This window comes from Porphyromonas sp. COT-052 OH4946 (genome assembly GCF_000765965.1).
In the GTDB taxonomy this organism is placed as follows: Bacteria; Bacteroidota; Bacteroidia; order Bacteroidales; family Porphyromonadaceae; genus Porphyromonas; species Porphyromonas gulae.
Map to the genome: position 1 here is coordinate 346,029 of NZ_JQZY01000009.1, position 57,671 is coordinate 403,699.

The following is a 57,671-nucleotide window of genomic DNA, read 5'->3' on the forward strand; positions in this document are numbered from 1 at the left end:
ACGGTGAGTTCGGGTGCCGATGTGCCGAAGGCCAGTACGGTAAGGCCGATGACCAAGTCCGAGAGCCGGAATCGCTTGGCAATGGAGGCTGCGCCATCGGTGAGGAAATTGGCTCCGCCAACGACTAAGAGCAATCCGAGGATTAGAAGCAGTATGTTCGGTATCATTGTCTTGTAATAGCTGTTTGTTCGTGGAATGGACTACAAAGATGCGTTTTTTTCATTATCGATTGTCCTCAATCCCGGCTGAGCAATGCGGAGTATGCTTCTTCATACCGGTCGTAAAACAGACGCCACTCTGCATGGGATGCCGTTTGCATGGCTGCCTGCCGGTAGACCGTTCGGTCGGCAGTTTCGGCCGGCCAACGACATAGCAGCTCGGCGATGGCTTGTACGGCTTCTGCATAATTGTCGTCGGTACGCTTGATGACGGCTACACCGGTGCTGAAGTCGTCCCGACTGCCCCGCTCCTGCATAGCCCAAAGTCCGAAGCCCGAAAGGTCGGTCGTCACTGTGGGGATACCGAAGGCGATGCTCTCCAGCGGCGTATATCCCCACGGTTCATAGTAGGAGGGAAAGACGGTCAGATCCATGCCGATGAGCAAATCGTAGTAGCTGAGACCGAAGATGCCGTCCTTCCGATTCAGGTAACAGGGGACGAAGATGAAGGAGGCCTCTCCGGCACTGCCGGCGGATTCGCCGAGTCGTTTCGAGATAGTCTGCTCCTGTGCGTCGTACAGCCAATGCGTCAGGAAAGGATAGGGAAGCGGTTTCTCCTTATACTCCGTCGGATTGGGATGATTTAGCAGATATTGCAGGTCGGCACGTGCTCCGGCTACCCATGCCGGCACGAGGATGAAAGCCAAAGCCGGGGTGCGAAGTTTGCCTGATCGTCCGGCATCGGAGACGGCATCAATGAAGAGGTCGATACCTTTGTTCCTGTACTCGTGGCGTCCGCTCGTTGCTACCAGCAAAGTGTCGGCAGGCAGTTGCTTGCCGGTCAGATGTTCTGCTACGTGGAGCAGTCGCTTTCGCGCTTCGGTGCGCCGCCTTTCGTATTCTTCTCCTTGCGGTACGAAGTTCGGTTCGAATCCATTGGGCAGTACCATCGGATTGCGCTCGAGCAGCTGTCGGCATTCTTTGGCCGTGAGTTCGCTTACCGTGGCAAAGGTATCCGATTGGTGAGCCGCCGCCTTTTCTATCCCGTGCTTGGCTTCCACACCGAGTTCGGCTGCCATTTGATCGCCGTTGTAGCCCGGCATGTATGTATACAGAGCTTTGTTGTTGCCGGCGATAGACCGCCCTGTGGTGGTGGCATGTGTGAGGAAAAGAGTTTTCAGACGAGGCGTTTTCCGCTTGCTGTAGAGGAGTCCCATGCCGAGCATCCATTCGTTGAATATGCCTATGACCGGTTGGTCTTCGGGGCAGAGGTATTCGCACAGACTGTGCATCGTTTGAGCTGCGGCAATGCCGAAGAGCGAGGCTTCGTCATAGTCGCCGTACCCCTTGTCGCTTTGGATGCCGAAGTGCTCCCACATCTCATAGTAGAGCTTTGCTTTCTGTGCATAGAGGGATTCGAAGTCCACCAGTACTACAGGGGGAGTACCGGGAGTTCGCCAGCTGCCGCACACATATCGCAAGTCCAGCGAAGGTGCTGCATCGCGATGCCAATCCTCCAAGATGGCAGGGACTGTATTCTCAAAATCGGCAGGTAATTCTTCCTGCTCCGTTAGCAGGGGGCCTATGAAAATGATACGTCCGTCGTGGCGTTTCATCATCTCGTGTGCCCTTGATGTAAGCACAGTGTATATACCACCCTGCTTATTGCAAACCTCCCAGCTCGTCTCCAACAAGAGGGAAGGGTTGGGGCGAAAATCATTCATTCGATCGCAATTCGTTTGGGAAAGTTTTTTCGGTCTTATCCTCCGACCAACCGCCATACAAAGGCCACGGCTACGGTGACAACGAAACCCGTGGCAAGCGGAATCAAGGCTGCCAGCAGTGTCCACTTCCGGCTCCCCGTCTCTTTATATATGTTGAACAGAGTGGTGCTGCAAGGATTGTGGAGCAGGCAGAAGAGCATGAGGTTGATACCCGTCAGCATAGTCCAACCGCCGGCTTCGAACAGTCGTGCCGTTTCGGCCGCACCATCGGCTTCGAACATGACGCCGGCACCGGCTCCTCCGTCTATTCCCGTAGTCAGGACGGTCAGCATCAGGATCGTGGGTATCACTATTTCATTAGCCGGAATAGCCAATACATAGGCCAGCAGAATGACACCGTTGAGTCCCATCAGCCACCCGGGGCCGTCCAGCAGGTCGATCAGATATTCGGCTATCCCGATTCCGCCGATTTGAATGTTGCAGGTGAGCCAGATAAGGGCACCGGCCGGCGCAGCAAAGACAACGGCACGCCACAAAACGACGAGCGTACGGTCTACTATGGACTTATAGATCGTCTGCCAAAACTGTGGCGGACGGTAGGGTGGAAGCTCCAGATTGAACGTGGATACTTGACCTCGCAGCAGCGTCCGGGAGAGTACCCAAGAGAAGAAAAACATGAAAGCGATACCCAGCAATGCGATGGCCACGACCGACCCGATGCCGATCACGCCACGCAGATAGGCCGGTACGGCAGGCGTGAGGAAGACCGTGGCAAGGAGTATCTGCGTAGGCCAACGGCCGTTGCACAGGGAGAAGTTGTTGGTCAGAATAGCTATCAGCCTCTCCCTTTGGCTGTCGATGATGCGCGTATTGATGACTGCCGCCGCATTGCAGCCGAAGCCCATCGTCATGGTCAGAGCCTGCTTGCCGTGCGCACCCGAACGACGAAAGAGTTCGTCCAGATTGAATGCCACTCGCGGAAGAAAACCGAAGTCTTCCAATAATGTAAAGAGAGGAAAGAAAATGGCCATCGGCGGCAACATGACACTTACGACCCAAGCCGTAGCCAAGTAGACACCATCGATGAGAAATCCGCTCAACCAATCCGGCAGGAGATCCATAGCTCGTGTCTTCAGCAAGCGATGGAGAATACCTACAAGGCTGTTGCTCAACCACTGGGACGGATAGTTGGAGCCTACAATGGTAATCCACAGTACGAAGGCCAACATGAGCAACATGATGGGAAAACCCCACTTCCGGCTCGTAACGATGCGATCTATCTTAATATCCAGAGGTGTTCTTCCGCGTTTGTTGGCCTGAGTGACCACTTCTTGGCATATTTTTCCGGCGTCGGAATAGAGTGCTTCCGAGAGCTGGTCATGCAGGTCTTCGCCGAAGTTGCGGCGAAATTCGTCCACCTCTCCTTTCAGCTTCTCCGCCAGAGCTTCGTTATCGGCATAGAGCATATTCTCCACCCGTCGGTCTCCCTCCGTAAGGCGAAGAGCTAACCATCTGCTATTGGGCGTATCGGGATGAAAGAGCCGGATGGATTCGGCCAAAGAATCGATCTTCGCATCTATTTCGGTACCGATGCTTATCAGCCGATGCGGAGTACAGCGATAAATCCCTTTGGCCACCTCGGACAGGGCCGACAGGAGATCGGATATGCCTTCGCCCGAACGTGCACTGGCTCCTACGACAGGGATACCCAGCCTGCGCGAGAGACCTCTCAGGTCGATCTGCACGCCGTTCCGTTCGGCTTCGTCCATCAGATTGGCACATAGGACGGCACGATCTGTTATTTCGAGGATTTGCAGGATCAGATTCATATTCCGCTCCAGTCGGGTAGCATCCGCCACGATGAGGGTAACATCGGGCTTGCCGAAGAGAATGAAGTCGCGAGCGATCTCCTCATCCTCGGAAGTAGAAAGGAGAGAATAGGTACCCGGAAGATCCACTATCTTGTATGAAGAGCCGGCATACGAGAATGCACCTTCGGCTTTCTCTACCGTTTTCCCGGGCCAGTTGCCGGTATGTTGTTTGAGTCCGGTCAGAGCATTGAATACCGTGCTCTTGCCCGTATTGGGGTTGCCGGCAAGGGCGATGGTAAAGTCGTATCGTTCCGCATCGGTGCCCAAGCGCCGTAGTTTATTTCCGCTGTGTGCGGGACAGCCGTTGCAGGCTGAAGAAGTGGCAGCACTCTTTTTCATCATTCGATTCGAAGTTGGTCTGAGCGTTTTGTTTTTTACCTGTATATAAGGATATAACGAGCTTGATCGTGTCGCAGGGCGATGGCTGTTCCTCTGACCACATAAGCCGTCGGATTGCCCAAGGGGCTGGTCAGATCTATGGCGATTCGGCTACCGCGTACGAATCCCAAGTCCAACAGCCGTCTGCGATTGGCTCCCCGACAGGCCTTACTGATGCCGGCTATTGTAGCTTCTTCACCCTGACGAAGCGTAGTGAGCTTGACGGTCTTCTGCGCCAAATCTATCATGCCTTCGTCCGTACAGGGCATTACGGTCAGATTATGTGCAGCCTCCCGTGGTAGCAAGAATTGCTCCCCCTCGAAAGAGAGGTGCACTCCATTTGTATCGGTACGCAGAAGGTGGAATACAGCACCCCGGAAGAGGCCGATGGTTTCTATCTGTCGGTACAGGTCGGTAGGCTCGTCTTCGATGTGGATCACTCTCACGTACGAATCGTCCGGCAGTTCGTCGGCATATACTCCTTCCACCGACTGCACTTCACCCTCTTCCGTCGGGATGGGATCGCCGTGTGGGTCAAAAAGCGGATTGCCGAGGCGGACTGCTATCCGCTTCTGCTCTTCATCGGACAGATAGTGCTCCTCCTTACAGGCTTGTGCATGCCATTCGCTGGGTTCGTAGCCGGAGTGTTCGGACAGGTATTTTTCCAAAAGCCTGTGGCGTCGAATCACCTTGAGCGCATATTTCCGTCCGCTTTCGGTCAGATGCGAGTCCGGAGGAAGACAATAGCCTTGTTTGTGCAGCAGATCGAGTATATACTGTTGGTTGCTTACCTTCAGTCCGGTCAGTCCGGCCAGTTGGTCTGCATTGACGGGCAGACCATCTTCTTCCAAAGAATAGATGGCTTTGAGCGTATCTTCGGACAGACGGCGTACATCGAAACGAAATGGAAGATTCGAGAATAAATTCATGCTTCTATAACTTCTATTATTACCGAAGTGTTCGGCCTGTTGGCCTGCGGCACAACGTTCTCAGTATGACAAAGATGCTTATTTTCATCGAAGAATTCGTCAAACCGCAGGCTCTCCCTCGCTCTTTTACCTGCATCGAGGTATCCGGATGCAAAGTTGTACCCACAAGAGCCGTTTCATTCTCTTTCCCTGGCCATTCTTTTCCCATTGTCTATCGAATCATGAGCGATTTCCTCTATTCAAATCCCATTCATTGACGGTTTTTGGGATTCTTGTGTGAAAGGCTTTAAATAGTTGGTATAAAGTGTTATATTTGAGGCAGTAAGATGGAGGACTGAACGGGGTTACTTTATGGTGTTTTTTAGTGCATGATTCCGCTGTTGAGGAGGATGATATGCAATCGGTTTATGGAATATAGATAAGAGCTATAGTTTGATAAAATCTGCGAATTACATATAAGAATCTTGCTCTATATATTTGTCAAATAAGTAATACGAATAAAAAGAAAAATGAAAGCAACTATACTATATCAGAGCAAGAAAGGCCGTACTGCCGGATGGGCAAGAGCTATGGCCATGTACTTGTGGAGTAGGGGGGTGAATGTGAGCTTCGGAGCACTTTCTGACTTTAAGGACGATCAGATCAAGGACTCGGATCTCCTTATGCTTGGTAGCTGGACTTCGGGGTGGTTCGTCGTCAATCAGCATCCCAGCCATCTTTGGGTAGAAGGCTCTCGCAAACTTCCGGCGACATTGCCTCCCAATCTTGTCCTTTTTGCTACTTATAAGGTGCGTACCGGTGCCATCTTCAACAAGATGAAGCGGCATCTCAATTTGTCGGGTGTCGCTTGCATCGATACGATGCGCTCTCGTACCGGTATCCTCTCAGAGGATGACAAACGGAGATTGGATCATTATATAGAGAAGATAAAGACACTTCACGAAAAAAGTAAATGACATCTTGTTTGGACATTTAATTACTTAACTTAAATAAGAGACAAAACAATGGAAAAGAACAAACTTACTACAGCTGCGGGTGCCCCCGTAGCAGACAATCAGAATGTGGCCACTGCAGGCAAGCGTGGTCCTATGCTTCTGCAGGATGTCTGGTTTTTGGAAAAGCTGGCTCACTTCGATCGTGAAGTGATCCCCGAACGTCGTATGCATGCCAAAGGTTCGGGAGCTTTCGGCACATTTACTGTCACTCATGACATCACCAAGTACACGAAGGCGGCTATTTTCTCCGAGATCGGCAAGCAGACCGAGCTGTTTGTACGCTTCTCGACTGTGGCTGGAGAGCGTGGTGCGGCTGATGCGGAGCGGGATATACGTGGCTTTGCTATCAAGTTTTATACTGAGGAAGGTAACTGGGACCTCGTTGGAAACAATACCCCCGTATTTTTCCTGAGAGATCCTCTCAAATTCCCCGACCTGAACCACGTAGTAAAGCGTGACCCACGCACCAATATGAGGAGTCCTCAAAACAACTGGGACTTTTGGACACTTCTGCCCGAAGCTCTCCATCAGGTGACTATCACAATGAGCGACCGAGGTATACCTGCCAGCTATCGTCACATGCACGGCTACGGAAGCCATGCATTCTCGTTTATCAACGCCGAAGGAGTAAGACATTGGGTGAAATTTCATCTCCACACTCAACAGGGTATAAAGAATCTGACAGATGCAGAGGCGGAAGCATTGATCGGGAAAGATCGTGAAAGTCATCAGAGAGACTTATTTGAAAGCATTGAGCGTGGCGACTATCCTCGTTGGACGCTCAAGGTGCAGATCATGACGGAGGAAGAAGCCAAAGCTTTGCCGTATAATCCTTTCGACTTGACAAAGGTGTGGTCGCAGAAAGATTTTCCCCTTATCGAAGTTGGCGTAATGGAGCTGAACCGCAATCCTGAAAACTACTTCGCCGATGTGGAGCAGTCGGCATTCAATCCTGCCAATGTGGTGCCCGGCATCAGTTTCTCACCTGACAGGATGTTGCAGGGGCGTCTGTTTTCCTATGGCGATACGCAGCGCTATCGGCTCGGCGTGAATCATCACCAAATACCTGTAAACAGGAGTCGTTGTCCTTTCCTGAATATGTATCACAGGGATGGAGCCATGAGGGTAGATGGCAACTTCGGTTCGCGTCTTGGCTATGAGCCTAACAGCTATGGGCACTGGCAAGATCAGAATGAGTACAAAGAGCCACCCCTCGAACTTGATGGTGCTGCCTATCAATGGGATTTCAGGGAAGATGACAGTGACTATTATTCTCAGCCTCGCAAGCTCTTCCATATCATGTCGCCGGATCAGCAGCAGGTACTATTCGACAATACGGCTCGTGCCATGGGTGATATCCCCAAAGAGATCAAGCTGCGCCATATAGCGAATTGCTACAAGGCTGATCCGGACTATGGCAAGGGAGTAGCAAAGGCTTTGGGGCTTGACGTAAACGAAGCACTGTAAGCGATACAGTCAGATCATAGAAAGTTGCTAAAGCGATAAATAGGCTAAGCATACCGACATAGATCGGTTCGTGCTTAGCCTTTTTTATTTCCTTTTTTGCCATTAACCGGCTTAAAAATACGCGCCAAAAAGGTTTTCAACAACGAAGATGAGTTTGGAATCATTCCAAATAAGCACCTGAAAGGAAGAAGATTTTGAAGCGAAAAAGGCAAGAAGAGGAAGTTTTTCAGGTAGAAACATGACTTTTGGAAGAGAAGATAACGATCTATATACAAATCATTTACGATAAATATATAGATCGTTTTCGATTTGTATATAAATCGTTTTCCATTTATATATAGATAGAAACTCATTTCTATATAAATCGCAGGCTGAAAAAGGCTTTTTCGAGAGGTGATAAAACAAAGGCAGCCACCGAGTTCCCCATAGAACTCGGTGGCTGCCTTAGATCTTTGAGGAGACTATGGAAGCGTTATGCCTCTTTATTCGTCATAGAGATATTCTTGCTTAGTCTGAATATTGTAGTGGCATGATAGGTCCGTAGGCCATAGAATCGGTCTGATGAGCCGGGGAATGTATGTATGAGGGCAGTGTGCATATTTGTTGTTATTTAGTCGTAAACGGTTTGTTAATATCGTTCTATATCAATTCGATAAACACTTCAAGTGAAGAACTTGATGCTTTTGGTGGGTGCTTTGTCGGCCCACAAATATAGGAAAAGTCTCTAATCGTCGGGAATAGAAAGTCGCATTGCAAATATTCTCCATTTCGGTCGGCTTGGGTCGTTTTTTTCCGAAAGAATTTTCACTGTGAGGAGGAAAAAATCCGATTATTTTCGATCCAATCATTTGGTCGTTATGGAATTATTACTACTTTTGCACCTGGGTAAGTCCTATACGGCATGCTCCCTTTGATTCCCCCAGGGCTTGATCGCAGCAAGGGTATTAGGTTGTAGCGGCGCGATATAGCCAGCTTACCCATCCGCCTCTTTAGCTCAGCTGGCCAGAGCACGTGATTTGTAATCTCGGGGTCGTTGGTTCGAATCCGACAAGAGGCTCGAAAAGAATTGCACCGATTTTCTCAGTATGGTATGAGAAGTCGGTGCATTCTTTTTTTGTGGCTGTCCTTTTTCTTTCGATGCCTCGGCCAAGCTTCCTCTAAAGGGCCGATAGTAAAAAAGGCAATTTTGGAGCCATCGTTTGTTGCGGATAATCCTTATTTTTGTACTCATTTAAGGGATAATAAAGTTCATGTCGAGGAAAAACCATACCCCCTATCTGTTGCTTTGGATTACGGCTCTTCTACTGATCGTTTGTTTGCCGTTGGAGAGCCAACGCAATCGTGCGTTTACGGTGGTTATCGATGCCGGACATGGAGGGCATGATTCGGGGGCAGTCGCTCATGGTTTTCGTGAGAAAGACATCAATCTGGCTGTGGCTTTGCGATTAGGACGACTGATCAAAAAAAGTCATCCCGATGTGAAAGTGCTTTATACTCGCGAGAAAGACTTCTTCGTTACCTTGATGGGGCGTGCCGAATTTGCCAACAAGAATCACGCCGATCTTTTTATCAGTATCCATGCCAATTCGCAAGAGCGAGGCCAAAGTGCTTATGGTACCGAGACCTATGTGATGGGGCATGAACGCAATAGTAAAAATATGGCGGTAGTTCAGCGTGAAAATGCCGTTATATTGATGGAGAAAGACTATAAGACCGTCTATAAGGGATTCGATCCTCGCTCCTCCGAGAGTTATATTATGTTCGAGCTGATGCAGAATACGTATCAGGATCAGAGTATCAGACTGGCTCAGCAGATCCAAAAGGGATTTGCTGCCAAAGGACGTTACGATAGGGGCGTGAAGCTTGGCAATCTGGCCGTACTTGTGTTTTCAGCTATGCCGAGTGTCCTGATCGAATTGGGCTTCGTGAGCAATCCTGCAGAGGCTCGCTATATGGGTTCGGAAGCCGGACAAAGTGAATTGGCATCGGCCATTGCTAAGGGCTTTACTCGCTACAAAGAGGATTACGACAGACGTTCGGGCAAGGTGCTTGCTCCTGCACCGCAAGCCGCCGAAGAGGATCATAAGGATGATATAGAAGCTGAAGAGAAGGACGATTTTTCCTCAAAAGAAGTGTCCGATGACGAAGACAGTATAGCTTCTGAAGAAGCTCCCAAGCGTCAGGCCGTAAAACCCGATGCAGCCATCCGATCCGCGAAGAAAACCTATAAAATACAGATCTTGTCCTCCAAAACGAAGCTGAAGAAAAACGACAAGCGGTTGAAAGGGTATAATGTGAGTATTGAACAACATGGCAGTCGATTCTATTATCTTACAGGAGCGGCTTCGACTGAGAGTGAGGCACGACGCCTTCGGAAAAAAGTTAGAAAGAATTTCCCTGATGCCTACATTGTGGTTTATGAGGGGAATAAGCGTGTGAAAGAAATATATTGATATCGACAGAGAAAGCAGTATTTAGAGGTAACAATACAAAGAAATGAGAATAAGTAAGTCTACAAAGATCGGAGCATTGACTCTCATTGCTCTTTTCCTTCTGTACTTCGGTCTGAACTACCTGAAAGGATTCAACGTTTTCAAGCGACAGAATGTGTATTACGCTTCTTTCCCTGAAGTGAAGAACGTCAACATTGCCAGTCCCGTACTCGTCAATGGTTATAAGGTGGGGGTGGTAAAGTCTCTTAGTTTCGACTATCAGAATGGTCGTTCTATCATTGTGGGTATCGATCTCGAGTCCGAATATCGTATGCCCAAGGGGAGCCATTTGGCTATCCACCAGACTGCTTTGAGCGGAGCTGAGCTTCGTATCATGCAAGGCGACCCTCGAGATGGATACTTGAATCCGGGGGATACCATTCGGTCTGAAACGCCGGACGATATTATGTCTATGACTTCGACTAAGATCGTTCCTTCTGTCGTGAACATGATGCCGAAGGTGGACTCTGTGATTGTAGGCCTGTCGAATATGGTCAATAACCCCAATTTGGCCGTAATGATGGAAAATATGGTGGCAACAGCTCAGCGACTGAACCGCTTGACTGCTTCTTTGGATAAGTCCATCGGGACACAACTGCCTGCCGTCATGGCCAATACACGTACCATCACGGATAATGTGGCAGAGCTTTCGGAAGAATTGAAACAGCTGAAACTGGAGGCTTTGATGGCCGAATTGCAGGCTACATCGGAGAATCTCAGAAGTTTTTCCGATCAAATTCGCAATTCTAACGGTTCGCTTGGGATGCTCTTGAACGACAAATCGCTCTATATGCGACTGGATAGTATGGCTTCGAGTGCGGATGCACTATTGCGCGACCTCAAGGCCAATCCCAAGCGTTATGTGCACTTCTCTGTATTTTGATCTTGCGTGAATGAGGACAGCATTTAGCAGATATTTGGATCTCGTGGGACGAGTTTCTTTCTCGTTCTTGCTTTTTATCCTCTCGTTGCAGTTTGTTGGCTGTAAGCAGGATACAAAATCGGGAGCGGGGCATTTGCTTGTATTGATGCGTGAAGCATACGAGCAGGCCGATTACTCCGGTGTTCGGATTTTGGCTGATAGCGTTCATCGTCATTACGCTACGGATACGGTTGCTCGCAAGGAGGCTTTGCACCTCAGTCGACAGGCTGAGTACAAAGAGTGTGAGCGCAATCGTGCCTTTGCCGATAGTGCCCTGCTTGTACTCTCAGGAAGGATCGACAGTGCCTCCCGCTCTTTCAAGACCTTGGCCATGGAAGACAGAGCACCGGAATTCTTTCTGCCCGGTTGGGGTGAAGCATCGGGGCAGGAACGTACACGTCTGCGTTGCAGCGCGGATACCCTTGGCCATCTCAATGTTTTGAGCGTATATGCCGGAGCCAAAGCTATCAACCATACTGCTATTCGGGTGAGGGATGTGCTGTCGAAGTCCATGCTACAGACTCAAGATATTCCCTACGATGGTGCGCTTAACTATCGTTTTGCCGATTTGGGGTTATACTATGAAATGGTGACCTATCCGTCAGAAGAGACGGCCAAACTCGGAGAGCTTTTTGTTCAGGCCGAGGCCGAAGGACATACCCTTCGGATAGATTTTATGGCCAAAGGAAAAGTAATGCATACATTCCAAATATCCGGAGCGGGTGTTAAAGCCTTGTCGGAGACTGCTCGTCTCGGACAAATGTACAGCACTCGTACTGCTCTGATCAGAGAGAGGGAAAAGGCTGAAAAGCGTATCCGCTATCTGAGCGACAAACTTGCTCCATCCTCCCGATAAAGGTCGCCTATTCTCTCGCATCAATCATTTACCAAACATTATCATGTCTGAAGCGTTTTCGGTTCGGTTCGTCCGCTTATTGCGGCAGAATATGAACGTTGTCTTTCTCATACTTGGTATTTTGCTCCTATCCTTACTATATCCATTGGTGAAGGATTGCCAGGTTTTTGATCCTAAGAAGGATACGCCACCTTTTTTCGTGTGGATTTTTGTTTCTGTTATGGGCGTTTTTACGCTTGCTACCGGTCTAAGAGCTATTTCCCGAATGGATGCTACTCTCTTTCGCAAGCTGTTGCTTGTTTCATTTGTAGCGGCAGCTGTAGGCCAATTTTTGGGGTTTGCCATCGGTGCCGTATGGCTCTTCTGTGGTCTTGCGTATATTTATGGGATTGTTCATAAGAAGTTCTATCTCCCGGCAGGTATCTTTATTCTGCTGGTGGCTTATTACCTGTTTCAGGCTACAGGGCTTATCGGATCTGCCGAGACTAAAGATGCTCTGCATACGCTCAAGCAGCGACTTCCCCTATTGGGTTTGCCATTAGCCTTGTGCTGCTGGCGTCCTACAAGAACTGAATGGGGCGTATTTCTTTCTTTTTCTTTCCGCCTTGTATTGGTATACTTATCATGCATCATTCTCGTCTCTTTGCTTCTGAATCAGTACTATGATCAATCCATTTTGTCACCGTTTTCTTTTGACAAATTCTATCTGAAGACTCATATCCCGACACTGGCAACGAGCTTCTGTATGCTCCACTGGACGCATTTCGCTCATCCCACTTATATCTTCTTGGGCATATTCGCTATTTTTATGGCAGTCGCCGTACGTCAGTATCTCTATCGGGAGCAAACGGTATCTACGGTGGAAATAATCTATGGCTTGGTCGCCTTGTCATGCTTTGCTTTTATTACCCAAAGCCGCTTGGCCATGCTCTTCATTCCCTTGTCGATCATGTTTTTTTTCTTGGTACGAGCCTTTTTCCTATCCCAGAAAAAGAAACTTTTATTCGCCTCTTTCGTGCTTATCATTGTAGGCGGTTTTATCTTCAACGGCCTCTTGTCCCATCGTTTTTTCGCTGATGGAGAACGCATGCAGATGCGCGATATAGCGATGGAAGCTATCGATCGGCATCCGTGGACAGGTATTCGATTAGGAACTATGGACAATATATTGCAGGCGCAAATCGATACGGATATTTTGTTGAAACATCCGCACAACCAGCTTTTGGCCGATGGCATGCAGCTTGGTATTCCCGGGATGGTTGTTTTGGTTGTATTCGTGGGCGGTTTGTTTTATTTTGCCTATCGCGATCGCCGGTATGATTTTCTGCTTTTCCTGCCTGCTATCCTCCTGACAATGGCAGTCGAATCCCCTCTTATCTTCGTTCGTGGAGCCTATCTGTTGGCATTTTGGTTCTCGGTATTTGCCGTTTCTCCGACTCGAAAGAGAGACTTTGCTTGAAAGAATTTTTTAAGTTTGTCCTGATCCTTAGAAGATCAGGGTCTGTTTTCCGTACGGCTTGAAAAATGAAAAAGCAAAAGCAAAAACAGGGAAAGCTATTTTATTCCATAAGCGAAGTGGCGCGGATGTTCGATCTGCCGGATTCCACTCTTCGTTTTTGGGAGAAGGAATTCCCTGCACTAAAGCCACATACTTCCAAAGGCGGCACTCGTCGCTATACAGCCAAAGACATCGAAATGGTGCGGCTCATTCACCACCTTACCAAGGAGAAAGGGCTTACACTTGCAGGTACGAAGCAAGCTCTCAAAAACGATTATGATGGTACTACGCGCAGGGAAGAAGTCATCAGCCGTTTGAAAGAAATCCGTCAGGAACTATGTGATATCCGTGATGCCATTGATCAATGGGAGCGGAAGAATATATACTAAGGGAAGAACTGCTGTGATGAATCCCGAATTTGATCTCCTTCTGAAAGCATGGAAAGGAAGTGGACTCGCTGCCGGTATGAAAGAGGATGAGGTCATAGCCCTGCTTGAGAGTTGTTCATATAGGACTGAACGGCTGAAAGCAGAAGAGCTATACGCTATCGGTGGAGATAAGCTGCAAGACCTTCGGATCGTGGGCGCAGGAGAGATTCGCGCTGAGATGGTGGGACCTTCCGGTAAGCAGATTCTGATAGATACACTAGCCACCGGTCGTATCTTGGCTCCGGCCCTTCTTTTTGCATCGGAGAATATTTTACCCGTTACCTTATTGGCCAATGAGGACAGTATTCTTTTCCGCATCGGGAAACAAGAGTTCAAAGGGACGATGCATAAGTACCCTGCTCTGATGGAGAATTTTATCGGCATGATTTCGGACATCAGTGCTTTCCTCATGAAGAAAATCCATCAGCTTAGTTTACGAAGTTTACAGGGCAAGATCGGAGACTATCTGCTTCGACTTTATACCAAAGACGGCAGCAGTCGGATCGTTGTCGAATCTTCATGGAAAGAACTTGCCGATCGCTTTGGCGTGAACAGGCAATCGCTGGCACGCAGCCTTTCTCAACTTGAAGAAGAGGGCATTATTAGGGTGGACGGCAAGAGTATAGAAATACTCCAGCCTCAACGATTGTCGAGGCTGGAGTAATCAAATCAAGTCTTCTTGATTATACATGTTTTTTCTTCTCTTGGTCATCGACCGGAGAGGAATACCTACTGCAATGCTCCCAGTCTACTGCCGCAGGCATTCACACACGTTCTCATGCAATCAGCGTCTGAATGTCTTCCTCGACCGTACCGATACCGGCTATACCGAAGTTTTCTACCAGTACTTTTGCTACGTTCGGGGATAGGAATGCCGGAAGGGTAGGGCCTACATGGATATTCTTGACTCCGAGGCTGAGGAGAGCGAGCAGGACGATAACGGCTTTCTGCTCGTACCATGCAATGTTGTAGACGATCGGAAGTTTATTGATATCATCCAATCCCATTACTTCTTTCAGCTTCAGGGCAATAACTGCCAGAGAATAGCTGTCATTGCATTGTCCGGCATCAAGAACGCGAGGGATGCCACCTATATCGCCAAGCTGCAATTTATTGTATCGGAACTTGGCACATCCCGATGTAAGGATAACCGTATCGGAGGGAAGAGCTTCGGCAAACTCCGTGTAATAGTTGCGCCCATTCTGCCGGCCATCGCAACCGCTCATCACTACAAACTTGCGGATTGCTCCACTGCTGACCGCTTCCACCACTTTGTCGGCGATGCTCAATACCTGATGGTGTGCAAAGCCTCCAATGATGGTACCGCTTTCAATCTCTGTGGGAGGCTGGCAAGTCTTGGCCAAGGCAATGATTTCGCTGAAGTCCTTGCGGCCGTGCTCATCGCTTTCGATGTACTTGAATCCCGGATAGCCCGCAGCATTGGTGGTAAATACCCGATCCTTGTAGGAGGCATTGGCTTTAGGCGGTACGATACAGTTCGTGGTGAAGAGGATAGGGCCGTTGAAAGTTTCGAACTCCTCGCGCTGTTTCCACCATGCATTGCCGTAATTGCCGAAGAAGTGTTTGTATTTTTTGAATTTGGGATAATAGTTGGCCGGTAGCATTTCACTATGCGTATACACATCTATTCCCGTCCCTTCGGTTTGTTCGAGCAGCATCTCCATATCCTTCAGGTCATGACCACTGATAAGGATACCCGGGCGCGAACCGACACCGATATTTACTTCCGTGATTTCCGGATTGCCAAAGCTCTCGGTATTGGCTTTGTCCAGAAGAGCCATCACTTTCACTCCGTAAGAACCGGTCTCCAATACAAGAGCTGTCAGTTCATCCGCTGAAAGCAATCCCATCGTCACATCGTGTAGCGCGCGTTCTGTGAAGGCATTGATCTCTTCATCCACGTAGCCGAGTCGATCCGCATGCTCCGCATAGGCTGCCAATCCTTTGAGTCCATAGATCGTCAGCTCTTTGAGAGAGCGTACGTCCTCGTTTGTCTCCCTTAGAATACCTACGCCAAGAGCCAACTGATCATATTCTTCCTGCGTTCCCTGCATCGTTACCGCTTCGTTTTCGGGAAGCTCTACACCTTCAGCAAGAGCCAAATGGTGCAATTCCGCTTTGAGTGCAAATGTTTTCTCTACGCGTTTGGCTATGGAAGAGTAGTCGAAGTTGGCATTAGTGATCGTGGCGAATAGAGATTCCATGATCGTCTTATTGGCCTTTCGGTAATCGGCTTTCACTCCGGCACGCCTCATCGAAGTTGTTATGATGGCAATGCCTTTGAGGTTAAAGACGAGCAAATCCATCAGATTGGCTGTACTAAAGTCCTTACCGCATACCCCTTTGAGGATGCATCCCTTATTGCCTGCTGTTTCCTGGCATTGATAGCAAAACATTTTCTTTTCCATTGTCGAGTCTCCTTCTTTCTTTTGTTAATCGATCGTTGTTCTTTGATGACACAAAAGTAGAAGCTGCTATCCGCCTGAAATGTCGCCTATGCGACACGGAGCCTTTATTGAAAAAAAGCTGTGGAAAAGTTTTTGGTGCGTATTTGGTGGTTATAGGGCATAAAAAAGAGGCGTCATCGACGCCTCTTTTTGTGGGGGGGAAAGAACCCGGTAGGGTGGGGAGCTTGTGTTTGATTTGTGGAGAAAAGCTCGCCACTATCGATCCTCGTTGATTCGGGATAGGGACAGTTGTCGTTATTTGATTTGTTCCAATGCTTTCAGGGCGTTGCGGACTTCTTCGGCCGATTCTTTGGCTTTCTTGCCGTCAATAACGATGCCGTCGAGGACTGTCGCTTGAGGTGCCAGTCGCTTCATCTCGTCCAAACACTTGCCCATGCCGCCACCGCCATGTGTGACAAAGGGGATGATGGTCTTGCCCTTGAGGTTGTGCTGATCCAGAAAGCTCATTACGGCAGGAGCCAAGGTGTGGATCCAGTTGGGCGAACCTATGTAGACAACGTCGTAGTCGGCTATGTCTTTGACGGACTTTTTGAGTTTGGGACGAAAGCCTTTCTTCAGCTCCTCTTTGGCCTGCTGGACGAGGGCTTTGTAGTCTTCGGGGTAGGCCTGCTCCGGTTCTATGCGGAAGAGTACGCCTCCGGTAGCCTTTTGGATGTGTTCGGCCACTGCTTTGGTGTTGCCACTGTGGGAGTAATAGACGATAAGCGGTTTTTTCGCTGTCTTCTTCTGCGCTTCTGCGCCAAACGCTACTGACAGTGTAGCTACAATCACGAATAAGAATGTTCTGAGTTTCATAGTAGGGTATTTTTATGATTTTCCACGGACAAAGGTATTCGATTAGGTCATATAAGCTGTATGGAGTCTTTATTTTCTTTCTTATACCATGTATTATAATGAGTAATTCTTGCCTTGGATATAAACGATGAGAGTGGAAAAATGTAAAAAAGGACAAAATGTCAGTCTTTAGGCGTTGGCATGGTTGTTGGATTTTGTTTGGTAACAACAAACACAGCAATGAACATTAACAACTACACAATCAAATCGCAGGAGGCTCTACAGCAGGCTGTGGAGCTGACCCGTCGGCACGGACAGCAGGCCATCGAACCGCAGCACCTGCTCAAGGCCGTTATGGATCAGGGCGAAAGCCTGACCGATTTCCTTTTTGCCAAGATGGGGGTGAACAAGGGCAGTATTGCCACGGCTGTGGACAAACTGATCGAGAAGCTGCCCCATGTATCGGGTGGCGAACCCTATCTGTCGCGTGAGACCAATCAGGTGCTACAGGCAGCGGAGGATGCAGCGCACCGGATGAAGGACAAATACGTCTCGTTGGAGCACATCGTGCTGGCTATTTTGGCAACGCGATGCGAAGCGTCTGCCCTGCTCAAGGATGCCGGAGCCACCGAACAGCTCCTGGAGTCGGCCATCGAAGAGCTTCGGAAGGGGCGCAACGTGACCAGTCAGAGTGCGGAGGAGCAGTACAATGCACTGGAGAAATATGCTGTCAATCTCTGCCAGCGTGCACGCGACGGCAAGTTGGATCCCGTGATCGGTCGTGACGACGAGATCAGGCGTGTGCTGCAAATCCTCTCCCGACGTACCAAGAACAATCCTATCCTTATCGGTGAGCCGGGGGTGGGCAAGACGGCCATAGCCGAGGGTCTGGCTTACAGGATCATACGTGGCGATGTGCCGGAGAATCTGCGCAACAAGCAGATATTCTCTCTCGACATGGGTGCCTTGATCGCCGGAGCCAAGTATAAAGGTGAATTCGAGGAAAGGCTGAAAGCCGTGGTAAACGAAGTAACCGGAGCCGAGGGGGAGATCATCCTCTTCATAGATGAGATCCACACCCTTGTCGGAGCCGGCAAGAGCGAAGGGGCGATGGATGCGGCCAACATACTGAAGCCGGCTCTGGCTCGGGGCGAACTCCGTGCCATCGGTGCCACTACGCTGGACGAATACCGCAAGTACTTCGAGAAGGACAAGGCTCTGGAACGACGCTTCCAGATGGTGATGGTGGACGAGCCGGACGAGCTAAGTTCCATCTCCATCCTTCGGGGTTTGAAGGAGAAATACGAGAATCACCACAAAGTGAGGATCAAGGACGATGCCATCATCGCGGCCGTGAAGCTGTCGCACCGCTACATTACGGAGCGGTTCCTGCCCGACAAGGCCATCGACCTGATGGACGAGGCCGCCGCCCGTCTGCGTATGGAGGTGGATTCGCTGCCGGAGGAGCTGGACGAGATCTCGCGCAGGATCAAGCAACTTGAGATCGAACGCGAGGCCATCAAGCGAGAGAATGACGAAGAAAAGGTACAGCTCCTCGACAGGGAAATAGCCGAACTCAAGGAGAAAGAGGCTTCGGAGAAAGCCCAATGGCAGAACGAAAAGGACCGGATCAATCAGATCCAGCAGCTCAAGATAGATATAGAGGAGCTGAAGTTTCAGGCCGATCGTGCCGAACGGGAGGGCGATTACGGACGAGTGGCCGAGATACGTTACGGGCTTATCAAGCAGAAGGAGACGGAGATCGGCACGATACAGCAGCAGCTGCACGAATTGCAGCGTGGCGGCTCCATGATCAAGGAGGAAGTGGAGGCCGACGACATAGCCGACATCGTGTCGCGCTGGACGGGCATCCCCGTCAGCCGTATGCTTCAGAGCGAGCGCGAGAAGCTGCTCCATCTGGAGGAGGAGCTACACAAGCGCGTGATCGGTCAGGACGAAGCCATCCGCGCCGTGGCAGATGCCGTCCGCCGCAGTCGGGCCGGTCTTCAGGACCCCAAGCGTCCGATCGGTTCGTTCATCTTCCTCGGTACTACAGGGGTGGGCAAGACGGAGTTGGCGCGAGCCTTGGCCGAATTGCTCTTCGATGATGAGAGCATGCTTACGCGAATAGACATGAGCGAGTATCAGGAGAAGTTCAGTGCCACGCGTCTGATCGGTGCGCCTCCGGGGTATGTGGGCTATGACGAGGGTGGCCAACTGACGGAGGCCATTCGCCGCAAACCTTATTCCGTGGTGCTTTTCGATGAAATAGAAAAAGCTCACCCGGATGTGTTCAACGTATTGCTGCAAGTCCTCGACGATGGCCGCCTGACCGACAACAAGGGGCATGTGGTAAACTTCAAGAATACGCTCATCATCATGACGTCGAACCTCGGTTCGGACATCATTCGCGAGCGGATGCAGAACCTCACGGCGGAGAATCGCCAGTCCCTCACGGCTCGGACGGCCGATGAGGTGATGCAGCTACTCAAGCATACGATTCGCCCCGAGTTTCTGAACCGTATCGACGAGACCATCGTCTTCACGCCGCTGACCGAGCAGGAGATCTACGAGATCGTCCGCTTGCAGCTCGATGGTATCGTGCGCCAACTGGCCGATAACGACGTGGTGCTCCACTACACGGAGGCTGTCGTGGCCTTTGGCGCCAGAGAGGGCTATGATCCGCAGTTCGGGGCGCGTCCCGTGAAGCGAGTCCTGCAGCGATTCGTCCTCAACGAGCTGAGCAAGGCTCTCTTGGCCGATGCGGTGGACAGTACGCGTCCCGTACTCATCGACTGCATAGACGGGTCGATCGTCTTCCGCAACGAATAGTAGCCTCCGGCTGTCTTATTCCTCTTATTCCTTCAAGGTTCCTTCGGGCATGTGGCTTGCCACTCTCCGGAGGAGCCTTTTTTGTGTTTCAAGGGGTGTCTTCGAGTACATCCCTAAGGGGTCTATATAGAGAGGATACTATCCTCTCATATGAGACCATAGTATCCTCTCACATGAGACCATAGTATTCTCTCTGTATTTATCATGATTTTTTCAAGAAATGAATTTCACTTTATCGACAGAGGAGAAAGTAAAGGGATGGCCATATCGGTCGGATCCGTCTGTGGTTTTCACTTTCCATACAGCCGTCCCGGAGCAAATGGAGACGGGGGATTGGAAAAAGGACCGTTTTCCCGAAAGAGGAGCAAGGTTTTCCTTCGCAGAGTTTATCGGGTTACCTTCCGGAAGTAGCTGTAGAAGAGGATGCCGAGCAGTGTCAGACTGATGGGAAAGGCCGACCAGATACCGGCCAACTGCATGGGCGTATTGCCCGATATGAATACGAATCCCAGCAAATAGGAGAGTATCGGTGCCAGCAATACGTGGCAGAAAGCTGCTGCCGGAGCCAGAAAACGGACGCGCTCCATTCCTCGCAGAGCATTGGCATAGATGGCTTGGAGGGCATCTCCGAATTGGTAGACGACGACAGGGATCAACGTAAGGGCAACGATACGCGCCACCTCCTCGTCGGGCGTGAAGAGGAAGGAAAAGCTGTGCCGCGTGAGCAAAAGTAGTACGACCACGACGCAGGCGGTCAGTGCGGCCATTCGGTAGGCAGTGGCGGCTACGCGGCGGACTTCATCGGGTTGGCCGTGCAGCTTGAAGTGACTGATGCGGATGGTGGTGGCAGCACCAAGCCCGTAATAGACGAGGTAGCCGAGCGTGGTGATGACGCAGACGATCTGGTGTGCCGCCAGAGCCTGATCGCCGAGCCGCCCGACAAAAAGGACGGCCATGGTGAAAGAGGCCGATTCGAGTCCCATCTGTACGGCAACGGGGAGTCCGACCGAGAATAGGCGGCGATAGGCGCGGCGGATATGCGTCTGCCGGCAGAAGGCACGGCGGATCGCTGTCCATGAGGGTCTGCGATAGAGGAAAAGGACGATAGTGGCGAGCATCAGCAGACGGCTCAGCAGGGTAGCATAGCCCGCTCCGAGGAGTCCCATTTCGGGGAGACCGCCTTTGCCGAATATCAGCAGATAGTTCAGTCCGACATTGAAGAGATTGCCCGATATGGTGATATACATCGGGGTGCGCGTATCGCTCATGCCGTCATAGAACTGCTTGAAGGCATTGAATACCGTGACGAGGAAGAGACCTCCTACCTGCACCCAGTAATAGGGGATGGCGAGAGGGCGGAGCGAGGGTGGGAGGTTGAGCGTATCGAACAGGGGAACCATCACTGCTGCCACACCTGCGAGGAAGAGTCCGATCGCTATATTGAGGCGGAGGCTGTGCCGGAGCAGGATGCCGGCTTTGAAGTACTGCCCTCTGTGTTCGGCCGATGCCACCAGCGGCGTCAGTCCGTATGCGAATCCGATACCGAGGATGAGGAGCAGACCTAATATATTGTTCACAAAGGAGGCCGCGGCCAACTCTGCCGTGGAGTGCTGCCCGACCATGATATTATCGGCAAAGCTGACGAAGATGATTCCCAGTTGGCCGATGATAATGGGTAGCCCGAGGCGGAGCAACGCCCCGTAGTGGCCGGTCTTTTGCGTAGTAGCATCCATAGCGTGCTGCGAAAGTACGCCTTTACCTCCTAATGAGAAAGGATACGAAGCGATTCTTCAAAGTATCGGCAGAGGAAGGGGCTGTGTCAAAATTCATTTTGGCATAACCTGTTTTAGGTGCCTAAGAGTGCGAAAGTACAAGGCACTAAGACCGATTAGGGTACGTGACTGAAACCGAATGTCGCAAGCAGTGCAGTAATTTGCGCATGACGATACACCGTCAATAAGAAAAGAGGCCGATCATCGTAATACCGGACGAACCGATATTGATGACAGGCCTCTTCGATAAGGTCGTTGGCAAATAAGGGAAGGAGGGTTTACCGGTACAATCCTTTACCTGCCAGAAGGGTATTGGACATGAGCGATACGATGGTCATCGGACCTACTCCGCCCGGTACGGGAGTGATGTACGAGCACTTGGGTGCCACTTCATCGAATTTGACGTCGCCCGTCAGGCGGAAACCGCTTTTGCGTGTCGAGTCCGGTACGAGTGTGGTACCTACGTCCACGACCACGGCCCCGGGCTTTACCATATCGGCTGTCAGGAATTCGGGCTGCCCCAAAGCTGCAATAATAATGTCGGCCGTCAGGCATACTTCTTTGATGTTAGGGGTGCGACTATGGCAGATGGTGATGGTGCAGTCGCCCGGTTCTCCCTTTTGGAGCAAAAGCTGCGATACGGGCTTGCCTACGATATTGCTGCGTCCCAATACTACGCAATGCTTGCCTCTGGTAGGGATATTGTAGCGGCGAAGCAGTTCCACTATTCCCTTCGGTGTGGCCGAGACGAAACCGGGCAGACCGATGCTCAGACGGCCTACGTTGATGGGATGAAATCCGTCCACATCCTTGCGTGGGTCTACTGCTTCGATGATCTTCTGCTCGTCGATATGCTTGGGCAGGGGGAGCTGTACGATGAAGCCGTCTACCGTCGGATCCTGATTCAGGCGGTGCACGCAGGCCAGCAGTTCTTCCTCCGTTACATCGTCTTCGTAGCGAATGAGCGAGGAGGTAAAGCCCACCTCTTCGCAAGCTTTTACCTTGCTGGCCATATAGGTCTCGCTACCGCCATCATGACCTACGAGCACGCCTGCCAAATGCGGACGGCGACCACCTTTCTCCAGCAGCTCGTTTACTTCGGCTGCAATCTCTTGTTTTATTTCGCCGGAAATCTTTTTCCCGTCGAGAAGTTTGTATGTCGTTTCCATATGTTAGACAACCGCTTTGATCTCAACATTGTTCTTCGCTCTTCCGTCAGCGATGCCGATGCGCTCTCGCCTTGCACTCACTCCGGCTGTCCGAAGAAGTCTTTGCGGCCGGTATCTCTTTTATCTCTTCATCTTCGGCATGCGCGGCATCTTCGGCATTTTGCCACCTTTGAATCCCTGTATGGTCTTCATCATTTTACGCGTCTGGTCGAACTGCGTGATCAGCTTATTGACATCCTGTATGGAAGTGCCGCTACCCATTGCTATTCGCTTGCGACGCTGTCCGTTGAGGATAGAGGGATGGGTGCGCTCATGGGGCGTCATGGAATATATGATGGCTTCGATGCTCTTGAAAGCATCGTCGTCTATATCTATATCCTTGATGGCCTTTCCCACTCCCGGGATCATGGATGCAAGCTCTTTGAGGTTACCCATCTTTTTGATCTGATGTATCTGGGCGAGGAAGTCATTGAAGTCGAACTGATTCTTGGCTATTTTCTCCTCCAGTTTGCGAGCTTCCTTTTCGTCGTATTGCTCCTGAGCACGCTCCACAAGCGACACGATGTCCCCCATGCCGAGGATACGGTCGGCCATACGCTCGGGATGAAATGCGTCGATCGCTTCCATCTTCTCTCCCGTACCGACGAACTTGATGGGCTTGTTCACGACCGAACGGATCGAGAGAGCAGCACCGCCTCGAGTGTCTCCATCGAGTTTGGTGAGGACAACACCGTCGAAATCCAAGCGTGCGTTGAACTCTTTGGCTGTATTCACGGCGTCCTGACCGGTCATCGAATCCACTACGAAAAGGACTTCGTTCGGCTGGATGGCCGCCTTGATAGCCTCTATCTCGCGCATCATTTCTTCGTCGATGGCCAAGCGACCCGCGGTGTCAATGATGACAACGTCGTTCCCCTTGGTCTTGGCTTCGGCGATGGCATGTCGGGCTATCTCGACCGGCTTTTTGCTGTCCGGTTCGCTGTAGACGGGTACTCCGAGCTGCTCGCCGAGGATCATCAGCTGCTGGATGGCCGCAGGACGATACACGTCGCAGGCCACGAGCAGAGGTCGTTTGCCCTGCTTGGACTTGAGCATATTGGCCAGTTTGCCGGAGAAGGTGGTCTTACCCGAACCCTGCAATCCGGACATCAGGATTACTGCCGGACTGCCTTTGAGGTTAATATCCACAGAATGTCCGCCCATCAGAGCAGCCAATTCGTCATGAACGATCTTCACCATCAGTTCGCCCGGACGGACGGAGGTCAGTACGTTTTGGCCGATGGCTTTTTCCTTGACCAAGTCCGTAAACTGCTTGGCAACGACATAGTTCACGTCGGCATCCAAAAGGGCACGACGTACGTCTTTGAGAGTCTCGGCTACATTGATCTCGGTGATTCTCCCCTCACCTTTGAGGAGCTTAAAAGAACGGTCGAGCCGTTCGCTCAGATTTTCAAACATAGGAAATGATAGCTTGCATCTCTCCTCTCGCGATCCGATTCATAGCCGGAGAGGAGGGGAGAGATTATATTGCTGTGATTATTTCAGAATTATCTTGTTCGTTGCAGTATCGGGAAATACTACAGCAGGCTTGAACACCTTGGCTTCCTCCATCTTCATCCAGGCATACGCCATGATGATGATAATATCGCCCGGATGAACGATGCGAGCAGCTGCTCCATTGAGACAGATTACCCCCGAACCTCTTTTGCCCGGTATGGTATAGGTCTCCAAGCGTGCTCCGTTGTTGTTGTCCACGATTTGGACTTTCTCTCCGGCGATGATGTTGGCAGCATCCATCAGATCTTCATCGATGGTGATGCTGCCTACATAGTCGAGGTTGGCCTCCGTAATGGTTACGCGGTGTATTTTGGATTTTAATACTTCGACGTACATGTTGTTTTGCAATTCTCTGTATTTTTTACGACTGCAAAGTAACGGTAAATATATGTATGTACAACAATCGCACTTGTATTCAGTATATCTATATCTCTCTGTGGCAAACATTGTTCGTATGGGATGCAACCGAGAATTGCTGTACTTTTGTTCGGACAGATCAAGTGGGAGTAGCTGCCTGCGCTACCTCAAGACAAATTCAAATTTGCAGTCGAAATGACAATCGAACAATTATATGCAGCCTATCTGGCTCATCCTACGGTGACTACCGACAGCCGCCAAACACCTCCCGACAGTATTTTCTTCGCTCTCAAAGGCGAGCTGTTCGATGGCAATCGGTTTGCCCCCTCTGCTTTGGAGAAAGGATGCGCCTTGGCTGTGGTGGACGACTCTTCAGTCGTTCGTGACGAACGCTATCTCCTTGTGGACGATGTGCTGACAGCTCTCCAGCAGCTGGCTGCTTTTCACCGCAAGAGTCTCGGCACACCGGTTATCGGTATCACCGGGACGAATGGCAAAACCACGACAAAGGAGCTGATGGCTGCTGTCCTTTCCACTACTTATCCTGTACTCTATACGGAGGGCAATCTCAATAACCATATAGGAGTGCCTTTGACTTTGTTGAGGCTCAAAGCCGAACATCGGATAGCTATTATCGAGATGGGTGCCAATAAGCCCGGAGACATTGCCGAGCTGACGCGTATAGCTCGTCCTAACTTTGGACTGATTACCAATATCGGTCGGGCGCATTTACAGGGCTTCGGCTCTTTAGATGGGGTAAGGCGTACCAAGGGAGAACTTTATGATTTCATTCGAGCAGAGGGTGGGATCCTCTTCTTGAATTTTGATGATGATACCCTCGTCGATATGTCGCAGGGACTGCAATCGGTCTCTTACGGTACCTCGGCAGATGCCACGGTTCGAGGACGAATAGTTGCAAACAACACGCCTTATCTCTGCTTCGATTTATTCGGCTCATCGAGTGAGCAGAGGATTTGCACCAATCTTGTGGGCGACTACAATCTGCCGAACGCTTTGGCTGCCGTCACGGCAGGACGCTTTTTCGATGTCCCCGATGAAGCTATCGTATCGGCTCTTGCTACTTACAGACCGAGTAATAATCGCTCCCAATGGATCGAAACGGAGCGAGGCAATTCCCTGATTGTGGATGCCTATAATGCCAATCCGGTGAGCATGCACGCGGCACTCGACAATTTCGATTCCCTGCATACCGATAAACCTCTTGTGCTTATCCTCGGCGACATGAACGAACTGGGCGCAGAGAGCAAGCGTGAGCATATGGCTCTTCTCGAACGTATCAATACCGGTCGGTATCGGCGGATATTGCTATGCGGTCCTTGCCTGACGGCTTTGGCGGATAGCTTCCCCAACGGAGCAACGGGATTTGCCGACAATGTTGCTCTCGAAGAGTATTTGAAAGCTCATCCCATTCACGATTCTCTCATCCTGCTCAAAGGATCGCACGGTATCCACCTCGAAAAGATAATTCCTCTATGTTGAAGCAAACCCTTGCTCAAAGGCAGCAACAAAATCTCTCTGCACAGCAGATCCAGCAAATCAAACTCTTGGAGCTTCCTGCCATTGAGTTGGAAGAGAGGATACAGAAAGAACTGGAGGCTAACCCTGCTTTGGAAGAAGGAGCGTATGATGATGAGGTATCCGGCAGTGTGGATGGAACCGAAGACAATCTGATGGGGGATGACACCTCCGACCTCTCATTGGGCGATTACCGTACCGAGGAAGATATTCCGGAATACAAGCTGCGCGAAATACAGGATCGCAACAGCCGACGAGAGGAAATACCTTTTTCTTCCGCTGCACCTTCGATCAACGATCGTTTGGTCGAACAGCTGAAGTTCCTGCCTCTGACGGATCGACAGCAACAACTTGCTCCTTATATTATTGGTAACATAGAAGAAGATGGCTATCTGCATCGCGATCTGGAGGAGATTCTGGACGATCTCGCCTTCCGTGCCGGTATCGAAGCGGACCAAAAGGAAGTGGAGGAAGTGATAGGATTGGTACAGAGCCTCGATCCTCCCGGTATATGTGCCAGAGATCTCAAAGAATGTCTGCTACTTCAGTTGGAGCGATTGCCGGATACGACAACTCGGCAGACAGCCCTCCATATTCTTACGAACCATTATGACGACTTTGTCTCCAAACGGTTCGAGCAGTTGCAGGAGGAGGCATCTCTTTCCGACTCGGAAATGAAGGAAGCCTTCGGGCTGATCATGCAGCTCAATCCCAAACCCGCTAATGGATGGGGAGACGATGCCGAAGCAGCCATGAACAGGGTATATCCCGATTTCATCGTCGAGCGTATGGGAGATGATCTGGTCGTGTCGCTTACCCGTGGTGGTGATATTCAGCCCTTGCGCGTCAGTAAGGTCTATCAGGAGATGATGCAGGATTATCAGGGCTCTGCTAAGAATCGCTCACGCGAACGCAAGCAAACACTTCTTTTCGTCAAGCAGAAAGTGGATCAGGCACAATGGTTCATCGAAGCCATTCGTCAGCGTCGGGAAACCCTACAGCGGACGATGGAGGCCATAGTACGGCTACAGGATGCTTATTTCAGAAGTGGAGAACTTGCCGATCTGAAGCCTATGATTCTGAAAGATGTGGCCGATCCGACGGGTTACGATGTCAGTACGATCTCTCGTGTGAGCAACAGCAAATATGTACAGACCGACTTCGGAATCTTCTCCTTGAAGCACTTTTTCAGCGATGGCACTGTCAATGATAAGGGAGAGGAAGTATCTACACGTGAGGTCAAGCGAGTACTTGCCGAAGCCATCGACTCCGAGGACAAGAGATCTCCCCTGAATGATACCGAGTTGGCTGAGGTTTTGGCCGAAAGCGGTTATCGACTGGCTCGTCGTACCGTTGCCAAATATCGGGAGCAGCTCGGTTATCCCACAGCGAGGATGCGGAAAGAAGTCGTATAGAAAGGCTCTGTCAGACGTACGTACTCAGGCGAATAGTAGCCTGTGGCAGGATGAATGATGAGAGTATCGGTGAGTGGCGATCGGTCGATAGCAGTATCGGCAGGTCGCCATTCGCTTAGGAGGCGTTTAGGTCCTTTATGGGGTAGGGTATGCACCTCGGTCAAGCGAGACGGGACCAAACGATAGGTAGCTGCATACAGGCGTAAATCCTTTAGCCGGTCATGGGGTGTAATGAGTGCCAATCGCCCTTGCGGAGAGAGCAATTCGGAGGCACGGCATATCAGTTTTTCCAATGGCAGGGTTTCTTCATGTCGTGCCATGGTACGCTGTCTGTCGGGAGCATGCAGGGAGGACTTGAAGAAAGGCGGATTCGAGGCGATCAGGTCGAAACGTTGATTTCCGATAAGGCTTTCGAGCGATGAATCCAAAATATCTCCCGAAGCGATCGCTATTCGATCGGAAAAAGGAGAGGCAGCAGCGTTTGCGCGAGCACATTCGGCAGCGGCAGTATCTATTTCTATTCCCTGTACCCGGGCCTGTGGGAATCGCTGTGCCATCATTAAGGCTATCAGCCCTGTGCCCGTGCCTATGTCCAGACAATGCCGGGGCATACTTCCGGCTGCATCCCCTCCGGCCCATGCTCCGAGCAGGACGCCATCGGTACCCACGCGCATGGCACAACCTGTTTGGTCGATGTCGAATTGTTTGAAGGAAAAAATATCTGTCGGCATAAAGGCGGTACAGAATGAAGAGTCATTGTTTCGTTGTATCCTTTTCGGATTTCTCCCCCTTCCACCATCGCTTCGTCCGCTCTCCCAGTTTGGCTTCATGCGCCGTGTGCATTTGAGGAGTCCAGAAAGAGACGTCAGCAGCTTTGTCGGGCAGATATTGCTGTGAGACGAAGTGCTCCGGAAAATCGTGCGAGTATTTATATCCCTTACCATAGTCGAGGTCGGCCATCAGACGGGTAGGGGCATTACGCAGGTGCAGGGGTACAGGGAGATTGCCTGATCGACGGACATATTCGAGAGCGGAGTCGATGGCCAAATAGGCTGAATTGCTCTTCTCCGAAGTGGCCAAATAAATGGTAGCCTCGGCCAATGGAATACGGCCTTCGGGCCAGCCGATCCGGTCTAAAGCCTCGGCACAGGCCGTGGCGATGAGCATGGCGTTCGGATTGGCCAGACCGATGTCCTCCGCAGCCGATATGATCAGCCTGCGAGCGATGAATGAGGGTTCTTCCCCACCATCGATAAGGCGCGCCAGCCAGTAAATAGCCGCATCGGGATCACTGCCCCGAATACTTTTGATAAAGGCGGATGCTATATCGTAGTGCAGTTCGCCTCCCTTGTCGAAAGCAGCAGGGTTTTCTTGCAATCGCCGGCGTATCTTTTCGTTGGTAATGACGAGCCGGTCTTCTACTTCGCTTGTAGCCAGAAGGTCGAGGATGTTCAGCATCTTTCGCGCATCGCCTCCGGCATAGAGAAGCAGAGCTTCTGTCTCCTCCAGTACAGGATGCTTGGCGGCCAGCAGTTCGTCCCGATCGATAGCCCTGTGTGCCAGTAGCAGCAGATCCTCATCACTTTGGGGTTTGAGCACATAGACCTGACAGCGCGAGAGGAGCGGACGTATCACTTCGAAACTCGGATTTTCGGTCGTGGCACCGATCAGCGTCACTATCCCTCGCTCTACGGCTGCCAGAAGCGAATCCTGCTGACTCTTGCTGAAACGGTGTATCTCATCTATGAAGAGGATGGCGCGTCCGCCTTTGTCGAACAGATTGCCACGATTGGATTCGATGTCGGCTATCACTTCTCGCACTTCTTTCACACCGGAGCTGACCGCACTCAATGTATAGAAAGGTGCATCCACTTCGTGAGCAATGATTTCGGCCAGCGTGGTCTTGCCTACTCCGGGAGGCCCCCACAGAATCATGGATGGCACCTGTCCCTGTTCGATCATCCGCCGGAGCACAGCTCCCGGTCCGATCAGATGCTGCTGCCCCACATAGTCGACCAGCATCTTGGGACGCATTCTCTCTGCCAAGGGTATTTGTTTCATGCCGCTAAGGTACATAATTGGGATACGATCCGCATGTACGCGAGTGGAAACTGCCATTAAACGGGAAAGCGAGAGGAAAGTCTATAGAAGTATCATTTCCTTATTTTTACAGAGCAGATCAATCGCTAAAAAGACGAAGAATACCCATGCCACACCATCTGTTGTCATTGACTTCCCTGCTGAGGTGCAGACTTCACCACTTCTTCCTATATATTATTATAATAGTATCGGCAGGCTATTCAGCCACGGCACAAACGGTGATCAAAGGTCTTGTCCTCGCAGCGGACAATGAAGCCCCCGTATCTTATGCATCCATCTATGTCGCTGAAACAAAGAGCGGAGTAGTGGCGGACGAGAGCGGACGATTTATCCTCCGCCTCCATCCGGGACGCTACCGGCTGGCCATCCGTTCCATGGGATACACTCCTCTTGAGACAGAGTTGCTCGTGGGCGAGAAAAGCGAGGAGAAGACTTTCCGACTCAGCTCCGTCATCTATGATCTGAAAGAGGTGGAAGTGATAGGTAAACGGCCTAAAGAAGATCCTGCCTATCCCATCATGCGCGAACTCATAGCGCGCACTCCAGTTTACGAGCACATGGTAAAGAGCTATCAGGCCAAAGTCTATACCAAGGGTTCGATGCGGCTGGATAAGCTGCCTTTCTGGCTACGCTATAAGAAAGCAGATGGCATAAGTGCAAAGGATCTGGAGAAAAAACGCTTCGTCATAGAGAGCCAAGCCTCTCTGGAATTCCGGCATCCGAACAAATACAACAAGCAAGTGCGCGCGATGCGCTCTTCGATACCGGATGACCTCAAATCTGATACAACGGATTATATGCAGATTATCTCGACCAACATATATGCCAAAGAGTTCAGTCTTGATGGAATAGTAAACATGGCAAGTCCTATACGGACGGGTGTACTGGAATCGTACACCTACAAACTGGAGGGTACCAGCCGGGAAAAGGAAAGAAAAGTGTACCACATCAGCTTCAAAGGCAGAAGGGACGCCATGAGGGGCGAACTGTGGGTGATCGATAGCATCTGGTGTCTGCAGGCACTAAAATTGGAAATTAAGGCTTACGATATGATTCGGTACAAGGTCGATATAAGTCTCAATCCGCTCGAAAAGGATGTGTACCTGCCCACCACCTATGCCATCGGTATGGAGATGCAGTCGATGGGACTGAAACTGGAGTACCAGTACTTTTCGTCCTTGGTGTACGATTCGCTTGAGATCGACCGCAAATTGCTATCCACTGCCCGAAGAGCTGAGGGACTTCGCTTCCGTACGAACCGCGAAGTAAACCGCCACCTTCGGATGCTCGAATCCCGATTGGATACGCTGGGCTATCATCTGCCCGACAAGTATATGCTGCCCGATACCGAATTGCAGGCCAAGGTCCGATTCGATTCACTAGCTTTCGATCGCGACTCTTCCTACTGGGACGCTGTAGTGACGGCACCGCTTACCGATGAAGAAGCACAGAGCTATGCCAATCGGGACAGTCTGATGCAAGCTTTTGAGAAAAAGCGGCGGTTCGGTGGCGGTCGGGAAGGCGAACGTACCGGCCGTACTTCCATCCTCGGTGCTATCCTCGGCGGACATGACTATAAAATGGGAGAGGGGACTACACTCGGATTCAACGGCCTTATCCGCGGATCGCTCTATGACTACCGCTATACGGATGGCTTTTGGTTGGGACAGAGCTTTTTCTTCCGGCAGAAGTTTTCCAAAGGTGTAGACCTGACGCTGCGCCCTATACTATATTATACTACTCATAGGCGGAAGCTATACTGGGATGTCCGTGCCGATTTCCGCTACGCTCCTCTCTCGGGTGGACTACTCTCCCTATCGGCAGGCAGGCAGAGTGCAGACCTGACTGGCCCGTTTGCCAATACGGACTGGCGCATACAGACTTTCCTGACCACCTTAGTAGACGGTCGTGGTCATCTGATGCTATATGACAAGAAGTATCTGCGCTTGAGCAATCAGATAGACCTATTGCCGGGCTTGCAGCTATTCCTCTTCGCTGAAGGACGCCATGGCAGCCCTTTGGCCGAAAATCGTGTATGGGGAATTTTCAAGAAACCGATTAAAAACAAATTAATCGGCGGCATCGCATCTTCTCCCGATAGCCTGCTCTATTCGATGCCCGATCACAGAAGTCTGACGGTCGGGGGCAGCATCCGCTATAATCCTGCACCCTATTATCGTTTGGACAAGGACGGACGTAAGCGGTATGACGGGGTCGGTACACGCGCTCCGCTATTTGGGCTCACTTACCGTCAAGCCATACCGCTCGGACGAGAGCACGACAGCGACTACATCTACCTATCCGGTTCGGTACGGCAAAATCTCCGACTCAATCCGTTGCACTCGCTCTACTACCACTTCACGGTGGGCAGTTACTTTCGTCGGCATACGGTACACCTCGACGAACAGCGCTATCTCAAAGCTGACAATGCTTTGTTTCAAATAGGAGGCACGCTCCACGACAGTTTCCAAACCCTCCCTCCTTATTCTTATACGGATCAGAACTTTCTCATCCTTCAGACTCGCTGGTGTTTCCCCTCATTGATCACTAATCCGTTGGGCATCCTATTCGCTTCGTTCCAGTCCAACCTTCATCTGAATACGTATTGGGGATGCCACAAAGACCGGATGCCTTTCTTCGAAATAGGCTATTCTCGTGGTACGATCGCACAAATCGGCATCTTCTGTGGCGCATACAATTTCCATAAAGATTACGGCCTGATGCTCCGCTATACGATCAACTTTCCGACATTTTGAAAGCCGAACAGAATTGTCCGTTTTGCAGCTTTTTCCCCACTCTTTTCCTTGCAGAACAGGGGCTCTTCTGCTATCCTGTAGAGCGTATGGAAACGAGCTGTAGGGCGTAGGGAGATAATCCGTAGAGGACAATGAGGAGCTCCCTAGAACATAACGAGATAAGCCGTAGAGGATAACGAGCCGGCCTCTACGGCGTAGCTCGACAAGCTCTAGAGCGTAGCTCATTGACCCCTACAGCGTAGCTCGATAACCCCTAGGGCGTAGCCGGAAGTCTGCCGGAGATGTCTTCACGAGCACGACTATGCAGCTCATGATCTGTCGGATATGCTGGTTGCAAAGAGCTTGCCGTATTTCCGTAGCTTTGCAGAGTGTTTAAGAAAAGTACTCCTCCTAACGTCTCAATGATTTGATATGAGTCCTCTCGTAGCTATTCTGACCGTTATCATCTATTTCATTTTCCTTTTCGGTATTTCCATCATCACGGGCCGCAAGGCGGATAATGCCGGCTTCTTCGTCGGCAATCGCAAATCCCCGTGGTACATGGTGGCTTTTGCCATGATCGGCTCCGGTATATCGGGTGTGACCTTCGTATCCGTGCCGGGCATGGTGGCCGGCAGTGGATTCTCCTACTTGCAGATGGTACTGGGCTTCGTGGCCGGACAGCTGATCATTGCTTTCGTGCTGATCCCTCTCTTCTACCGGATGAATCTGATGTCCATTTACGGCTACTTGCAAGAGCGGTTCGGATTCTCGTCCTACAAGACGGGGGCATGGTTTTTCTTCATTTCCAAGATGCTCGGTGCGGCTGTCCGTCTCTTCCTCGTGTGCCTGACGCTCCAACTGATCATATTCGAACCGTTCGGTTGGCCTTTTTGGACCAATGTGTGTCTGACGATGCTCCTCGTCTGGCTGTATACGTTCAAGGGCGGAGTGAAATCGCTGATCTGGACAGATTCGTTCAAGACCCTCTGCCTCATCGTCTCGGTCGTACTCTGCATCGTCTATATTTCTGCCGACTTGGGCGACAAGTGGGGTGGGCTTTCCGATCTTATCGGTGGGAGCGACTACTCCCGTATGTTTTTCTTCGATGATGTGAACGACAGACGCTATTTCTTCAAGCAGTTTCCGGCGGGCGTATTCACCGTAATAGCTATGACGGGTCTGGATCAGGACATGATGCAGCGCAATCTGAGCTGTAGGAACTACCGCGATTCGCAGAAGAACGTCCTCACCGGTGGCGTGATGCAGTTTTTCATCATAGCACTCTTCCTCATGCTCGGCACCCTGCTCTATACCTATGCCGACAGCCACGGCATCCCCCATCCGGCCAAAAGTGATGAACTTTTCCCTCTCTTGGCCACGGGTAGCTATTTTCCGCCTATTGTCGGTATCCTGTTTATTTTGGGACTGGTGTCGTCGGCTTTCTCCGCAGCCGGTTCGGCTCTGACGGCTCTGACCACTTCGTTCACGCTGGACATCCTCCAAGCAGACAGCCACCGAACCGAAGAGCAATCGGATCGCATACGCCATCGCGTGCACATCGGCATGGCTGTCGTCATGGGGTTGGTCATATACTTCTTCGATATGGTGAGCAGCACGAGCGTCATCGATGCCGTCTACGTACTGGCCAGTTACACTTATGGCCCGATATTGGGGCTGTTTTTCTTTGGCATCGCCACCAAAAGGGCGGTACGGGACAGATACGTCCCTCTGGCAGCCCTTGCCGCTCCGGTGCTCTGCTACATTCTCCAGAGCCATTCGGAGCAATGGTTCGGCGGCTATAAATTCAGTTACGAACTCCTCATCTTCAATGCCCTCTTTACCGCTATGGGTCTGGCCTTGTTGAGCAGGAAAAAAGAAATACGATCATGATTCTGATTGGAGACAGCGGTTCCACCAAGACGGATTGGTGCATGGCCAAGGAGGGAAAAAGCCTCGGACGATTCCAAACGTCGGGTATCAATCCCTTTCAGCAGGATAGGGACGAAATAGACACAGCCTTGTGCTCGGATGTCCTGCCGGCCATAGGCCCAAAAGCCACCTCCATCCGAGCTGTACATTTCTACGGAGCAGGGTGTACACCGGCCAAAGCTCCTATACTATACGAAGCCTTGGGCGGTATGCTGCCCTGCTGTGGCCGCATCGAAGTCGCCGGCGATATGCTCGGCGCAGCCCGTGCTCTCTGTGGCGATACCGAGGGGATAGCCTGCATATTGGGTACGGGATCCAATTCCTGCCTGTTCGATGGTCGGGAGATCAAAGCCAACGTTTCCCCACTGGGCTATATCCTCGGAGATGAAGGGAGCGGAGCCGTATTGGGACGGCTCTTCATCGGCAGCCTGCTCAAGGGGCAGATGCCGGAGGGGCTGTGCGAAGCTTTCCTGCAGGAGTATGATCTGACGTCTGCCGATATTATCGAGAGTGTCTATCGAAAGCCTTTCCCCAACCGTTTCTTGGCCGGATTCTCTCCCTTTATCGCGCAGCATTTGGACATTCCGGCTGTATATAGCCTTGTACAGAATAGTTTCGACGACTTTCTTGTGCGCAATGTGCTCCGATACAATCGCCCTGACCTCCCCATCCACTTCATCGGCTCCGTAGCTTTCCACTATCGGGAAGTGTTGAGCAGCGTCATCGAAAAAAGAGGCTTGACGCTCGGATCGGTACTGCAAAGTCCGATGGAGGGACTTATACAATATCACTGCAACGATCATGTTTGAGAAGATTACCGAACAGCCATCCCTGTACGACCGACTGGAAGAAAAGTCGACCAGAGAGATCCTCGAAGACATCAACCGCGAGGACAGGAAAGTGGCCGAAGCCGTCAGCCGGACTATCCCGTTGATCGAACGATTGGTCGAACAAATCATACTACGCATGGAGCAGGGTGGGCGACTCTTCTACATGGGAGCCGGCACCAGTGGCCGCTTGGGTGTCCTGGATGCTTCGGAGATCCCCCCCACATTCGGTATGCCCCCCACATTCGTCATCGGGCTGATCGCCGGAGGGGATCGTGCCCTGCGTAATCCGGTAGAGAAAGCCGAAGACAACACCGAACGCGGCTGGGAAGAGCTTTTGAGCCACGGAGTAAACTCCTCCGATACGGTCATCGGCATAGCGGCATCGGGGACTACACCCTATGTCATCGGAGCCTTGCGAGAAGCACGCAGACATGGAATCCTGACGGGATGTATCTGTAGCAATATCGGATCTCCGCTGGCTGCCGAAGCGGATTGTCCCATCGAAGTGATAGTAGGCCCGGAATACGTGACGGGTAGCTCACGGATGAAATCCGGTACGGCGCAGAAAATGATCCTGAATATGATCAGCACCTCCATAATGATTCGTCTCGGACGGGTAAAGGGCAATCGTATGGTCAATATGCAACTCAGCAACAACAAGCTGATCGATCGGGGCACGCGCATGCTGATGAGTGAGTTCGACCTCTCCTACGAAGAAGCCCGTACCCTCCTCCTTCGCCATGGATCTGTCCGTATCGCCTCCGAAAGCATGAAGCAAAAGCCACCCGAGAAATAGAAACTTACACCGGCAAAAGGGAAAAAAACCGTTCGGGGATGTTGCATCTATCGATAAAACCACTATATTTGCACCCGAAACGAAGAAAAGAAGAACGGCCGCGTAGCTCAACTGAATAGAGTAGCTGACTACGGATCAGCCGGTTACAGGTTTGAATCCTGTCGCGGTCACTTTTTCTCCTTCTATTGTTTCAGGCTTTTACGATGGCCGCGTAGCTCAACTGAATAGAGTAGCTGACTACGGATCAGCCGGTTACAGGTTTGAATCCTGTCGCGGTCACACAGTATCTGAGGGAATCCATTCGAAGGGTTCCCTCTTTCAGTATATACCCCGTACGGACGATGCTATTCGACGAAAAAGAAATTCTCGCCATTACGCGATGGGCTAAGCTCTATGCCGACCAATCACCCGACAGGATTCTGCTGGGGAGCAATGATATTCCCCCGGAGTATCGGGCTGCGGTAGCTACCCAAATAGAGCTTTGGCCTCGTCTGAAGAACAAGCTGCCCCGGTGGGCCGGTATCAGTTCTCTGTACATTCCTTCACGGCTCTCTTTGGAGCAATCCTCCGGAGCTGTCACGAGTTCGTACAAAAGCCGTTTCGTCGGAGAAGGGGCCAAGGTGGTGGATCTGACCGGCGGACTCGGCATCGACTTCATGGCCTTGATGTCCAAAGCGTCCCAAGGCATATATATCGAGCGAAATGAAGAGACGGCAACTGCAGCACGGCACAACATACCGCTATTGCTCAACGAAGGGAAAGATGTAAATATCCTAACAGGGGATTTCAAAGAGTATTTACAGCAGATAAAGACTTTTCGCCCCGACTGTATCTACGTGGATCCTGCCAGAAGGTCGGGAGCGGATAAGCGCGTCTATGCCATAGCCGACTGTGAGCCGGATCTCATCCCATTGGCTGCCGAATTGCTGCCGTTCTGTGGCAGTATTCTGGGCAAACTATCTCCTATGATCGACCTGTGGGACACGCTTCAGTCTCTTCCGCACGTACAGGAGCTACACGTAGTGGCCGCCCACGGAGAGGTAAAAGAACTATTGGTCAGAATGTCTCTAAGCAAAGCTGCTATTCCTCCCGAAAAAGTACCGATCCACGCAGTCAATCTTCTTTCGGAAGATACCGCAATACCCTTCATCTTTACAATGGAGGAAGAGAGAAGTATCTCTATTCCGTATGCCGATTCGATAGAAAAGTACGTATATGAGCCACATACTGCATTGCTAAAAGCCGGAGCCTTCAAGACCGTAGCCTATCGCCTTGGCTTACGCAAACTGCATCCCAACAGTCATCTTTACACGTCGGAAGTATATGAGTCGGCTTTCCCCGGGCGTACCTTTGTTCTGGAAGAAATTATTCCCTTTTCCTCTTCCGTGCTTAAACAGCTTCACAAGACAGTACCACAGGCTTCCATCAGTTGTCGCAACTTTCCTCTTTCTCCGATCGAACTGAGACAACGCAGCAAGATGGCAGACGGTGGAGAAAAGACACTGATGGGCACGACAATGGCAGATGGGAAAAAGGTGTTGCTACTACTTCGTAAGGCAGAGTAATTCATCCTCCGAACAAAACACAAGAAGTCGGGCGTTTTTCACAGATAAATAAGATCAAAATCCATACAAAAAAAACGGGATTGCTTATACAAGCAATCCCGCGCGCACCCATTACAATAAAAACACTATTGAGGAATAAGTAAGATATTTTCCCAAAACAGTATCTCTGTTTTTATCTATCGCAAAGGTAAGAGGTATTTGAAGAGATTTTCTACGGGTTCCTCTGTATTTTTTCTACGTATATATACGTATGCATATTCCCTTTCATATGATATTATCACAGGGTAAAAGAGTAGAAAATAAAAAAGATGTATACTACTCTTGGAAATAAACTCTGCGGACACGAGGCGAGATACCTGTGAGCACCTCATAGGGGATAGTATTCATCTTACGGGCAACTTCTTCGATCGGGAGTTCTTCTCCGAAAATAATGACAGGGTCACCCTCTTCTGCCGGCACGCCGGTAACATCTATCATACATATATCCATACAGACATTCCCTACAATTGGACAGCGGTGACCGCGGACAAGTACTTCTCCTACTCCACAACTCAAACGCCTATCCAGACCATCGGCATAACCGATAGGTATAATGGCTATTCGAGATGGTTGCTGTACCCGTCCTCTACGTCCATATCCGACCGTATCGCCCGAAGAAATATCCTTGATTTGCAAAATTGTAGTCATCAGGGTGGCTACCGGTCTCAATCCTTGTACACCGGATGCCGTTACTCCATACAAGCCGATGCCAAGACGAATCATGTCGGCACGGTAGTCGGCAAAACGCTCTACCCCTGCCGTATTCAATACATGACGGAGAGGTATATAGCCTAATGAAGAAGAGAGAGAGGCGAAAACAGTATCGAAAGACAGCAGTTGAGATCGCGTGAAATCATCCAAATCAGGGTCATCGGCACCTGCAAGATGAGTAAATACAGAGCGAATGCTCAATCCGGCATCTTTAACAAGTATCTCACCGAGCTGTGTCATCTCAGACGGTAAAAAACCAAGCCGGTGCATCCCCGTGTCGATTTTGATATGAACAGGATAGCCCGTGAGACCGTTGCGTACGACAGCATCTGAAAAAGAAGCGAGAAGGGCAAAGCTATAAATCTCAGGCTCTAATCCATAGTCTATGAGTGTCTGAAAGGCATTTCTTTGGGGATTCATCACCACGATAGGCATATTGATACCCCTTTCCCTAAGCTCCTTACCTTCGTCCGCTACAGCGACGGCTATATAATCCACACGATGCTCCTGCAGCGTCTTGACAAGCTCGTAGGAGCCTACGCCGTAGCCCTGGGCTTTGACCATACAGATGGTTTTGGTGCCAGAAGGAACTAAATTGCGATAGAAATTAAGATTATGGGTGATGGCCGATAAGTTGATCCTTAGCGCAGTCTCGTGCACCTGCTGGACAAGCCGTTCCGTAATCTGTTCGAAACGATACTTGCGTGCACCTTTAAGCAGAATGCAACTGTCGGAAAGGTGTTCTATCTCACCGGATGCCAAGAATGTGGCAACGTCTTTGAAAAAAACGGCAGACATGCCGGCAAAACAAGTGCGATTCGAGGCTATTTCCTCTCCGATACCGACGAAAAAGTCAAGAGCATAGACTTGTAATTGTGCTGCTACATGCCTGTACAATTCTTCGGGAGGCATTCCGCTTTGCAAGATGTCGGACAGAATCAACACTTTCTTTAGGCTTGTTTCGGCAGTACGTCTTCGTTGGAAGTCCAAGGCCAGCGTGAGCGAATAGACATCATTGCTGTAAACATCATTGATGATCGTATTGCCATGGTCTCCGGCCTTAACTTCCATTCGCATTTCGACAGGCTCTAAACCTGCAAACCGCTTTCGTGCAGATAAGACCTCCGGACACAGTACAGAAATCAGTGTGATGCAATGGATCATATCTTCTATGGAAGCAGCATCTGTGAATGGCAACACAAGAGAGTAATCTTTGCCGAGACACCGAAAATCAATCTCGGTGCGATTATCTTTCGATTCCAATCTGCATATGTACAAATGAGCTTCGGGATTCGTCCGGCTCCATGACACCCCGGCTCTTGCCAAACCAGAAGAAGAGATAGCTGCTGCTATCTCTTCGCTGTCGCCGTTATAGACAATGGTATGACAATGGAGGAACAAGCGAAGCTTTTCCTCCAGTTTCGTTTTTATATCCGGGAAATTCTCCTGATGAGCACCTCCTATATTCGTAATGATACCGTACGAGGGGCGTATTATGCCCTCCAGACGTTCCATTTCCCCCATTTGCGATATGCCGGCCTCAAATATACCGAGAGTGTGTTCCTCTGTCATTTGCCATACGGAAAGAGGTACTCCTATCTGCGAGTTATAGCTTCGGGGCGAGCGGACAATGCGATAGTCCTTGCGTAATAACTGGTAAAGAAACTCTTTGACGATTGTCTTGCCATTGCTTCCGGTAATTCCTATCACAGGAATATCGAACATAGAACGCCTTAGCGCAGCTATCCGTTGTAGAGAGTCCAACGGATGCGCCACACGCATCCAATTTGCTTCCGGCATTTTCTCTGTCAAATCTTCGGAAAGATCCGAAATGACAAAATTCCTTACCCCCCTGTCATACAAGTCTCGGATATATAAATGGCCGTCGCCCGATGCGGTACGTATAGCAAAGAAGAGGGTGGTGGCAGGATCGGACAGTGTACGACTATCGGTAAGCAGGTATACGATCTCGTTGTCGCTGACGATTCTTGCCTCTCGAGGAGACAAGTGCCTGCATAATTCGGAGAAAAGGAACATGGTCATGAATATGCTATTAAATCGTACATTGGAATATCAGGATTCTATCCCATCCGCAATATCGTCTAATACTAAGTCCGGATACTTACGTAGCAATGCACTGATGAGTGTCTGTGTTTGTTCTTCAAACAGCATGGCATCAGGGCTATCCGGGTGTAACGGTCTGTGCGCCATACGACGTCGGAGTTTGAGACAGGCCTCCATAGCCTCACGGTGCTCCTTTCCCACAAAAAGATCGGTAAAGCGTTCACGTATGATCGAAACGGCCAAAGCAGATGGATGAGTCATATCGTCTGCATAATAGCGATAGTCACGCAGTTCGTCCATCATTATCTCATATGCAGGGAAATAATAAAGATGCTCCGGGAAATGCTCTGTCAAAGCCTTACAGAACAGGACGAGAGTGGCTTTGCTTTGCTGATTACCTACAGCTCCATCGCGAAGATGACGTACAGGGCTGACCGTAAGGATGATCTTACGCTCCGGATAAGAAGTTGTCAGTCGCTCCATGAGAGGAATCCATACAGCCAGTAAGTCATCGATACTGACCATATGCCTGCGGAAGAGCCGTTCGGGCAGTTTATGACAGTTGGCCACCACTTTATTGTCATGAATACTGTTGTAGACAAAAGCTGTCCCCCAAGTAAAGAAAAGCCTGTCCGAGCCAAGTAAAGCTTCGCGACCGGTGCGCAAGCGGTCATTGATGTGCTGCAAGGTTTCTCCTCTTTTCGCGTGAGAAAAGACTCCATGATGGTCGAAGCTGTGAAATAAGCCATCATATTCGAACAGTTCATCCGCCGCATAAGGTGTAGCATCGAGCAATCTGCCGATACACCTTCCTATGGATAGGGGATTGTACATGATTCCAAAAGGATTGATCTCTGCACGGAATCCGGCTTGACGCATATAAGAACCGACTTCCAAACTAAAGCAGGACCCGATGAAAAAGAGTCTGTTGGCGTAAGAGATTAACTTTTCGCTTATCACCGGATTGTCAACTGGGGTAGTTAGCTGTATCATCGACCTACAACCTTGTTTCTGCACAAAAGAACAAAAAAGAGAGCAATTAAAGCCGGATTGGTCGTAGGTTTCATTTTTCTAATGACCGATACCGGCTAAATGGGGTATGCTCCATCTTATATCGGTTTAGTTTATGGCACCAAAATTTTTGCGTTCGTTAGTCCTAAAAACATGGCGCGAAAACTTTTTTCTTTTGGTTCGGGAAGTAAAAAATTTATGCGCCAAAATGAAAAAAATCTCGCGCCACTTTCTCCCGAATGAGGGGCGAGAATCTGAACTTTTTTGGTGCGTATTGCCGAGCCGGCAGGTTTTGGGTACTGCGCTGCCTCAATAATAGGAATGTGCTGCTGTCTGGATGTCGGGGTCAGACTCTATCCGCCAAGCCATGTAGGCCGTACATCGAACTTGCATTAGACTATCAGGATCTTTGTCCCAAATTACCAGTCTCGTCCTTAGCTCCTTTTGTCCGAAAAAGAAAGGCTGCCGAAGTTTTACACTCGGACAGCCTCGCTTATTGAGATAACCCTATTCCGATTCATGTGCTATCAGCAGGTGAGAACGGAATAAGGAAAAGATGTTTAGAGGAATTTTTTCAACTCTTCTTTTTGTTCTTTGGTCAGCATTTTAATCTGATCCGCTACAGATGTAACAGCGATATTATCTTTAGCTATTCGGCAGTTGGCCAAGTAATTTTCATAGCGAGCGATCGCTGCATCAAGCTGAGCCATTCTTTCGGCAGGTTTTGTACTCTTAAAGTAAAAACCCATGGAAGCTTTTTGCTTCTTTTGTTCAGGCGTTTCAGCCCTTTTTCCACGCTTTTTTTCCATAGTCTATATTTCTAAATGAATTGTTCGCTATACAAAAGTAAATAAATTCTTTTAAAAAGAATAGTTTATTATTTAGATAGGCTTTATTTTTTGGACAATCACAGGGATAGCATTGGGATCATTATCCGATTTTTGAAGAACATTTTCAAAATCCTTCGGAATAGAATCCGTTTTTATCGATTCTAAGGAAGGGGGCTATAAAGACCAAAATACTTACTTTTGCCGGTAGAAATAATCCACCAATTCAAAAACGATAACGTATGAAAAAATTGTTATTCGCAGCCGTAGTGCTGCTTGCAGGTCTTACATCCTGTCAACAGAAAGGTTATACCATCACCGGTACAGTGGATAGTACGCTGAACCTGGATGGAAAGATGGTTTATATCCAGCTGTCTCAAGACAACAAACTGGATAGCACGACGATCCGGAACGGTGCATTTACATTCACCGGAGAGCATATCGACACAGCTAAACTGGCTTATATCGTGACGGCTTCTCCCGAACAGAACGTAGCTCCGATTATCTTCATCTTGGAGGATGGCAAAATATCGGCTAAAGTCGGAGAATTTGCAGCAAAGGGTACTCCGCTGAACGATAAGAATTTTGAGTATTCCGCTAAACTTAACGAGTTGGAAGATAATTTCAGGATGAAGATGGAAGAGATTCAAGCTGATACGCTTCGTCCGGCCGAGGAAACTCAGGCATTGCTCGAGAAAGAATACACAGCTATGTTAGGAGAGAAAAACAAAATCACAGCCGATCTGTACGAATCGCATACGAACGATGCTCTTGGAATACGTCTCTTCCAGAATATTCTCCGTGGTGAAAGCTCTAATTCCAATGCTATTGTAGAGGCACGTAAAAAAGCCGGCCCTATTGTTTTGGCACATCCGAACATCGTGCGTCTGCTTGCTATGATTGACAACTTGGCTGACACGCAGCCCGGCAAAATGGCTAAAAACTTCACCGGCACAGATGCCGAGGGCAACGAGGTGGAACTATTCAAATATGTGGGACAAGGCAACTATGCTGTGGTAGACTTCTGGGCCTCATGGTGCGGTCCTTGCCGTCGCGAGATCCCTTATATAGCTGAAGCTAATGCTAAGTTTGGAGCTAAAGGTCTGCAAGTAATCGGAGTGGTGGTTTGGGACAAAATGGAAGATCACCTCAAAGCCAAAGAAGCCCTTAACGTAGTTTGGCCTCAGATTTTTGACAGCAAGAATGTTGCAACGGATATGTATGGCATACAAGGGATTCCTCAAGTTATCCTGTTCGGTCCTGACGGCACCATTGTAGAGCGCGATCTTCGTGGCGAAAAGCTCATCGAAAAGTTGAGCGAAATCTATAAATAACATCGGGTATTTAAACTCGGAAGACCGAAACGATTTTAGGAGGAGGCCTTGCGCAGGCTTCCTCCTTTTATTTTTACTAAATAGCTTATTGCCTATATTTGGGGCGTTGAAAAAAAGCCTGCATAAAAAAGAAGAAGGGAAGAAATGAAGGCAAAAGAAAATGTAAGTCGGAAACAATGGCTATCCAACCGAATAGTCCATATCCTTACGATTTTATATATAAGCGGTACTCCTATACTGTTACAAGCCCAGCAGCCTATTGTCAATGATTTTGTTCAGTCCGGCGAGCGACTCGACTATACGGTCTACTATAAATGGGGGGCACTGATGCCTCGTGCCGGTGCCGCTTCGCTTTCGTTCAAAAAGGCGGACAAAGGATATCGATCCCGTTTGCTTTTCAGGACGGCTCCTTTCTTCGATGCTATCTTTAGTATGAGGGATACTCTCGACTGTAATCTTGATCAAGACATGCGTATCATGAATGGTCAGAAACACGTAATGGAGGGAGGAGATTATACGATAGATCTCATTCATTTCTCTCGGCAAGAGGGACGCAATCGTATACATACCACACGATTCCGCAACGGAGAGGCAAGGATAGACACGATCGAATTTGTCGATCAAACTTCTCTTGATATGATAGGTGCCATACTTTACCTTCGATCGATTGACTGGTCGAGTGCTTCCAAAGAGATTATAAAGACAAAAATCTTTGCCGGCAAAAAGGGAATCGACTGTTTCTTTCAATACGAAGGGGCTGACGTACAGAAGACTAAACAAGGCATCAGCTACCGAACTCATCGGGTATCTATGCTTATAAATGAACCTGAAACATTCAAGAAGCCTCAAAAAGCTATTACCGTATGGTTCACGAACGATGCCAACAGAATACCGGTGCGTATCAGAATGGAGTTGAAAATCGGGGCTGCCGAAGTCTATCTGAAGTCAGCTGAGGGACTGCGCCACCCGCTATCCGCACGAGTCAAATAAGACTGTAGAAAAGAGATATAAACACAAAAGAGAAAATGGAATCGCAGCCGTATTTTTGTGGTGCGTCCATTTCAAATTATTTTGAGCGTATCTCTCTTATTACCCGTGTTTTTAACTATCTTTGCGACCGCAAATAAGGCGTCATTTCTGTTCGTCTTTCTTTTCAAACAATAACTATAACATAATAAGGTATTATCCATGGATCTCATTCAAGACGTTATTAAGCGTGCTCAAGAGAACAAGCAACGGATCGTTCTGCCCGAAGGGTTGGAACCTCGTACATTGGAAGCTGCCGACCGCCTCATGGCCGACAAAGTTGTAAACATCATTCTGATCGGCAATGTCGACAAGGTGAAAGCCAAAGTGACAGAACTCGGTTTGAAAAACTTGGACCAGGCTGTGATCATCGATCCCAATAACCACCCCAAGAAACAACAATACACAGATCTTCTGCTGCAAATCCGTCAAAAGAAAGGGCTGACTCCCGAAAAGGCGGCCGAACTCGTAGAAAACCCTCTTTATCTGGGTTGTCTCATCGTAAAGAGCGGAGATGCCGATGGACTGATTGCCGGCGCACAGAATACTACCGGCGATGTACTTCGTCCGGCCCTTCAAGTCATCAAGACAGCTCCGGGCATGAGTAGCGTGAGCGGTACTTTCTTACTCTTCACCAAGGCCAAAGAATATGGCAAAGACGGACTCTTGCTCGTGGCAGACTGTGCGGTTATCCCCAATCCGACATCGGACGAGCTGGCACAGATCGCTGTAGCTACAGCTCGCACGGCAAAGGCTATTGCTGACATTGAGCCCCGTGTAGCCATGTTGAGCTTCTCTACGAAAGGCAGTGCAAAGCATGAAATGACAGACAAGGTCGTAGAAGCTACTCGTAAAGCTCAAGAAATGGCACCTGATTTGATGATCGACGGCGAAATGCAAGCCGATGCCGCTTTGGTAGAAAGAGTGGCAATACTCAAAGCTCCCGGAAGCAATGTGGCAGGAAAGGCCAATGTACTTGTATTCCCGACGCTTGAAGTCGGCAACATCGCATACAAACTTGTAGAGCGTCTTGGACATGCAGAAGCCGTAGGGCCTATCCTGCAAGGAATGGCTGCTCCTGTAAACGATTTGAGTCGCGGCTGCTCGGTCGAGGATATATACAGGATGGTTGCCATCACGGCTAACCAAGCTATCGCAGCCAAAGAACAATAATAGAGAAAACCAACCCTATCAAACCCCTAAAAATCAACTAAACGATATGAAAGTATTGGTATTGAACTGTGGTAGTTCATCCGTCAAATATAAGCTACTCGAAATGCCCAAGGGCGACGTATTGGCTCAGGGCGGAGTAGAAAAATTGGGTCTTCCCGGCTCGTTTCTCAAACTAACCATGCCCAATGGCGAGAAGGTAGTGCTGGAGAAAGATATGCCCGAGCATACAATAGCCGTGGAGTTCATTCTCTCCGTACTCAAAGATGAGAAATATGGATGCATCAAGAGCTACGAAGAAATCGATGCTGTAGGCCACCGTCTCGTTCATGGAGGAGAGAAGTTCAGCAACAGTGTGGAGATCACACCGGAAGTAATTGCCAAAGTAGAGGAATGTATCCCCTTGGCTCCGCTTCACAATCCTGCTAACCTCAAAGGCGTGGTAGCCATCGAAAAGCTGCTCCCCGGTATCCGTCAGGTCGGTGTATTCGATACGGCTTTCTTCCAGACCATGCCCGAACATGTGTACCGATATGCCTTGCCATACGATATGTGCAACAAGCATGGTGTACGTCGCTATGGATTCCACGGCACCAGCCATCGCTATGTCAGTGCCCGTGCTTGCGAGATTTTGGGTCTGGACTACAACAAAACTCGTATTATCACGGCGCATATCGGCAATGGTGCTTCCATCGCTGCCATCAAAAATGGCAGGGCTCTGGATGTATCATTGGGGATGACACCCGTAGAAGGACTTATGATGGGTACCCGCAGTGGAGATGTCGACCCTGGTGTTCTTACTTTCTTGATGGAAGCAGAAGGTCTGGATGCTGCAGGAATCTCTGAACTGATCAATAAGAAGAGTGGTGTGCTCGGCGTAAGTGGCATTTCTTCGGACATGCGTGAGATCGAAGATGGTATTAAGAATGGCGACGAAAGAGCTATTCTGGCCATGACCATGTACGACTATCGGATCAAAAAATATGTGGGAGCTTATGCAGCTGCCATGGGTGGAGTCGATGTGCTTGTATTCACCGGTGGAGTGGGTGAAAATCAATATTCTACACGTGAGAAGGTTTGTTCCGATATGGAATTTATGGGTATTGTCTTCGACCCGAAGGTGAATGATGGTATGCGTGGAAAAGAAATGGTAATCAGCAAGCCAGAAAGTAAGGTAACCGTGATCGTGGTTCCCACCGACGAAGAATATATGATTGCCTCCGACACCATGACAATCCTCAGCAAATAAAAAGACCGATCTGACACTGAAACGGGGCATAACAGTTCGTTTCGAGAGTCTCAAACCCCAATATAGTAAAGGGCGTGCCAAGATGAAGAATTGGCACGCCCTCTTTATTTTTTGCCGGATCTGCTATCAAACAATGGGAGATCGGAGCAAAAGATCCGAACCAGCTGAGTATATGGATCCATCCGATTTATGTATCAGCCCTTGTCCTTTATGTCTTCGAAGTCCACGTATTCTCCTTGGTCTTTGTCAAATCTTCGTTTTTCCAGTTCGTCGAGTTCGACCTTTTCACCCGGTGAAGGCGTTTTTGTGGTTTGCGTTCCTTGCCGTGAAGAGTTCTTCTTCTGATCGAAAAACATCTGACGAATGGCGAACATCTTCATCAGAAATCGGATTACCCAGTAGATAAAGAGGACAAGGAAGAAAGTGCCTATTAGTTCCATATTATGATCATGCTTTTTTTGTTATTGTGCCTATAGCAAGGCAATGAGAGAATACATGGCTTCTGGATCACTTCCGTTCGCGGTCGATACGCTTTGTTGCGATAGCCATCAGCAGATAAAGTACGATAGCGGGCGAAAATCCACCTATTCCCCAGACTGCTACGGACAGAGCCGAAGCAATGACCAGTATATATCGCCATTCATTGCCACGCCACGCCAGCGATCGAATCTTCAGCGCAAGCATGGGCAGCTCGCTTACCATCAGATAAGAAAAGAGGAAAACGAGCGCAAGCGTGAGCACAAGCAAGGGCAATCCCGTGATGATCGGACTGCTATCTAAAGAAAAAAGGTCTATGTATGCGATCCAAAAAAGAGCATTGGCCGGAACCGGCAGGCCGATAAAGGAGGTAGTCTGACGCGTGTCGTTGTTGAATTTGGCCAAACGCAAGGCGGCAAATGCAGCCAAAAGGAATACGCCATAGGTGGCAAAGCGATACGAAGGCTCCACTACAGCCTCCAAAGCTGCATACAAACACATGGCAGGAGCCACGCCGAAGCTCACCACATCAGCCAATGAATCCAGATCCGCTCCAATCGATGACTTCGCATTGAGAATCCGGGCTGCCATCCCATCGAAGAAATCGAATCCGGCAGCCAAAATAATGAATCCGGCAGCAACAGTCTGATCGCGGTACTCGATCGCAGCTATTATAGCCACACAACCTGCCAGCAGATTGAGGCAAGTAATCGCATTGGGAATATGTCGATGGATATTCATGCTACTCGGGCAGTCGGGCTATTAGCGTTTGATTGCCGACAGTCTTCTGGTCCATCTTAACCTCTACCTGAGAACCGAGGGGCAAGTAAACATCTACTCGTGAGCCAAACTTGATAAAACCCATATGGGCATCTACGGAGCATATATCCCCCACCTCTGCATAGGTAACGATACGGCGAGCCAAGGCCCCTGCAATCTGTCGCGCCAGTATGCGAGCCCCTCTTTCCGTTTTGATAACGATAGCCGAACGCTCGTTGTCGGTGCTGCTTTTAGGAAGGTAGGCTGCGATAAAATGACCGTTCTTGTGGGATACGTGCGTAACCTTGCCTTTGCAGGGGAACCAATTGGCATGAACGTTGAAAACCGACATAAAAATCGACACCTGAATACAGCGTTCATGGAGTATTTCGTTTTCGGATACTTCTTCGATGGCTACAATCTTGCCATCGGCAGGTGCCACAACGGCACGATCGTCATTGGCAAAGGGGCTGTGTCTCTTAGGGCAACGAAAAAAGTTGATCGTAAGCAGATAGAGGAAAATGGCAATGATCATTACCAAATAGGATACAAAAGAAGTCCCAAGGAAATAAAACAGGCTCAAGCATATCCCTGTGAAGAGGGTTGCCATGGATACTAAAAGGCCGGTACTTTCTTTATGAACCTTCATGTCGTTCTCATCATAGTTGAAATGAATCTTGTAGGATTGTACGCAGGAATGATACGCTTCTTCCGCGGTCTCCATTGATACAAAAGTAGCGTTTTTTCTCTTCTTCCAGAGCCGTTTGATTATGCTCCGTATTGAGAGAATGCTGAAAAATCTTTTAAGATTACAGCCCAGCACGACAGATTGAGAAATGGAAGATGTATTTTCCAATAGTAAATTTTATTTGAGGAATCGGCACTTTGTGAAAGTGCGGAAATATATGGTAAAGATGTCAACAAAATGATCACCTTTGCAATAAAGATGGGCTGTGTCAAAATTCTTTTTGGGTACAACCCACCCCTTTAGATGGGTAAGAATGTGTAAAGTACAAGCCGAATATCGCAAGCAACGCCGTAATTTGGACATTATGACACACCGTCAAAACAAAAACATCAGATCAAACGTGTAGGACACAAATCTATGGAAACAAGACAATCTCACACTCACACTTGCTGCTCGGAGCACCAACATGATGCTCATCACCATCAAGAGCATCATCACCACGGACACCATCATCATCTCCATCACCACCATGGCGGCAGTGGAAGCAATTTGCTTTTTGCTTTCGCCATGAATCTCTTCTTTGCTATTGTAGAATTGGTCGGTGGTATTTTCACCGGCAGTGTGGCCATCCTGTCGGATGCTTTGCACGATTTCGGCGATTCCATTTCCCTCGGTGTTGCCTGGCGACTACAGAAGCTGTCTGAAAAGGGGCGCGACACCTCATTCAGCTATGGATACAAACGTTTCTCCCTACTTGGAGCTTTGCTCATTTCGCTTATTCTTCTGGTAGGATCCGTTTTTGTCATTATCGCTGCCATCGAACGTCTTAGCGTACCGGGAGAACCCAAGGCCGGAGGAATGCTTGTGCTGGCCATATTCGGACTCGCTGTCAATGGTTTGGCCGCATTCAGGCTGAAAGGAAGCTCTTCGCTCAATGAGCGCGCCGTGATGCTGCACCTTATGGAGGATGTGCTCGGATGGGCGGCTGTCCTTGTAGTCAGTATCGTTATGCTCTTTGTCAATGCCCCGATCCTCGACCCGATACTTTCTCTATGTATCACAGCGTGGATTCTATACAATGTGTACGGCAATCTGCGCGAGACCTTCAAAGTCATGCTGCAAGGTGTGCCCGACGGGATAGACTTAGAAGGATTAAAAACGGACATACTCTCTCTGCCGCATATACGTAGCGTTCACGACATCCACCTGTGGACACTCGACGGAGAGTCGCACGTGATGACAATTCACGTTGTGTACTGCCCGGACGATTTCTCTTCGCCACAAGCTGTATTCGATATGAAAGAATCGGTACGGGAGAAGTGCACTGCCCATGGAATAAGGCATGCTACGATAGAATTGGATCCCGAGGGTTGCTCTTGCGGAATGGAGGGTTGCTAACTTTCGATTGCTCTCAAGACCCACTGTCCCGTCAGCCGTATACCTTCTTCTGAGGGTCTGCGGCTGATGTCTTTTCGTTCGATCTCCGTTTGCATCCCGTATGCCTCTTGATCAGCTATCCATGCAGCGGCCGCCTCCAAGAGGTAGCATCCCATATCATACAAAGAGAGGGACGCTACAGGCATAATGTCTTCATCGCTTAGATGAGAGTAGAGCACGACCTCCAAATCGCCTTCGGGCTGCCCTCCCTCCACATCGTGAAAAAACAAAGAGAGGTCGATCCAAGGATCTCCCGATACGATCCACTCGCCTAAAAGAGATGATACGGCTTCGTACAAGGCATCGGCTTTTTCATCTGTGTAAAGCAAAGCCGGGTAGGCCCCTGCCATGCCTAACGCATTGAAGTACTCCGTCCACGGAAAGTATGTGACAAGACGACCTATGGAAAGGTTTTCGGCGTGGACATTATGCTCTCCGAAAACGATAGGCTCGTTGTCTTGCGTATCAGTCATCATTTAGCTTGGCATTAGTCGATATGTACAAGCTTTCTACAGCAAATACAGCGGAGACAGGCTCCACAAAAGCGAGTCTTCCGGTTCGCTGGACTAAGAGCAAAAGAATAAGATGAGCAATTGTGCAGTCAGCACCCTCAAGAACATGGTCAGAGGATAGACCGTGGCGTAGCCTACGGCCGGAGCATCGTGGTTAGTCGTGTTGTTGGCGTATGCCAGTGCGGGAGGGTCTGTAGTACTTCCGGCCAACATCCCCATCAGTGTAAGATAATTGATCTTATATCCTTTGCGAGCGATAAATCCGATGATCAGAAGAGGCAGGAGGGTGATTATAAAACCGTATCCGATCCATGTAAAGCCACCTTTGTTTACTATCGTATCGACGAATCCCTCCCCGGCTCCCAATCCTACGCAAGCCAAGAATATGGTGATACCGATTTCTCTTAGCATTAAATTGGCACTGGGTGTCGTATAAGTCACCAGCTTATACCGATAACCGAACCGGCTCAACAGAATAGCCACTACCAATGGGCCACCGGCAAGTCCCAGCTTGACGGGCTGAGGAATACCGGGCAAAACGATCGGAAGCGAACCCAAAAGGATACCGAGACCGATGCCGATGAATATGGACATCAGGTTCGGTTCGTTCAGCCGCTTGACGGAATTGCCGATCAGTTCTTCCACCTTAGGCATCACCAACTCACTGCCCACTACAGTCAGACGATCGCCCACCTGTAGCGGAAGGGAAGCCAATGCTACCATCTCAACTCCGGCACGGTTCACCCGTGTCACATTCATGCCATGTAATTTGCGTAGCTGCAATGAACCGAGGGTCTTTCCATTCAACTCGGACTTCGTGACGATGAATCGGCGGCTCACCAAATGCGACTCGGTAGGTATCCACTGCTTCCTGTCCATCTGTACCTCAGTCCCGATGAAGCTGCTGATCACCGCAGCATTGTGCGGATTGGTAATAACGAAGACCCTGTCGTTTTCATTTAGAACCGTATCCGAATGTGCCAGCGAAATACTGTTGGTGCGCGAATCCATCGTGCGCGAAATCACGTAGTCATGACCTTTGAGCAGTTGGCGTACTTCGGCCAGCGTTTTGGAGAAAACGGCCGGATTTTTCACAACCAGAGAGAGTGCGATAGCTTGATTTTCGTCGCCCTGCTCCAGATTGTCCATCTTTTCCTTTTCTTTTGCCACACTGATCTTGAAAATGGCACGTACGATCAGCATCGATGCGATGATCCCCACCACTCCCAACGGATAGGCTACGGCATATCCGAGTGTAATGGTCGGATCGCCCGTTCCTGTGAGGTCGTGGAATGTTTGTTCGGCAGCTCCCAGACCCGGTGTATTCGTCACGGCTCCGGACAGAACGCCTACCATCGTAGACATGGGGATGCCTGTCACGAAGTGTAGAACCACGGTGGTCAGTACGCCCAGGAAAACTACACCCATGGCAAGCATATTCAGGGTAAGCCCCCCCTTACGAAGAGAGGAGAAAAAGCCCGGGCCTACTTGCATCCCCACCGAGTAAACGAATAGGATCAGTCCAAACTCTTTGAAGAAATGGTGTACATCGGGGTGCAGGTGCATACCGAAATGCCCTAAGACAATCCCTACAAAAAGAACGAAAGTAACACCCAGGGAGATTCCGAAGATCTTTATCTTTCCCAACCAAATCCCTAAGGCAATCGTAATGGATATGAGGAGAATAGAGTGCCCCACTCCTACGCCGAAAAGCAAGTCATTCAGCCATTGCATATTGATCGAAATAGCTTTTAGTTTTAGTTGATTACTGTGTGCTGTTATTTCTATGGGTCGAGATCGGCTCTACATCTTAGTGAGCTAAAGACGATACACCGGAAATTCAGCTAAGTGGTTTTATCATTTTATGCCCTGCCAATAGAGACGATGATTCCCATATTGAAAGCCCTACAAAAGTAACATTTAATTTAAGTCCTGACATGGGGGCAGAATAGATTCGTTCTTCCGAACCCTGATGATCCGCTCCAAGCACACGGCAATAAGTATGATAGGGGAGGGGGAGAAATGATAAGACCCTTAGGTCTGCCTTGTGTGGAGCTCATCCCACCAAGACAAGACCATAAGGGTCCGCTCACAATACACTCCAATTCCTGGCAAAAGAATCGGATCGTTTCCGCTGCGTCGGAAACAGAATTTTCCTCGGGGGATTGAAAGGGAAAGAAACGGATCCTTGTGGCAGTAAAGTCGGATTGACCACAAGAGCATTCTCTCCCGGCTTTTCCTCGAAGCCGCAGACAAAGACTTTGCAGGTCTTCTGGCTCACCCCATACTTCCGACTCCTTCCCATCCGCACAGAACGGACAGTGGATATAAATGCCGGAAGCTTAACAAGGTTTACAGCAGCGGGACTGCTCGGGATTTTCACCCGATTCCCTTTTAATCATTACCGCCGATCCTGTTAGGAAAAGGCAGCTCTGAACAAAGTCCGCACAAAGATAGAAAAAATATCCTTCGAGACAGTAATACGTCAGAAGAAGAGACAGGGCAATCGCATTTGAGCTGTTATCACACTTATAAACCTAACGATTGCTACGTCCGGTTATCAAAACAAGTACGCATTAATGTACTAGAGTCCCAAATTATAGAAGAAAGAGGCCAAGGATACAAGCTTATTCTCCAAGCGAGCTATGACAGAAACAAATCCTCTGTCATTCACCAAGAAACGACACTGCAGGTGCTGGCGGAGACATACGCTCTGAGTGGAAAGTTGCTCAGCCGGCCGTTCAAATGGATGGAACTGTCTCTCAATGGAGAGCTTTCGGCAAGACGGTGGAGGATTTCGGATAGGCCTATCAATCAGACCGACCGGATTTGGGGAGCTCAATTGGCTGTATTCCCGGGCAGTCAAATCGCAATCACGGCAGGGGCGAAATGGAACAAACGCCATATGATACAAGACGCTAAGACACGAGGCGACTTCTATTCCATGTCAATAAAAAAGACAAGCAAGCATTGGGTAGGGAAGGGACACTGAGCTTCATCTACTCGGATCCGGGTGAGTACCGGACTCTTTCGTTGACGGATGATGCAATGGCCACCTATTCGAAGTACAGTCTGAAAGCATACAGCCTTTCTCTTACGTTGCAGTATCGGTTTTAGTGCAAAACCACTTGAAGTAGGTCAAATATTTCGACATAATTGCTGATTTTCTGAGCTCTCCGAATTCTTAGATGTCGCGCGTGTTTTCCGGAGAAACACGCGCCGTAAGTTTCTCTTTTGGGCACGAGATATTTTTCGCTCTGGCGCGGGAATTTTTTGCTTCTCGCGCCAAAACGAAAACGTTTACGCGCCACGTTTTTAGAGGTGATAAGCCACAAATTTTAGGCGCGTAAACTAAAAGCGGATTATGATGAGATGATGTGTTCCCCTTATGTCGGGTTCACGTTGATGACGAGTGGGGGGGGTATGCCTGTCGCAGGTTGATCACCGTTTTCTTGCCGTTGCGATCTGTGAGTAGCGATAAGTCTTTCATGCGCGTTACATACATGCGGTACTTTCCCAGTTTCTTATTCTGAAAATAGCCGGCATAGCCGAATAGACCTCCATTGCCGAATGTACGAATCGAGCTTTTGAGATCGTCTTTGACGATAGGCACTATTTCCACTTCCTTCTTGTCGAAGACTAATTGCCCCCATACTTGCTTGACGATTATTTGCTTCTCTGTCACCTCTGTATAGCGTGGAATAATAGCTATACTCCATCCTACAGCAGGAAGAATAATAACCCACAAGGCAACTGCCAAAGCCCACATGCCGTTGTACCAAGCCGGGACCAGAGCAATGGCTAACACTATAATAACGAGGACAGAGAGAATCCGCTGCCAGATACTGAGGGGATAGTATTGCCGTCCTGTTTCCATGAGAGTTTTATTTGAGGGATGATGGATTGCCTTTTTCCTTCACCGTTTTCGAGGACAAGGCACAATCGGATTTGGACGAGCAGCCGGAGCATCCACCGCCAGAGTCTTTTCGCTTCCAGAGACGTACCAAACGATAAACGATCAGGACGAGGACAAGGATACCCGTTATGGCTGTGAGGATATTCTGTATCATATCTTTGGGCTTATACGGTTTAGAAGAAGAGTATCCCTATCCGGTAGATAAGGAACGATACGACCCATGCCAACGAGCAGGAGTATACAATGGAGAAAGCTGCCCACTTCCAATGTCCGCTTTCACGTCCGATAGCGACCACGGTAGCGATGCATGGAAAATAAATCAGCACGAAAGCCATCAGTGCCAAAGCAATGATAGGGGAGAATGTATGGTTGCCTTCTGCGTCGCGATCCTCTCGGATACGTTCGCCCAGTCGCCGGGCAGCTTCGTCGCTATCGTCACTGTCGCCCGTATAGATGACACCGAGGGTACTCACTACGACCTCTTTGGCTGCCATACCAGTTAGCAAGCTTACACTCATTTTCCAATCGAAACCGATCGGTGCCAATACGGGTTGAACGGCTTTGCCGAATCGTCCGATGTAGGATTGTTCTTGCTGTTCGATATGCGCTTTGCGATTCAGCTCTTCTATCTGAGATGTCTTCTCCTCTTCGTCCAGCAGCGGATTACCTTCTATCTGTTCGATTTGGGAGATCAGTACTGCCTCTTCGGAGTAGCGAGGGTAATAGCTGAGGAACCAAATGACGATCGAAGCAAGCAGGATGATGCTACCCATTTTGCGCAGGTATTGTGCTGCCTTATTCCACATATGTACGATTACGGAGCGAGAGGTCGGCATACGATAGGGGGGGAGTTCCATGACGAAAGGAACATCTTCCACCTTGAAAAGTGTTTTTTTGAAAAGACGTGCCAATAATACAGCCAACAGAATACCCAGAAAATACAATCCGAAAAGCACCAAGCCGGCCGAATCGGGGAAGAATGCACCGGCCAAAAGCAAATAGACCGGCAGACGGGCACTACAGCTCATTAGAGGTGTTACGAGCATGGTGATCATGCGACTTTGTTTGCTTTCGATCGTGCGAGTGGCTATAATGGCAGGAACGTTACAGCCGAACCCCATGATGAGGGGAATGAACGATTTGCCATGCAGTCCCATTCGGTGCATGATCTTGTCCATGATGAAGGCTGCACGTGCCATATAGCCGCTGTCTTCCATCAGCGAAATGAAGAAATAGAGGATGAGGATGTTCGGCAGGAAGACGATCACACCGCCTACGCCTCCTATCACTCCGTCCACGATCAGATCCTTGAACGAACCATCGGGCATGAAGGTATTTACCATGCTGCCTATCCAACCTACACCTGCTTCGATCCAGTCCATCGGATACTGGCCGAGAACGAACGTAGCCTCGAACATGATAAACATGAATAGGAGGAAGAGAGGGAAACCCAAGACGCGATGGGTGACGATATGATCGATCTTATCGGTCAGGGTCTTGAGCTGTTTGTAGCTGCTTCGGTAAGTTTCTTTGAGGGCTCCGGCGATGAATCCGTATCGCTGATCCGTGATAACGCTTTCGGCATCGCTCGCCACTGTCAGATGTTCGTCGATCTCTCGTAGGGCGAAGTCTCGGGCCGAAAGGATGAAAAGACCTTTGGGCTGTTCGCCTACGAAGCGATTCATCTCCTTATCGCCTTCCAGCAGTTTGACAGCTATATAGCGTGCTGGAAGGGAGTAGGGTAGAGAGAGCTGATTTTTTATTTTCTCTGTCAGAGCTTCTACGGCCGGTTCTATGATGCTGCCATAGTTGATACGAATGGGACGTATGATTTTGTTTCGTCCTTCATGAATGGAGATAAGCGTATCGAAAAGCTCCGGCAGGCCTTGTCCCGTACGCCCCACCGTCGGAACCATGGGGATACCGAGCATAGCGGATAGGGCAGGATAGTCGAAGGTGTCGCCTTTCTTCTCGAACTCATCGAACATATTCAGTGCGATGACAACAGGCAAACCCATTTCTTTGAGCTGGAGGGTCAGGTAAAGATTGCGCTCCAGATTACAGGTATCTACTACATTCAGCACCAGATCGGGACGGGTTTCCTCGCTTAGATACTGGCGGATATACAGTTCTTCAGGACTGTATGGAGAAAGAGAGTAGGTGCCGGGCAGGTCGATAATCTCTATCTTGTAGTCCTTGTGCCGGAAGAGACCTTCTTTCGCTTCTACCGTCACGCCGCTATAGTTCCCTACATGTTCATGGGCACCGCTGGCGCGGTTGAATATGGAGGTCTTACCGCAGTTGGGATTTCCTATCAGGGCAACGCGTATTACATGTCCGTTCGGCTTGACTCCGGTTTCGATCGTCGAACCATCTATGTCCGATTGAAGGCTCTCTGTAGTATTTGCTGAAACCAATCCGTTAGAAACGGACATAGCAAACTGCTCTCCTCCATCGTTTCCCGATGATGAAGAAGTAGCATTAGAGGATATAAGCTCCACTTCTATCTTGGCTGCATCCTCTCTCCGTAGAGAGACACTGTAGTCCATGATACGGTAGTAGATCGGATCGCGCAATGGGGCACAGTGAACAACGGTAATCGTCTTGCCATGCACGAATCCCATTTCCAAAATCCGTTTGCGGAATACGCCTCGACCTTCTACGCGTACAATTACTGCTTGATCACCCGTATGTAATTCTGATAATCTCATGATAACGCAAAAATAGTAACTAAACCAATCAATAAAGGAGAAATACAGCTTATAAAAATACTTCGCTTTTCGGTGCTTTCCACCGTTTTATGTCCTGGTAGTTTTAGTTGCGAATTTTTATTGCGGAATAAAGCGCTTCCCTTAATGAAGGAAAGCGCCCTTT

Annotated in this window: 48 protein-coding genes, 3 tRNA genes and 1 riboswitch (1 of these 52 only partly in view); of the genes, 27 read left to right on the top strand and 24 right to left on the bottom strand. The window is 49.6% G+C overall.

The window, feature by feature from the left end; all coding sequences use genetic code 11:
- The 4 genes from HQ50_RS03810 to HQ50_RS03825 form a co-directional block, all read right to left on the bottom strand.
- A protein-coding gene (locus tag HQ50_RS03810) for a calcium/sodium antiporter (RefSeq protein WP_039428354.1) crosses the window boundary here: on the bottom strand, nucleotides 1-167 show its beginning. 787 nt of this gene lie to the left of the window's left edge; 167 of the gene's 954 nt are visible here — the first part of the coding sequence; the start codon lies at nucleotides 165-167; the stop codon falls past the left edge of the window.
- A gap of 68 nt (nucleotides 168-235) precedes the next feature.
- Complete coding sequence (locus tag HQ50_RS03815; protein WP_039428356.1) at nucleotides 236-1,882, bottom strand: glycosyltransferase; 1,647 nt, start codon at nucleotides 1,880-1,882, stop codon at nucleotides 236-238.
- A gap of 35 nt (nucleotides 1,883-1,917) precedes the next feature.
- Nucleotides 1,918-4,092 (bottom strand): ferrous iron transport protein B, encoded by a 2,175-nt coding sequence (gene feoB, locus HQ50_RS03820; protein ID WP_039428644.1) that lies wholly within the window; start codon nucleotides 4,090-4,092, stop codon nucleotides 1,918-1,920.
- 35 nt (nucleotides 4,093-4,127) lie between these two features.
- Nucleotides 4,128-5,060 (bottom strand): DtxR family transcriptional regulator, encoded by a 933-nt coding sequence (locus HQ50_RS03825; protein ID WP_039428358.1) that lies wholly within the window; start codon nucleotides 5,058-5,060, stop codon nucleotides 4,128-4,130.
- A gap of 509 nt (nucleotides 5,061-5,569) precedes the next feature.
- Between HQ50_RS03825 and HQ50_RS03835 the strand changes: the two genes are divergently transcribed.
- From HQ50_RS03835 to hcpR, 9 genes are all read left to right on the top strand, one after another.
- A complete protein-coding gene (locus HQ50_RS03835; RefSeq protein WP_039428364.1) occupies nucleotides 5,570-6,016 on the top strand; it encodes a hypothetical protein in 447 nt (148 codons plus the stop codon).
- 48 nt (nucleotides 6,017-6,064) lie between these two features.
- The gene (locus tag HQ50_RS03840; RefSeq protein WP_018964919.1) at nucleotides 6,065-7,522 is read left to right on the top strand and encodes a catalase; all 1,458 of its coding nucleotides are present in this window, start codon (nucleotides 6,065-6,067) and stop codon (nucleotides 7,520-7,522) included.
- A 983-nt stretch (nucleotides 7,523-8,505) separates the two neighbouring features.
- Nucleotides 8,506-8,579 (top strand) — tRNA-Thr (locus HQ50_RS03850).
- A 193-nt stretch (nucleotides 8,580-8,772) separates the two neighbouring features.
- Nucleotides 8,773-9,975, top strand: coding sequence for an N-acetylmuramoyl-L-alanine amidase (locus tag HQ50_RS03855; RefSeq protein WP_039428367.1), 1,203 nt, complete (start codon nucleotides 8,773-8,775; stop codon nucleotides 9,973-9,975).
- A gap of 43 nt (nucleotides 9,976-10,018) precedes the next feature.
- Complete coding sequence (locus HQ50_RS03860; RefSeq protein ID WP_039428369.1) at nucleotides 10,019-10,897, top strand: MlaD family protein; 879 nt, start codon at nucleotides 10,019-10,021, stop codon at nucleotides 10,895-10,897.
- A gap of 10 nt (nucleotides 10,898-10,907) precedes the next feature.
- Nucleotides 10,908-11,792: a hypothetical protein gene (locus HQ50_RS03865; protein ID WP_039428371.1), complete on the top strand. Its 885-nt coding sequence runs from the start codon at nucleotides 10,908-10,910 to the stop codon at nucleotides 11,790-11,792.
- Between the two features lie 265 nt (nucleotides 11,793-12,057).
- Nucleotides 12,058-13,251: an O-antigen ligase gene (locus HQ50_RS03870; protein WP_230587860.1), complete on the top strand. Its 1,194-nt coding sequence runs from the start codon at nucleotides 12,058-12,060 to the stop codon at nucleotides 13,249-13,251.
- A gap of 65 nt (nucleotides 13,252-13,316) precedes the next feature.
- Nucleotides 13,317-13,679, top strand: a complete 363-nt coding sequence (locus tag HQ50_RS03875; RefSeq protein ID WP_018964913.1) for a MerR family transcriptional regulator — start codon at nucleotides 13,317-13,319, stop codon at nucleotides 13,677-13,679.
- Nucleotides 13,680-13,695: 16 nt separating this feature from the next.
- A complete protein-coding gene (gene hcpR / locus HQ50_RS03880) occupies nucleotides 13,696-14,382 on the top strand; it encodes a nitrosative stress-sensing transcriptional regulator HcpR (protein WP_018964912.1) in 687 nt (228 codons plus the stop codon).
- A gap of 112 nt (nucleotides 14,383-14,494) precedes the next feature.
- Here the strand turns inward: hcpR and hcp are convergent, their stop codons facing one another.
- Nucleotides 14,495-16,147: a hydroxylamine reductase gene (gene hcp, locus HQ50_RS03885; protein ID WP_039428378.1), complete on the bottom strand. Its 1,653-nt coding sequence runs from the start codon at nucleotides 16,145-16,147 to the stop codon at nucleotides 14,495-14,497.
- A gap of 294 nt (nucleotides 16,148-16,441) precedes the next feature.
- Nucleotides 16,442-17,002 carry a flavodoxin gene (locus HQ50_RS03895; protein WP_039428384.1) on the bottom strand — a complete coding sequence of 187 codons (561 nt, stop codon included), beginning with the start codon at nucleotides 17,000-17,002 and terminating at the stop codon, nucleotides 16,442-16,444.
- Between the two features lie 219 nt (nucleotides 17,003-17,221).
- Here HQ50_RS03895 and clpB point away from each other — a divergent pair, with 219 nt between their 5' ends.
- Complete coding sequence (gene clpB, locus HQ50_RS03900) at nucleotides 17,222-19,813, top strand: ATP-dependent chaperone ClpB (protein ID WP_039428387.1); 2,592 nt, start codon at nucleotides 17,222-17,224, stop codon at nucleotides 19,811-19,813.
- Between the two features lie 386 nt (nucleotides 19,814-20,199).
- On the opposite strand, the gene HQ50_RS03905 is transcribed toward clpB, so the two are convergent.
- The 4 genes from HQ50_RS03905 to panD all read right to left on the bottom strand — a co-directional run bounded on the left by HQ50_RS03905 (nucleotide 20,200) and on the right by panD (nucleotide 24,647).
- On the bottom strand, nucleotides 20,200-21,546 hold the full coding sequence (locus HQ50_RS03905) for an MATE family efflux transporter (protein ID WP_039428391.1): 1,347 nt from the start codon (nucleotides 21,544-21,546) through the stop codon (nucleotides 20,200-20,202).
- A 317-nt stretch (nucleotides 21,547-21,863) separates the two neighbouring features.
- Entirely contained in the window at nucleotides 21,864-22,754 is an 891-nt protein-coding gene (gene folD / locus HQ50_RS03910; RefSeq protein ID WP_039417805.1) for a bifunctional methylenetetrahydrofolate dehydrogenase/methenyltetrahydrofolate cyclohydrolase FolD, read from the bottom strand.
- A gap of 120 nt (nucleotides 22,755-22,874) precedes the next feature.
- Nucleotides 22,875-24,212 carry a signal recognition particle protein gene (gene ffh, locus HQ50_RS03915; RefSeq protein WP_039417806.1) on the bottom strand — a complete coding sequence of 446 codons (1,338 nt, stop codon included), beginning with the start codon at nucleotides 24,210-24,212 and terminating at the stop codon, nucleotides 22,875-22,877.
- A 78-nt stretch (nucleotides 24,213-24,290) separates the two neighbouring features.
- Nucleotides 24,291-24,647, bottom strand: a complete 357-nt coding sequence (gene panD / locus HQ50_RS03920) for an aspartate 1-decarboxylase (protein ID WP_018964905.1) — start codon at nucleotides 24,645-24,647, stop codon at nucleotides 24,291-24,293.
- Between the two features lie 216 nt (nucleotides 24,648-24,863).
- Between panD and murF the strand changes: the two genes are divergently transcribed.
- Nucleotides 24,864-26,168: a UDP-N-acetylmuramoyl-tripeptide--D-alanyl-D-alanine ligase gene (murF, locus tag HQ50_RS03925; RefSeq protein ID WP_039428393.1), complete on the top strand. Its 1,305-nt coding sequence runs from the start codon at nucleotides 24,864-24,866 to the stop codon at nucleotides 26,166-26,168.
- A complete protein-coding gene (gene rpoN, locus HQ50_RS03930; protein ID WP_018964903.1) occupies nucleotides 26,162-27,619 on the top strand; it encodes an RNA polymerase factor sigma-54 in 1,458 nt (485 codons plus the stop codon). Before murF ends, rpoN begins: the two co-directional genes overlap by 7 nt.
- On the opposite strand, the gene HQ50_RS03935 is transcribed toward rpoN, so the two are convergent.
- A complete protein-coding gene (locus HQ50_RS03935) occupies nucleotides 27,583-28,350 on the bottom strand; it encodes a tRNA1(Val) (adenine(37)-N6)-methyltransferase (protein ID WP_039417809.1) in 768 nt (255 codons plus the stop codon). The two genes, rpoN and HQ50_RS03935, sit on opposite strands and share 37 nt — an antisense overlap.
- A 22-nt stretch (nucleotides 28,351-28,372) precedes the next feature.
- Nucleotides 28,373-29,680, bottom strand: a complete 1,308-nt coding sequence (locus HQ50_RS03940; RefSeq protein ID WP_039428646.1) for a replication-associated recombination protein A — start codon at nucleotides 29,678-29,680, stop codon at nucleotides 28,373-28,375.
- 146 nt (nucleotides 29,681-29,826) lie between these two features.
- Here HQ50_RS03940 and HQ50_RS03945 point away from each other — a divergent pair, with 146 nt between their 5' ends.
- The 7 genes from HQ50_RS03945 (at nucleotide 29,827) to HQ50_RS03975 (ending at nucleotide 37,577) form a co-directional block, all read left to right on the top strand.
- Complete coding sequence (locus HQ50_RS03945) at nucleotides 29,827-32,475, top strand: DUF5686 and carboxypeptidase-like regulatory domain-containing protein (RefSeq protein ID WP_235317474.1); 2,649 nt, start codon at nucleotides 29,827-29,829, stop codon at nucleotides 32,473-32,475.
- A gap of 411 nt (nucleotides 32,476-32,886) precedes the next feature.
- Nucleotides 32,887-34,347 carry a sodium:solute symporter gene (locus HQ50_RS03950; RefSeq protein WP_039428396.1) on the top strand — a complete coding sequence of 487 codons (1,461 nt, stop codon included), beginning with the start codon at nucleotides 32,887-32,889 and terminating at the stop codon, nucleotides 34,345-34,347.
- Complete coding sequence (locus HQ50_RS03955; protein ID WP_039428399.1) at nucleotides 34,344-35,195, top strand: ATPase; 852 nt, start codon at nucleotides 34,344-34,346, stop codon at nucleotides 35,193-35,195. Before HQ50_RS03950 ends, HQ50_RS03955 begins: the two co-directional genes overlap by 4 nt.
- Nucleotides 35,188-36,012: an N-acetylmuramic acid 6-phosphate etherase gene (murQ, locus tag HQ50_RS03960; protein WP_039428401.1), complete on the top strand. Its 825-nt coding sequence runs from the start codon at nucleotides 35,188-35,190 to the stop codon at nucleotides 36,010-36,012. The genes HQ50_RS03955 and murQ overlap by 8 nt, the downstream gene beginning before the upstream one ends.
- Before the next feature lie 96 nt (nucleotides 36,013-36,108).
- Nucleotides 36,109-36,182: transfer RNA gene (locus HQ50_RS03965), tRNA-Arg, on the top strand.
- 35 nt (nucleotides 36,183-36,217) lie between these two features.
- Nucleotides 36,218-36,291 (top strand) — tRNA-Arg (locus tag HQ50_RS03970).
- Nucleotides 36,273-37,577 (top strand): class I SAM-dependent methyltransferase, encoded by a 1,305-nt coding sequence (locus tag HQ50_RS03975; RefSeq protein ID WP_235317926.1) that lies wholly within the window; start codon nucleotides 36,273-36,275, stop codon nucleotides 37,575-37,577. The genes HQ50_RS03970 and HQ50_RS03975 overlap by 19 nt, the downstream gene beginning before the upstream one ends.
- A 315-nt stretch (nucleotides 37,578-37,892) precedes the next feature.
- Here the strand turns inward: HQ50_RS03975 and HQ50_RS03980 are convergent, their stop codons facing one another.
- The 3 genes from HQ50_RS03980 to HQ50_RS12520 all read right to left on the bottom strand — a co-directional run bounded on the left by HQ50_RS03980 (nucleotide 37,893) and on the right by HQ50_RS12520 (nucleotide 41,609).
- The gene (locus HQ50_RS03980; protein ID WP_018964895.1) at nucleotides 37,893-40,364 is read right to left on the bottom strand and encodes a bifunctional UDP-N-acetylmuramoyl-tripeptide:D-alanyl-D-alanine ligase/alanine racemase; all 2,472 of its coding nucleotides are present in this window, start codon (nucleotides 40,362-40,364) and stop codon (nucleotides 37,893-37,895) included.
- 36 nt (nucleotides 40,365-40,400) lie between these two features.
- Nucleotides 40,401-41,384 (bottom strand): GSCFA domain-containing protein, encoded by a 984-nt coding sequence (locus HQ50_RS03985; RefSeq protein ID WP_039417817.1) that lies wholly within the window; start codon nucleotides 41,382-41,384, stop codon nucleotides 40,401-40,403.
- A gap of 126 nt (nucleotides 41,385-41,510) precedes the next feature.
- Nucleotides 41,511-41,609: a DUF1661 domain-containing protein gene (locus HQ50_RS12520; protein ID WP_235315017.1), complete on the bottom strand. Its 99-nt coding sequence runs from the start codon at nucleotides 41,607-41,609 to the stop codon at nucleotides 41,511-41,513.
- 1 nt (nucleotide 41,610) lies between these two features.
- On the opposite strand from HQ50_RS12520, the gene HQ50_RS12075 reads away from it, so the two are divergent.
- A complete protein-coding gene (locus tag HQ50_RS12075) occupies nucleotides 41,611-41,718 on the top strand; it encodes a hypothetical protein (RefSeq protein ID WP_235317933.1) in 108 nt (35 codons plus the stop codon).
- A 244-nt stretch (nucleotides 41,719-41,962) separates the two neighbouring features.
- Here the strand turns inward: HQ50_RS12075 and HQ50_RS03990 are convergent, their stop codons facing one another.
- Nucleotides 41,963-42,211: a hypothetical protein gene (locus HQ50_RS03990; RefSeq protein ID WP_039417819.1), complete on the bottom strand. Its 249-nt coding sequence runs from the start codon at nucleotides 42,209-42,211 to the stop codon at nucleotides 41,963-41,965.
- 260 nt (nucleotides 42,212-42,471) lie between these two features.
- Here HQ50_RS03990 and HQ50_RS03995 point away from each other — a divergent pair, with 260 nt between their 5' ends.
- The 4 genes from HQ50_RS03995 to HQ50_RS04010 all read left to right on the top strand — a co-directional run bounded on the left by HQ50_RS03995 (nucleotide 42,472) and on the right by HQ50_RS04010 (nucleotide 47,008).
- Entirely contained in the window at nucleotides 42,472-43,563 is a 1,092-nt protein-coding gene (locus HQ50_RS03995; RefSeq protein WP_039420742.1) for a TlpA disulfide reductase family protein, read from the top strand.
- Between the two features lie 144 nt (nucleotides 43,564-43,707).
- Nucleotides 43,708-44,553, top strand: a complete 846-nt coding sequence (locus HQ50_RS04000) for a DUF3108 domain-containing protein (protein ID WP_039428406.1) — start codon at nucleotides 43,708-43,710, stop codon at nucleotides 44,551-44,553.
- A 198-nt stretch (nucleotides 44,554-44,751) separates the two neighbouring features.
- A complete protein-coding gene (gene pta, locus HQ50_RS04005; RefSeq protein ID WP_018964889.1) occupies nucleotides 44,752-45,762 on the top strand; it encodes a phosphate acetyltransferase in 1,011 nt (336 codons plus the stop codon).
- A gap of 46 nt (nucleotides 45,763-45,808) precedes the next feature.
- Nucleotides 45,809-47,008: an acetate kinase gene (locus tag HQ50_RS04010; RefSeq protein ID WP_026292158.1), complete on the top strand. Its 1,200-nt coding sequence runs from the start codon at nucleotides 45,809-45,811 to the stop codon at nucleotides 47,006-47,008.
- 194 nt (nucleotides 47,009-47,202) lie between these two features.
- On the opposite strand, the gene HQ50_RS04015 is transcribed toward HQ50_RS04010, so the two are convergent.
- The 3 genes from HQ50_RS04015 to HQ50_RS04025 form a co-directional block, all read right to left on the bottom strand.
- Nucleotides 47,203-47,448, bottom strand: coding sequence for a hypothetical protein (locus tag HQ50_RS04015; RefSeq protein WP_018964887.1), 246 nt, complete (start codon nucleotides 47,446-47,448; stop codon nucleotides 47,203-47,205).
- Between the two features lie 67 nt (nucleotides 47,449-47,515).
- Nucleotides 47,516-48,226 (bottom strand): CDP-diacylglycerol--serine O-phosphatidyltransferase, encoded by a 711-nt coding sequence (gene pssA / locus HQ50_RS04020; RefSeq protein ID WP_039428409.1) that lies wholly within the window; start codon nucleotides 48,224-48,226, stop codon nucleotides 47,516-47,518.
- Nucleotide 48,227: 1 nt separating this feature from the next.
- A complete protein-coding gene (locus tag HQ50_RS04025) occupies nucleotides 48,228-48,893 on the bottom strand; it encodes a phosphatidylserine decarboxylase family protein (RefSeq protein WP_039428648.1) in 666 nt (221 codons plus the stop codon).
- Between the two features lie 456 nt (nucleotides 48,894-49,349).
- Here HQ50_RS04025 and HQ50_RS04030 point away from each other — a divergent pair, with 456 nt between their 5' ends.
- Nucleotides 49,350-50,330 carry a cation diffusion facilitator family transporter gene (locus HQ50_RS04030; RefSeq protein ID WP_039417823.1) on the top strand — a complete coding sequence of 327 codons (981 nt, stop codon included), beginning with the start codon at nucleotides 49,350-49,352 and terminating at the stop codon, nucleotides 50,328-50,330.
- Here HQ50_RS04030 and HQ50_RS04035 read toward each other — a convergent pair.
- Both HQ50_RS04035 and HQ50_RS04040 read right to left on the bottom strand, forming a co-directional pair.
- Nucleotides 50,327-50,845 (bottom strand): hypothetical protein, encoded by a 519-nt coding sequence (locus HQ50_RS04035; RefSeq protein WP_039428413.1) that lies wholly within the window; start codon nucleotides 50,843-50,845, stop codon nucleotides 50,327-50,329. The genes HQ50_RS04030 and HQ50_RS04035 overlap by 4 nt on opposite strands.
- Nucleotides 50,846-50,935: 90 nt before the next feature.
- Nucleotides 50,936-52,615, bottom strand: coding sequence for a putative transporter (locus HQ50_RS04040; protein ID WP_039428417.1), 1,680 nt, complete (start codon nucleotides 52,613-52,615; stop codon nucleotides 50,936-50,938).
- A gap of 510 nt (nucleotides 52,616-53,125) precedes the next feature.
- Nucleotides 53,126-53,338: riboswitch (cobalamin riboswitch) on the bottom strand.
- Nucleotides 53,339-53,573: 235 nt separating this feature from the next.
- Here HQ50_RS04040 and HQ50_RS11185 point away from each other — a divergent pair.
- Together HQ50_RS11185 and HQ50_RS12525 are read left to right on the top strand one after the other, a co-directional pair.
- Entirely contained in the window at nucleotides 53,574-53,873 is a 300-nt protein-coding gene (locus HQ50_RS11185) for a hypothetical protein (protein WP_018964879.1), read from the top strand.
- Nucleotides 53,874-54,069: 196 nt separating this feature from the next.
- Complete coding sequence (locus HQ50_RS12525; RefSeq protein WP_152566861.1) at nucleotides 54,070-54,231, top strand: DUF1661 domain-containing protein; 162 nt, start codon at nucleotides 54,070-54,072, stop codon at nucleotides 54,229-54,231.
- 47 nt (nucleotides 54,232-54,278) lie between these two features.
- Here HQ50_RS12525 and HQ50_RS04055 read toward each other — a convergent pair whose 3' ends face one another.
- The 3 genes from HQ50_RS04055 to feoB (HQ50_RS04065) are packed head-to-tail and all read right to left on the bottom strand — an operon-like array spanning nucleotide 54,279 to nucleotide 57,508.
- Nucleotides 54,279-54,758, bottom strand: coding sequence for a PH domain-containing protein (locus tag HQ50_RS04055; protein WP_039428423.1), 480 nt, complete (start codon nucleotides 54,756-54,758; stop codon nucleotides 54,279-54,281).
- 7 nt (nucleotides 54,759-54,765) lie between these two features.
- Nucleotides 54,766-54,951 carry a FeoB-associated Cys-rich membrane protein gene (locus HQ50_RS04060; protein ID WP_039428425.1) on the bottom strand — a complete coding sequence of 62 codons (186 nt, stop codon included), beginning with the start codon at nucleotides 54,949-54,951 and terminating at the stop codon, nucleotides 54,766-54,768.
- A gap of 19 nt (nucleotides 54,952-54,970) precedes the next feature.
- Entirely contained in the window at nucleotides 54,971-57,508 is a 2,538-nt protein-coding gene (gene feoB, locus HQ50_RS04065) for a ferrous iron transport protein B (protein WP_039428429.1), read from the bottom strand.
- Between the last annotated feature and the right edge of the window lie 163 nt (nucleotides 57,509-57,671).

Bases quoted from the DNA above. Each gene is read 5' to 3' on its own strand.
- panD (WP_018964905.1), bottom strand. From the start codon at position 24,647: ATGTACGTCGAAGTATTAAAATCCAAAATACACCGCGTAACCATTACG.
- HQ50_RS03955 (WP_039428399.1), top strand. From the start codon at position 34,344: ATGATTCTGATTGGAGACAGCGGTTCCACCAAGACGGATTGGTGCATG.
- pssA (WP_039428409.1), bottom strand. From the start codon at position 48,226: ATGAATATCCATCGACATATTCCCAATGCGATTACTTGCCTCAATCTG.
- HQ50_RS03995 (WP_039420742.1), top strand. From the start codon at position 42,472: ATGAAAAAATTGTTATTCGCAGCCGTAGTGCTGCTTGCAGGTCTTACA.
- hcp (WP_039428378.1), bottom strand. From the start codon at position 16,147: ATGGAAAAGAAAATGTTTTGCTATCAATGCCAGGAAACAGCAGGCAAT.
- HQ50_RS03935 (WP_039417809.1), bottom strand. From the start codon at position 28,350: ATGCCGACAGATATTTTTTCCTTCAAACAATTCGACATCGACCAAACA.
- HQ50_RS03895 (WP_039428384.1), bottom strand. From the start codon at position 17,002: ATGAAACTCAGAACATTCTTATTCGTGATTGTAGCTACACTGTCAGTA.
- HQ50_RS04060 (WP_039428425.1), bottom strand. From the start codon at position 54,951: ATGATACAGAATATCCTCACAGCCATAACGGGTATCCTTGTCCTCGTC.
- ffh (WP_039417806.1), bottom strand. From the start codon at position 24,212: ATGTTTGAAAATCTGAGCGAACGGCTCGACCGTTCTTTTAAGCTCCTC.
- HQ50_RS03950 (WP_039428396.1), top strand. From the start codon at position 32,887: ATGAGTCCTCTCGTAGCTATTCTGACCGTTATCATCTATTTCATTTTC.
- HQ50_RS03990 (WP_039417819.1), bottom strand. From the start codon at position 42,211: ATGGAAAAAAAGCGTGGAAAAAGGGCTGAAACGCCTGAACAAAAGAAG.
- HQ50_RS03980 (WP_018964895.1), bottom strand. From the start codon at position 40,364: ATGTTCCTTTTCTCCGAATTATGCAGGCACTTGTCTCCTCGAGAGGCA.
- HQ50_RS04055 (WP_039428423.1), bottom strand. From the start codon at position 54,758: ATGGAAACAGGACGGCAATACTATCCCCTCAGTATCTGGCAGCGGATT.
- HQ50_RS03875 (WP_018964913.1), top strand. From the start codon at position 13,317: ATGAAAAAGCAAAAGCAAAAACAGGGAAAGCTATTTTATTCCATAAGC.
- HQ50_RS03860 (WP_039428369.1), top strand. From the start codon at position 10,019: ATGAGAATAAGTAAGTCTACAAAGATCGGAGCATTGACTCTCATTGCT.
- HQ50_RS03825 (WP_039428358.1), bottom strand. From the start codon at position 5,060: ATGAATTTATTCTCGAATCTTCCATTTCGTTTCGATGTACGCCGTCTG.
- murQ (WP_039428401.1), top strand. From the start codon at position 35,188: ATGTTTGAGAAGATTACCGAACAGCCATCCCTGTACGACCGACTGGAA.
- HQ50_RS03870 (WP_230587860.1), top strand. From the start codon at position 12,058: ATGGATGCTACTCTCTTTCGCAAGCTGTTGCTTGTTTCATTTGTAGCG.
- HQ50_RS03815 (WP_039428356.1), bottom strand. From the start codon at position 1,882: ATGAATGATTTTCGCCCCAACCCTTCCCTCTTGTTGGAGACGAGCTGG.
- feoB (WP_039428644.1), bottom strand. From the start codon at position 4,092: ATGAAAAAGAGTGCTGCCACTTCTTCAGCCTGCAACGGCTGTCCCGCA.
- HQ50_RS03985 (WP_039417817.1), bottom strand. From the start codon at position 41,384: ATGATACAGCTAACTACCCCAGTTGACAATCCGGTGATAAGCGAAAAG.
- HQ50_RS04010 (WP_026292158.1), top strand. From the start codon at position 45,809: ATGAAAGTATTGGTATTGAACTGTGGTAGTTCATCCGTCAAATATAAG.
- murF (WP_039428393.1), top strand. From the start codon at position 24,864: ATGACAATCGAACAATTATATGCAGCCTATCTGGCTCATCCTACGGTG.
- HQ50_RS03855 (WP_039428367.1), top strand. From the start codon at position 8,773: ATGTCGAGGAAAAACCATACCCCCTATCTGTTGCTTTGGATTACGGCT.
- HQ50_RS04025 (WP_039428648.1), bottom strand. From the start codon at position 48,893: ATGAAGGTTCATAAAGAAAGTACCGGCCTTTTAGTATCCATGGCAACC.
- HQ50_RS03945 (WP_235317474.1), top strand. From the start codon at position 29,827: ATGCCACACCATCTGTTGTCATTGACTTCCCTGCTGAGGTGCAGACTT.
- rpoN (WP_018964903.1), top strand. From the start codon at position 26,162: ATGTTGAAGCAAACCCTTGCTCAAAGGCAGCAACAAAATCTCTCTGCA.
- HQ50_RS04040 (WP_039428417.1), bottom strand. From the start codon at position 52,615: ATGCAATGGCTGAATGACTTGCTTTTCGGCGTAGGAGTGGGGCACTCT.
- HQ50_RS03865 (WP_039428371.1), top strand. From the start codon at position 10,908: ATGAGGACAGCATTTAGCAGATATTTGGATCTCGTGGGACGAGTTTCT.
- HQ50_RS04015 (WP_018964887.1), bottom strand. From the start codon at position 47,448: ATGGAACTAATAGGCACTTTCTTCCTTGTCCTCTTTATCTACTGGGTA.
- HQ50_RS04000 (WP_039428406.1), top strand. From the start codon at position 43,708: ATGAAGGCAAAAGAAAATGTAAGTCGGAAACAATGGCTATCCAACCGA.
- HQ50_RS12525 (WP_152566861.1), top strand. From the start codon at position 54,070: ATGTCGCGCGTGTTTTCCGGAGAAACACGCGCCGTAAGTTTCTCTTTT.
- feoB (WP_039428429.1), bottom strand. From the start codon at position 57,508: ATGAGATTATCAGAATTACATACGGGTGATCAAGCAGTAATTGTACGC.
- pta (WP_018964889.1), top strand. From the start codon at position 44,752: ATGGATCTCATTCAAGACGTTATTAAGCGTGCTCAAGAGAACAAGCAA.
- clpB (WP_039428387.1), top strand. From the start codon at position 17,222: ATGAACATTAACAACTACACAATCAAATCGCAGGAGGCTCTACAGCAG.
- HQ50_RS03835 (WP_039428364.1), top strand. From the start codon at position 5,570: ATGAAAGCAACTATACTATATCAGAGCAAGAAAGGCCGTACTGCCGGA.
- HQ50_RS12075 (WP_235317933.1), top strand. From the start codon at position 41,611: ATGAAAAAAATCTCGCGCCACTTTCTCCCGAATGAGGGGCGAGAATCT.
- HQ50_RS03940 (WP_039428646.1), bottom strand. From the start codon at position 29,680: ATGAAACAAATACCCTTGGCAGAGAGAATGCGTCCCAAGATGCTGGTC.
- HQ50_RS03840 (WP_018964919.1), top strand. From the start codon at position 6,065: ATGGAAAAGAACAAACTTACTACAGCTGCGGGTGCCCCCGTAGCAGAC.
- hcpR (WP_018964912.1), top strand. From the start codon at position 13,696: ATGAATCCCGAATTTGATCTCCTTCTGAAAGCATGGAAAGGAAGTGGA.
- HQ50_RS03905 (WP_039428391.1), bottom strand. From the start codon at position 21,546: ATGGATGCTACTACGCAAAAGACCGGCCACTACGGGGCGTTGCTCCGC.
- HQ50_RS04030 (WP_039417823.1), top strand. From the start codon at position 49,350: ATGGAAACAAGACAATCTCACACTCACACTTGCTGCTCGGAGCACCAA.
- folD (WP_039417805.1), bottom strand. From the start codon at position 22,754: ATGGAAACGACATACAAACTTCTCGACGGGAAAAAGATTTCCGGCGAA.
- HQ50_RS04035 (WP_039428413.1), bottom strand. From the start codon at position 50,845: ATGATGACTGATACGCAAGACAACGAGCCTATCGTTTTCGGAGAGCAT.